Consider the following 57,671-nt stretch of genomic DNA (forward strand, 5'->3'; position numbering starts at 1 on the left):
ATGATGAACTAATTCATCGCGAGGCAGTTGAGCTGACGGAAGGTACAAATGTGTTTACCTATAAACACGCAGCAACAGCTGAAGGACTTGTAAAATACGAAGCAGTTATTCAAGTTGGGCAGGATGCTATTTTTGAAAACAATAAATTAACAAGTGTCACAATGGTACAAAGTGAACCCCATTTACTCATCGTCAATGGCTATGAAACAGCTTCACCTATCGCGGCAGCACTTGGTAGTCAATCCATTGCCTATGATGTTGTCGATCCTAAAAGCCTACCAAATGAACTGTCCAGTTATTTACAATATAATGCGATCATTTTTGACAATGTGCCTGGTCATTTAGTTGGTGAGGCGAAAATGAGTGTGATTGAGCAAGCAGTCAAAAACTTTGGGGTTGGTTTCACGATGGTTGGTGGAGAAAATAGTTTTGGTTTAGGAGGCTATTTTAAAACGCCAATTGAAACGTTATTGCCTGTGGAGATGGAAATTAAGGGCAAGGAGCAATTACCTTCATTAGGGCTAGTCATAGTGCTGGATCGTTCTGGCAGTATGCATGGCTCGAAGCTAGAGCTAGCTAAGGAAGCAGCGGCACGTTCTGTTGAAATGCTACGAGATGAGGATACATTAGGCTTTATCGCCTTCGATGATCGTCCTTGGGAAATCATAGAAACCGCACCTCTTAAAAGTAAAGAAGAGGCAGTGGATACCATTCTATCAGTAACACCAGGAGGCGGAACAGAAATCTATAGTTCATTAGCTAAAGCCTATGAAAATCTCGCCGATTTAAAGCTTCAACGTAAACATATTATTCTTTTAACCGATGGGCAATCACAATCTGGGAATTATGAGGATTTAATTGCTGAGGGAAAAGAAAATGGTATCACTTTATCAACAGTAGCGATTGGACAAGATGCTGATGCTAACTTACTCGAAGCACTTAGTGATATGGGTAGTGGACGGTTCTATGATGTTATTGATGAACAAACCATTCCTTCTATTTTATCTCGTGAAACAGCTATGATTTCTCGTACCTATATTGAGGATAATCCGTTTTATCCAGCAATTTATAATGCCGCAGGATGGAATTCGCTATTTGCCAATGGCGTCCCTCAAATGAATGCTTATATTGGAACGACAGCTAAGCAAGGGACAACCGTAATTGCAGAAAGTGAGAAGGAAGATCCTGTGTTAGCACAATGGCAATATGGACTCGGTAAAACATTTGCTTTTACATCCGATTCAACGGGTAAATGGACAGGAGATTGGGCAAGATGGCAGGACTGGGGAACATTTTGGCAGACGCTTATTTCACAAATGTTGCCAAGCTATAATGATGTTGCCTATGATGTGAGATTAGAAGCTGATGGCTCCTTTATGATTACAGACCCTACAAATGAAGCCGCATTTTTAGACATTGTAGCGGTTAATGAAGCAGGGGAGGAGTTAGAAACTCAGTTAGAAACCATTTCAGCCTCCCAAGTTCGAGCTGTTGTACAGGCCGAACCTGGATTGATTTTCTTCCGTATAGCGGATGAGCAGCAGGCCATTTATCAGGCAGGCCTAAGTGTTCCTTATAGTGCTGAGTATGAACTGCTCCCTGTTAATGAAAAACTGGTTGAAGAGTTAACAAATCAAACAGGGGGAGCCGTTTTAAAAGAACCACAAGATGTGTTCCGTGACTTTACAACCAAAGGAGCGGATCGACAAAACATTGCCACATGGCTTCTTTTAGCAAGTATGCTTCTATTCTTTATGGATATTACCATAAGACGTTTTGGGTGGAGTTTCCTAACAAAAACGAATAAAAAAGAGCAGCCAATTGAGGAGAAACCTGTACAAGCAGAAGACACGAACGTAGCCCAGCTATTAAAGGGTATGAAAAAACGATCATAATAGAGTGAAGGCAGTGCAAAATCATTCCATTTTGCACTGCTTTTTTGAATGCTTTGAGGTTTTAAAAAAGGGTGCAAAGGTGATTGACACAGTGCCGCTTTCGAAAAGTGCTTCTCGGGGGAGAGACGCTCATAAAGAAACGAACCCCGCTCAAAGACTAGAAAAGGAATCTTCTCGCACATCTTAAAGAATTTCCAAAATCAAAAAGCACTCAGCACCACTCAATAAAGCGAAGAATTAAAACTCTTTACTAGTACCGATTTTCGCAAAGTGCTAGCTACCATAACACCTAAGATGGCCCCGATGGTACTTGATGTTAAAAAGGCTGGCATGAAGAATAATGCGGCTACGGATGTCTCCATAAGCAATTTTGCATAGGGTACGGCAATAAGTGAAGCTAAAATACCAGTGCCAAAAACTTCGCCGAATCCTGCTAGCCATGATTTTCTACTGTATTTGTAGGCAAGGGCCGCACACAATGCTCCAATGACGCTACCAGGAATCGCTAAAAGAGAGCCTGTACCAGTAAAGATACGAATGATGGCTGTCACAAAGGCAACTAGAACTGTTGGCACGGGTCCTAGTATAATAGCTCCTATTACGTTAACAGCATGCTGAACGGGGTAGGCGCGTGCGATGCCTGTTGGTATGGATACAAAGATAGATCCTGCTACAGCAATCGCTACTAATAAAGCCATGATTGTCATTTTACGAATTGACATAAGGTTCACTCCTCTTGAATAAAATCATGAGGGAAATTAAAAGGCCGCTTCCTTTAAACAATAGGAAGCGGCCTTGCATAGACAATGATAATAGCAAGTAGCGCCACTTCCCTCCGCTAGTATGAACTAGATCAGGTTCAAAGGGTCCGTACATCATCATATACGTCTCAGCCTTTTAAAGGCTCCCCTAGTGGTAAATATCATTCAATTTTATTAACCAACATTACTGTAACATAATGTTAAAAATAGTCAATGATTTTTCTGACTATTTCGTATCAGGATGCATTAGATGAGGTGCTTTTTTCAATGTCCAGATGAGTGCAAGGAAGAAGCAGGCTAATAATATGATAGATCCGAAAATATATGGACTGTTCATATTCCAGTCAAATAGTAAACCTGCTAAGGCTGGTCCAATCATATTGCCAAGGCTCATGTAAGCATTATTCAAGCCCGCAGCAAACCCTTGTTCTTTCTCTGCAAGCTTTGAAATTAGTGTATTTACAGCAGGACGAATTAGTGTTGTTGCTGTAGAGAAAATAGTTGCTACAACTAATATAAGAGCGAAGCCAGATACAAACAATATTAAGAAAATAGCAACAGATGCAATAAATAAATTGACTAACACAACTTTCATTTCACCAAAGCGATTAAAAAGTGGTGTAATCACAAACATTTGTACAACTACCCCAAAAGCACCACCGACAACTAAAATAATCGCAATATCTACGGGTGTGTAATTAAACTTTTCTGTCACAAATAATGACAAGGTTGTTTGGAAGTTGGCAATTCCGAACGAGAACACGAGCATGATAATGAGCATAACGAAATAAGGCATATGTATGGAACGAGCCATTTGCTTCGCCAGATTTTCTTGCTTTTGCTTGTCATGTGAAGTGTTTGGTTTAGTAGATGGTAATAAAAAGTAAGATAAAACAGATGCAAGTATGGCAGCAACTCCTGCCGTGAAAAATGGAAAATGTAAACTAACCTTTGCTAAGAAACCACCTATTCCTGGCCCTATCATAAAGCCCAGTGACATAGCAGCACCCAACATACTCATACCTTTTCCACGTTCCTCGTAGGTAGTAACGTCAGCTACAAATGCCATAATAGGAGGTGCAACAAATGCGGAACCTAGACCGCCTAAAAAGCGTGCTAAAAATAGCATCCAGACGTCTGTGGCTAGGCCAAAACCGATTTGTGCAAGACCTGTCACAATAAGACCGAAAATAATTAAATTTTTCCGACCATACTGATCCGAAAGATTCCCAGCAATTGGAGAAAATACGAATTGAGCTAAGGCGAACGTTGCAATTAGCATACCTAGAACTTGTCCTGCTGCACCAAAAATTTTTAAATACTCTGGCATGACAGGAATAATAATTCCAATACTCCCCATTGCGATAAACATATTAAACATTAAAATATATAAAGCCGCCTTATTGGACTTCTGCTGGGTCATCGAATGAACCCCCTTTTTATAATCAAATATACTAAAGTCTATCATAAGATATCCTATCATCATATCGGTTGAAAGTCTGAAATGAAACATACCTGCTAGTGCAGCAATACCAATCCACGATGTAGAAAACAATAAACAGACAATAGGTGAAGTGCTGCCAAAAGCAGGAAGATAATAGAGAAAGATCTATCGACAAAATAAAAATTCATCGATAGACCTTTATATGCTTTAACGAATACTCATTTTAAATTCTAAAAACAATTCATTATATTTCCCTAAATAGTCTGGTCCTAAATTTTTGTAAACTTCTAATGTATCGCGTTGTTCTTCAGAAGGATAGTAGCGTTCATCAGAAACAACTTCTTCATCCATTAAGTCCATAGCAGCGATATTAGGCGTAGAGTAGCCTACATAATCGGCATTTTGTGCACCCGATTCAGCACTTAGCATGAAATTGATAAAGGCATGGGCACCGTCGATATTTTTCGATGTTTTAGGGATGACCATATTATCGAACCATAAATTCGAGCCTTCCTCAGGTACAGCAAAGTCTAGCTCCTCATTTTCATACATCATATCTGCTGCTTGCCCAGACCAAGTAAGGGCTACAGTGGCCTCATTGTTGATCATTAATGGTGTAATTTCATCTCCAATGATGGCTTTTACATTTGGTGCAAGTGTGATTAATTTATCAGTAGCCTCACGTAGTTCCTGATTGTCTAGTGAATTCAAGGAATATCCGAGACTGTTTAAGCCCATTCCAATGACTTCACGAGCACCATCCACTAAAAAGACTTTTCGTTTTAAGGATGGATCCCATAAATCATCCCAAGAAGAGAAATCTAAATCTCCCACAAGGCTTGGATTGTAGACAATGCCTACTGTTCCCCAGAAATAAGGGACCGAATATTTATTGTCATCATCGAATGGTAAATCTAAAAAGTAAGGATCGATATTTTTAAAATTAGGGATTTTTGTTTTATCTAAAGGAATCAATAAATTTTCTTCCTTCATTTTTTCTATCATATACTCAGATGGAACGGCAATATCATATGCTGTTCCACCTTGTTGAATTTTGGTCATCATCGCTTCATTGGAATCAAATGTCTCGTAGATGACATGAATGCCTGTTTCTTTTTCAAATTGTTTCAGCAAGTCAGGATCAATATATTCTCCCCAGTTAAAGATTGTTAACGTGTCTTTTCCACTTTTACCGCCGCCTGCACTTAAGGCGTCAGCCGCATAGAATAAAAGGGCTGAAACAACAAGGATGGCGATGGTAGCTTGAATTAATGACTTCATCGTTGTCCCTCCATTCTTTTACTCGTACGACTTGTAATGAAATAATAACCAACAACGACTAACACCGTAACAAAGAATACCAAACCAGAAATAGCATTAACCGTTAAAGAAATACCTGCACGGGCCATGGAGTAGATTTCTACAGATAATGTGCTGAAGCCATTACCCGTTACGAAAAATGTCACGGCAAAATCATCTAAAGAATACGTAAGGGCAAGGAAGAAGCCCGCAAAAATCCCTGGTTGAATATAAGGAAGAATGACACGCATCATAATATCCTTTTTCGTAGCCCCTAAATCTAATGCTGCATCGATTAAGGATTTATTCATTTCTAGTAGTTTAGGTAAAACCATTAGAACAACAATCGGTACACTAAATGCGACATGGGCTAACAAGACAGACGCAAAGCCAAGCTTAATGCCAACCATTGTAAATAAAATTAAGAAGCTAGCACCAATAATAACGTCTGGGCTGACGATTAAGACATTGTTTAAGGATAGTAAAGTATTGCGCATTTTTGAATCCTTGACAGTCACAATACCGATTGCACCTAGTGTGCCAATAATAGTAGAAATCAAAGCAGAAAGTAATGCCACGATTACAGTATTAATTAATATAACAAGAAGACGTGAATCTTCAAAAACAGCTTTATAATGCTCTAAAGTAAAGGATTCAAAGTGATTCATGGAGCCACCACTATTGAACGAGTAAAAGATTAAATAGAAGATGGGAGCATACAGAACGATAAAAACAATCGTTAAATAGACTTTAGCTGATGCAGATAGTTTGTTCATCGTACGCGACCTCCTTTATCTTTTTGTCCCGTAATGAGCATAATAATCACCATGAATAAAATTAAGAACACAGCAATAGTAGAACCCATCCCCCAATTTTGTGTTACAAGAAATTGCTGTTCAATCGCTGTACCAAGCGTGATGACGCGATTTCCGGCAATTAAGCGTGTAATCATAAACAGGGATAGCGCTGGAATAAAGACAACTTGAATTCCAGATTTAACGCCATCCATTGTTAATGGTAAAACGACACGGCGAAAAGTTGTAAAAGCAGAGGCACCTAAATCGCGTGCTGCATAAATAAGTGTTGGGTTTAATCGATCTAAGGAGTTGAAGATCGGTAATATCATAAACGGAATAAAAATATAGACCGATACAAAGACAAAGCTAATATCCGTAAAGAGCATTTGCTTAGGATCGAAGCCAAATACTTCAATAAATGCATTAATTGGCCCATACAATCCAAAAATGCCGATAAAGGCATATGTTTTTAACAATAGATTAATCCAAGAAGGAATAATGATGAGCAGAAGCCAAAGCTGTTTATGCTTTGTCTTCGTTAAGAAATAAGCAGTTGGGTATGAAATTAATAAAGTAAAGAATGTAATTAAAAAGGCATACCAAAACGAGCTCAATGTCATCTTTAAGTAAACAGAAGTAAAGAACGCTTTATAGTTATCGAGCGTGAAATTGCCATGTAAATCAAGTAGGGAATAATAAACAACGAGGGCAATCGGCGCGATAACGAAAAAGGTAATCCATAACACATATGGAAATAACGCTGATTTCGATGTCTTAGTTTGCATCTTCATCGTCTCCATACGATTCTAATCGTTTATCGAACTCTTCCTCAGTTTCATTTAAGCGCATTACGTGAATAGCCTCAGGATCAAAGCCTAAGCCAATTTCTGTCCCTACTTCTGCTTTTTTCAATGAATGGACTAGCCATTCATTGCCATCCTTATCGTACGTCGATAATTCATAATGTACGCCTCGGAATAATTGTGTATCCACTTTCACCACAAGTTTCCCTTTATCGATAGTTGTCATTTCTAAATCTTCTGGTCGAATAACAATATCAATTTTTTCATTTGGTTTCATCCCTTGGTCGACACATTCAAAAATTTTGCCAGCAAATTCAACTTTGAAATCTTCAATCATCACACCTGGTACAATATTAGATTCACCAATAAAGTCAGCCACGAAGCGGTTAATCGGTTCATCATAAATATCCACTGGCGTACCTGATTGTTGAATTTGTCCTTCACTTAAAACAAAAATCTCATCACTCATAGCAAGTGCTTCTTCTTGATCATGTGTAACAAAGACAAAGGTTTTGCCAAGACGTTGCTGTAATTCACGCAATTCATACTGCATTTCAGTACGTAGCTTTAAGTCTAATGCAGAAAGTGGCTCATCCAGTAAAATGACTTCAGGGTCATTAACAATGGCACGCGCAATCGCCACACGCTGACGCTGCCCACCAGACATTTCAGAGATTTCACGGTTGCTGTAGCCTGCCAAATTGACAAATTTTAATGCCTCAGCCACACGTTCCTTTATTTCATTTTCAGGCAGCTTTTTAATGCGTAGTCCAAATGCGACATTTTCGAAAACATTTAAATGAGGAAATAGCGCATAATCTTGAAAAACAGTATTGACCTGACGTTCATTTGCAGGTACTGCATTAATTTTTTTATCGTGGAAAAATATATCTCCAGTCGTTGGTTCTGTGAAACCAGCAATAATTCGTAAAATGGTTGTTTTTCCACAACCAGATGGACCAAGGAGTGTATAAAATTTACCTTTTTCAAGCTCCAAGTTGATATTCTTTAAGACGACGGTACCGTCACTATAAGACTTTGAAACATTTTCAAAGCGGATAATGGAATTCGTTGTCATTGATGCGCCTCCTTAAGCTATAAATAAGAATCTGTTGCAACGAGTAAAATTTTAGTTTCATCTGCATGTGCATTAAAAATTTGATGATGATCTGTCGCGTCAAAATAAAGAGCATTGCCCTCACTTGCGATATACTGTTCATTCCCTAAAACAAGACGAATACGTCCTTTGACAACATAAATAAATGTTTCTGAGAGCGACGGCTCAAATTGCTTGAATTCTCCATCAGCAGCAAAGGTTAAGAAAATGGGTTCCATCTCTTTTTCGTTAGATGTAGGGATTAGCCATTGAATTTCATAATTTTTTTCTTCATCTGTATAGATAGATTGGTCTTCTTCTGTATAGACAACCTTTTGTTCAGGTGAGTCATCATCAAAAAAATCTTTAGGTGTTGAACCTAACACTTCCAAAATAGAAAATAATGTTTCAATAGAAGGTGAGTTTAAATCACGTTCTAATTGGGAGATATAACCTTTACTTAAATCTGTACGTTCTCCAAGTTCCTCTTGGGTAAGACCTTTTTTTAAACGAAGCGCTTTAATTTTTGCTCCTATTTGCATCTTTTCCCTCCTAGAAGAAGTTTAGCAATCATAAACTTTTGAAATACGAAGTTTACTTTAACGAAACTTTTAGTTTACTAAAACCATTACAATTATACATAATAATTTTTTTTTTGCAATCATTTTTCGTGAAAAAAATAGCTATAAAATGTTAAAAAAACAGGCATAAAGAAAATGGAGAAAAATTTTGTATAGGGTAGAATATTTTTGTTAAAAATAGTGAATAAATAGGCTGTAGCAGTCATTTCATTTGTGGATTTGACGATTTCTTGTCATGCCACTTCAAACGTACAAACGAGCGGAGTTTACTTGTTTGAAAAACTGCGATTACTCTGCTATCGTAGAAGATGAGTTCGCTTGTGCGAATGGAATATATAAACTACATATTTATTCGGAGGGATTTATTATGGCAGAACGCATGGTAGGTAAACAAGCACCTGACTTTACAATGGAAGCAGTACTTTCAGACAAATCATTTGGTAAAGTATCATTAGAAGATATTAAAGCACAAGACAAATGGACAGTTCTTTTCTTCTATCCAATGGATTTCACATTTGTATGTCCAACTGAAATCACTGCGATGAGTGATCGTTATGACGAGTTTGAAGACTTAGATGCAGAAGTAATCGGTGTTTCTACAGACACAATCCACACTCACTTAGCATGGATTAACACAGACCGCACTCAAAATGGTCTTGGTGAATTAAAATACCCATTAGCTGCAGATACAAACCACCAAGTTTCGAAAGAATATGGTGTTTTAATTGAAGAAGAAGGTATCGCATTACGTGGTCTATTCATCATCAACCCAGAAGGCGAATTAAAATACCAAACAGTATTCGATAACAACATCGGCCGTGATGTTGATGAAACGTTACGTGTACTTCAAGCACTTCAAACTGGTGGTCTTTGCCCAGCAAACTGGCGTCCAGGTCAAGCAACTCTATAATCTAAATAGAGTCGAGTCATTATGGAACAAATTAAGAGTCCCCACGACAAGTTTGTGGGGACTTTTAACTGAATTTTTGTTTTTGAGAAGGGTTTTCAATTGTTATCGAACTAGTTGAAAACAACCTATATATTAGAGGAGGATTTTTATGAAACTTCGTGAACAAATGCCTGAGCTAGTAGGTGCAACGACTTGGTTAAATGGGGAAGTAACAAAAGCTGAATTAGTAGGCGAGAAACCAACATTAATCCACTTTTGGTCAGTAAGCTGTCATTTATGTAAAGAAGCAATGCCGGACGTCAACAATTTCCGTGATCAATTTAAAGATGAATTAAATGTTGTAGCAGTACATATGCCGCGTTCTGAGGCAGACACTGATTTAGATACAATCAAAGCAGTAGCAGCAGAACATGATATTGTGCAACCAATCTTTGTAGATAGTGAAATGAAACTAACAGATGCTTTTGAAAACCAATATGTACCAGCATATTTTGTGTTTGATAAAGATGGTCAGCTGCGTCATATGCAAGCTGGAGGAAGTGGCATGAAAATGCTAGAAAAGCGTGTCAATCGCGTGCTAGATGAGATGCGTAACGCTGAATAATAAAAAGAAGTTTAGACGGGGATCAAGATCCTCGTCTTTTTTAGTTATCCAACATTGACGAATAGACTCTTGTTTTAACAATACATATGATAAAGAATAAGCTACAATGGTGGTATAGTAGTTTTCGGAGGGATCTTTTATGATGAAAAAAGAGTTTGCGGTCATAGGGCTTGGACGTTTTGGAGGAAGTATTGTTCGTGAATTAATGAGTCAGGGTGCACAGGTGATGGCAATTGACCATTCTTCAGAGCGTGTAGATGAATTTGCCTCCATTGCTACCCAGGCTGTCATTGCAGATTCAACTGATGAATCGGTACTGAATTCATTAGGTATCCGTAATTTTGAGCATGTTATTGTAGCAATTGGTGAAGATATTCAGGCGAGTATATTAACAACGATTATTTTAAAGGAAATTGGTGTTGAGCAAATTACAGTAAAGGCTCAAAATGACTATCATGAAAAAGTTTTACGTAAAATTGGTGCAGATTTTGTCGTCCATCCTGAGCGAGATATGGGGATTCGTATTGCTAATAATATGTTATCTAATACAGTGCTAGATTATTTAGAGCTTTCGGATGAACATTCAATTATGGAGTTAAAGGCAAATGACGCGATTGCAGGATACTCCATTATGGATTTAGATATTCGAGCAAAATATGGCATTAACATTGTAGGAATCAAGCGTGGAGCTGATATTATCGTGTCTCCACAAGCAAGTGATAAGATTTTACTAGGAGATATTATGCTTGTGATAGGTGCTGACGTTGATATAAATCGCTTTGTTAAAAAGGCATTGAATGGGTAATGGCAAATGACTAAACGAAGATGGAGATTTGTTATTTTTGCCGCTGTTTTACTAATTGGTGCTTTTATCATGCAATATCGAGAAAAAAATGAAGATGAGGCAATCTCCTTAATTTTAGATCATGCCACAGAAATCGATGCAATTGAATTATTGCAAGGGGACCAATCTTTATTGCAAGCTACAGGAGATGAAGCAAAAGACTTTATAGAGAAACATCCATTAAGTCATGTAAGAGATCTTTCTAAAAAGGAAAGAACAATTTTTGAAGAAGAGCCAGCTTATCATATTGTTTATAAAATGAAAGAAAAGCCTCTTTATGAGGTGGAAATTTTAGAGGTAGCCATTCGTTCTGAGCTTGATGAAGAATTGCAACAAATGGTCTTCACCGTTGGCGATACACAATATTTGGTTTATTGGGCCAATGAGAAAAAAGCCCTCGAACAATCAACCAATACACAACGGTTACTCGAACAATTCGGACAATAACGCAAGTAGTGATTCAGCAATAAGGGCTGGTCACTACTTTTTTTATAAAAGTGGAAAGTAATATTTGGAAAAAATGTTTGATTTCTGTCTGATGGTTGAATTACACTTTGCATAAAGAAGGAGGTAGAAAAATGCAGTTTATAACAAGTAACTGTGTGATAGAGCCATTACAACCAGAACATTACAAAGCTATACATATGCTTTACTCCAATGGACAAGTTAGAACCTATCTTGGAGGTGTGCCACAGGACAGCTATATAGAGGCATCCTTTAAAGGTATGCTAGCAGCACCATTTCCTAATACATATTTATATATATCATTAAAGACGACAGGTGAATTTATTGGACTTGTTTCTATCGATGAATACCATGATAAAGAGTTATATGAGCTTTCCTATCAATTTTTACCACAGTATTGGGGAAAGGGGCTAGCTTTTGAAGTCCTTACAGCGGTGATGGAAGAGGGCCTGAATTATTTAGATATATCATCGATTGTGGCAGAAACACAAACTGCTAATAAGGCATCTTGTCACTTACTCGAAAAGTTAGGTATGCACAAAGTACAGGTGTTAGAAAGGTTTGGTCATGAACAAGCCCTGTACGAAATAAGGAAAAATCATAAAGGGTCAAAATAAATTATTGCACGATCAGCAAGTGGATTTTCGCGGCAAATCCCTTCATTTATCGCTAACTATATTTTGCATCAAATGAACGAATCAAAATATGTTTTACTCAGCATGCCATCATTAAGAACGAATAATGCAGATTACTATAATTTAAAGAGAGAGGAACTTTACATGCTAATACGAGAAGCAACACGCAAGGATAGTACACAGATTATAGCTGTTATGACAAATGCAGAGGCATCCAATCTTATGCTATTTGGCCCAGGTGAGCGAAAATTAGAGCCCGAGCAATTTGGAAGCTATATTGAAAAGCTATATCATAGCCACCATTCAGCTTTATTCGTGGCGGAAATGGAACAAAAGATTGTTGCTTATTTAATTTTACAGGGCAATGAACCATCTAGAATTGCTCACCGTGCTTATCTTGTAATAGGCATACATAGTGACTATCGAGGAAGGAAAATAGGGACGGCATTATTTAATCATGTAGAGGATTGGGCAAAAGTTAATGGTATCCATCGTTTAGAGTTAACCGTTATGGAAAATAATGAGGCTGGAATTGCTTTATATAAGAAAATGGGATTTGACATAGAGGGAATAAAGCGAAATTCCTTATATGTAGATGGTCAATATATCAATGAATATTATATGTCAAAGCTATTATAATTTGATAGGGAGAGGAATGTACGTATGACGACACAGATCAATATCGGCATTTATTCACCATCCTCACCAGCAACGGTGACGGCGTTGAAACGTTATGAACGTGCCAAATTGTTTCTAGAAGAGAAAAACCTTCAAATCGTAACAGGTTCTCTTACTGGCAAATCAGATTATTATCGCTCTGGTTCACCAAAGGAACGTGCGGAAGAATTAAATGAATTACTACGCAATCCAGATGTGGATATCATTATGTCTACAATCGGAGGGACAAATGCCAATAGTATGCTGCCCTACATTGATTATGAGGCGTTTCGTCAACAGCCCAAAATAGTCGTAGGTTATTCGGATGCAACAGCCATTTTACTTGCTCTTTATGCAAAGACAGGTATAGCAACTTTTTATGGTCCAGCGTTTGTCCCTTCTTTTGGCGAGTTTGAACCATTAGTAAATGACACCTTCAAGTTTTTTGAGGATTATTTCTTTAAACCGCAAGCACTACCTTATGAAATGCCAATGCCCTCTTACTGGTCAGATGAACCAGTTAACTGGCTCGAGAAGACGGTTGATAAAAAGCTCAAGAAAAATGAATGGTTAACGATTCAGGAAGGGGTTGTAGAAGGTAGGTTAATTGGCGGCAATGTAAATGCAATGTATGGTTTTATTGGCACGCCTTATTTCCCTGAAATTTTGGAAGGTGACATTTTATTAGTGGAGGACTGCTTAAAAAATGCTGCTATTGTTGAAAAGAATTTTGCTATGCTGAAATTGCATGGTGTCTTTAATAAAGTAAGGGGCATTATTTTGGGCAAACATGAATGCTATGATGATTTAGGAACGGGCAGACAACCCTATGATATTCTACTTGAACAGTTGGATGGAATAGAGATACCTCTATTAGCAGAGGTGGATATTTGCCATACACATCCTATGCATCCAATAGCGATAGGGAAACGAGTAAAGCTAGATGCAACAGCTAAAAAGATATATTGTGTAGAAAAATGGTTGTAATGATAAAGTCTTGCATATGGAGCAAGGCTTTGTTTGCTAAAGATTTCTATAATCATCATCAGTGATGACGTACATTTTCACATTTTGGTATTTTCCTTTAACAAACATACTTTTGCGTAAAATTCCTTCAAATTGCATGCCTGATTTCTCCATAACCTTTTAAGAGGCTATATTTTCTTCAAAACATCGCGCTTGAATACGTACTAAATTTATTTCCTTAAAGCCAAAGTCAATCAGTTTTTTTTGTTGCTTCTGTAGTGAATCCTTTATTCCAATAATCCTCCGAAAGTACATAACCAATTTCTGCATATTGATGTGTGTTGCTAATCGTAACAAAATCGATTGTACCAATTAGTGTACTTCGATGCCCAAAAGTAGGAGATTATCTTGCTGATAGCCATTTAATATTCGTTTTAAAAAAGCTTTAGTATCCTCTAAACTTGTATGGGCCTGCCACGTCACATAGCGTGCCACATTTTCGCGAGAAGTGTAATCATACATCGCCTCTAAATCTAGTGGAGCAATAGGTCTTAAAAGTAGCCTTTCCGTTTTCAAAATAGGTATTGCATGTTTCATTTATTTCCCTCTTTAAATTGAAAAAGTCGACCCAATTTCTTAATACATTGGGTCGACTTTTTATCTTAATATCCTTAAGAGCTGTCTGGTGAAAAATCCTACTAGCTTCACTTTATGGATAACGTTTAGCAGTAGCTGAGGAATCCTTTGTGTTGGATTTATGTTGTTCGTCTTTCACTTTTTCATTCAGTTCTTCAACAGGTATTGGATCGACTGTTTTCATATCCTCGTGTTGATCGAAAATGCTTTTTTTATCTGTATCCAGTACATCAGGGTTGTTTGTATAACGAGTTTTCGCTTGTTTTTTTTCAGTCATTCATTATCACCTCTTACTATAAGCTTTCACTTTTTTACTAGAGTTTAAACATATTAGTTTTAGGTGATATGTGGACTAATCGTTTGTTGGCTTACCAGCAGCTAACAAGACTTTACTTCCAAGTAAGAAAAATCCTTGAATGAAAAGTAATATTCCTGTCCCTATTAGTAGCCATTCGATGGCAATTATATCAGCTATTGGACCAAAAATAAGCATACCTAAAGGCATCATAGAGGTAGAAATCATGCTAAGAATACCAAATACTCGCCCCATATAATCACTTTCTACTTTTTCTTGTAATAACACCGTTGCGGGTGTATTAAAGATTGGCATAGCTATTCCTGTAACAGCCATTATCACGAGATACAGCCAAAAAACAGGAATAATTCCAAGAGCCATTGTACAAAGACCAAATAATAAAGCAGATAATGTCATGGTATGCACTTTATTTTTAAAGCCACCCCATGTCGCGATGGCAATACCACCGATTAACATACCAATGGCAAAGGCCATTTCGATGGCAGTCAAACGCCATACATCATCGCCAAAGCTACGTGTAACTTGCAAAGGTGTTAAAAAGGCAGCAGGTGCAGCGAGCAACATGAAAAAGGCAAAGAACAAGAATAATTGTTTTAAGAAAGCATGCTCTTTAATGTAGATGAAGCCTTGTTTCATATCACTAAAATAGCTTGTTGTCTGTGGCTGATTCGCTTTGGCATGTGCAGGAATATGCAGAAATAATAAGAAGATGGTGATGGCAATAGCAGCTGTCGTCACATCAATAAAGAAAATGGATTCGATTGAAGCCATCGTTAATAATGCCCCACTTGCCATGGGTGCAAGAATCATGATAAAAGCTTGAATACTGCTGTTTATCCCATTAACCTTCATTAAATGCTCTTCAGGCACAAATTGAGGTAAAATAGCGCCTACAGCAGGTGTTTGAATACCTGCACCAACTGCACGTACCGCTGATATAACAAATAATAGCCAGAGCTCATCATAGCCAGTTAAAAATAAAATAGCTAAAATTAACGTGGATAAGGCAATCATGCCATCTGCCAAAATAATAAGCCATTTACGATTGTAGCGATCTGCCCAAACACCAGCAATTGGTGCTAAGAAGAAGGTCGGTACAAAACCGCAAATAATCGCAATGGTCATCATGATGCCTGATTGCGTTGTAAGTGTGATATACCATGTAATGGCATATTGCACTAGAGCAGAGCCAAAAAGTGAAATGGTTTGACTGCTTAAAAAAAGTATCGTATTGCGTTTCCAATGATCCAAATTCGTCATCCCTTTCTAACAGTAGTGCCTGTGTGGAAAGTTGAAAGACAACAAAAAAGAGGGGGTGTTGCAGTCCCCTCTCTTCCTGTATTCCTAAAACAGACTAGACTAATCCCATTTCCCTTGCACAGCAGGCAAAGTGTACACATATTTAGTTAATAATGTGAAATCGTAGTCTGATTGAAGCTGTCATTAGGAATACCCTCCGTTCTATATAAGTTGTGTTGATTGTAGCATAAAGTTTATCTGCGCGTAAAGAACGAATCAAACACCTTAACATTTTAGGACCAGAGCTAATAACAAGGGAAATGATAGTAAAATAACAAATTGCCGAGAAAAGCATTTCACCGCTCTCTTGGCTGTTTTTTTGTTTTGATTATACAGATTTTAGAATCAACTAAAGTATTTGATAAAATGAATGACAACAAAAAGTATCATTTAATAGTGCTATTAATTTATAGATTTTAAGCTGCTTCTTCTTAAATAGACGGAAATACTTATGACCGCATTATTTCATTCATCCAGTGAAGTATCTTTGGAGACGTGCATTTAGCGAGAACCTATCATATACTAAAATAGAAAAATAGCAAATGGAGGAAATATGAGAAAGAATAATAGTAAATGGAAACTTATCACTTTTGTCGCGATGATTTTTGTGTTATGCCTATCGACAATTCCTGAAAAGACAGCGATGGCAAGCACGACACAGCCGAAAAGGGAAATGCGGGCTGTCTGGATTTCAACGGTTCTTAATATTGATATGAAAGCGGGTATGACTAAGGAGCAGTATACAGCTTGGACACGCCAAACATTGGATCAATTAAAAGCCAGCAAATTGAATACAGTTATTTATCAAGTAAGGCCAACAAATGATGCAATGTATGCGTCTGAGCTAGCGCCATGGTCATCCTACATAACAGGGAAAAAGCAAGGTACAAATCCTGGTTACGATCCTCTTGCAATTATGGTAGAGGAAGCACATAAACGAGGTATGGAGCTGCATGCCTGGATGAATCCTTATCGTGTAACAATGTCTGGACAAAAACTAACAGACCTTGCTGCCGATAATGTGGCAAGAACCCATCCAAACTGGGTTGTCAAATATGGCAAACAATATTATTTAAATCCTGGTTTACCAGAAGTACAAGACTATTTAGTGGAAACAGTAAGAGAGCTAGTAGCCAATTACGATATTGATGCAGTCCATATGGATGATTATTTTTATCCATATAAAATTGCAAATGAAGTCTTTCCAGATCAAGCAGCTTTTAAAAAATATGGTGGTTCCTTTAAAAAGGTGGAAGATTGGCGACGAGATAATGTCAACCAACTTGTAGAAAATCTATACACAGCCATTAAAGATACAAAACCATATGTTCAATTTGGTATTTCTCCATTTGGCGTATGGCGCAATAAATCACTGGACAAAACAGGAAGCGATACGCGAGCTGGTGTCAATAATTACGATGATTTATATGCAGACGTCAGAACATGGATTCAAAATGGCACGATTGATTACATTACACCACAAATTTATTGGTCAAGAACATTAGCTGTTGCGAAATATGGGACATTGCTAGATTGGTGGAGCCATGAGGTACAAACATATGCAAAAACACACCCTGTTCATCTATACATTGGACTTGCTGATTACAAAGTTGGCAATGACAGTGATGCAGCATGGAAAAACAAAATGGAATTACCAAGTCAAATACTAGCGAATCGTTCGGAAAAGGTAGCAGCCAAAGGGCAAATGCACTTCTCCTTAAAAAGTATTCAAAACAATAAACTGGGCTATGCAACGATTGTTAATCAACAACTATATAATTATACAGCACTGACACCAGGTACAACTTGGGATGATGACACTAGGCCGAATAAGCCGACTTTTGTACAAGTGACAAAGGGAGCGACTGGTCGCAAAATTGAAATTATAGACGAAAATGAAACACAACCACGCAAGTATGTCATTTATCGTTTTGCAGGGAACAAAGAGGGTTCTTATAATGATCCTCAAAATATAGTGGATGTTGTTTATAATATGGATGGCATCACTGAATTTATGGACAAGACAGCTCTTGCTAAGCAAAGCTACACATACGGCATTACGGCTGTATCTGCTGCAGGTGTGGAAAGCAAGGAAGTTTTTGTGGTGAAAGATAATCAGTAAATAGCTTATGATAAAAAAACAGCTACTCACGCAATATAACTGCATGAGTAGCTGTTTTTTATTAATTTTCTTCAATATCTTTACGGTTTTTCTTTAACATTTTAGACAGCATTTCATAGACAATTGGTACAACAACTAATGTTAATAGTGTCGAAGATAGTAAACCACCAATTACAGTAATAGCTAAGTCTTTCGAAATTAAACCACTGCCACCAGAACCAAGTGCCATTGGAATCATTGCCCCGATTGTGGCAATGGCTGTCATTAGGATTGGACGTAAACGTGTTGCCCCTGCTTCGAGGATCGCTTCACGCATGGCAAGACCATCATGTTCCATATGAATGATACGGTCGACTAATACGATGGCATTGGTTACGACGATACCAATCAACATCAACAGACCCATCATTACAGATACAGAAATAGTTTGACCTGTAACGAATAAACCAATAAATGCTCCAATTACGGCGAATGGTAGGGAGAATAGAATAGCGAATGGAGCTAAACCTTCTCCAAATGTTACTACTAAGATGAAGTAAACAATGGCAATTGCCGCTAACATAGCAATACCAAGCTTAGTGAATGTTTCTTGCATATCGGCAGCAACACCCGCAACACCAGTTGTAACACCTTTTGGTAAATCTAATTTATCAATTTTCTTATCAGCAGCAGAAGTGGCTTTTGAAATATCGTCTCCGATAATCGTACCAGATACAGTTGCAAAGTATTCACCTTTTGAACGAGATAACGAGTTAAGTGTCGTACCTTCCTCGACATCAACTAATTCACCGATTGTCATGGTTGTGCCTAAAGCCGTTTTAATTTCAGTAGCTAAGACATCATCTAAGGAAGTAGCAGCTGCTTTAGCATCACGTTGAACGATCACATCAATATCTTTACCATCATTTTTAACGGTAGTTAATACTTCTTTTGTTGTATTCGAATTTAATGCCATCACGATTTGAGCTGTTGTTAAACCATATTGTAGGACATTTTTTTGTTCTACTTTTAGTACATGCTCTACGTATGGATCTTCGTTATCAGATTTAATATCTTCTAAGCCATCCACTTCTTTTAGGACACCTTCTACTTGTTTCACAGCATCTCGAAGTTTATCTAAGTCATCACTATATAATGTGTAGCTGACTTCGTTTGAAGACATAGACATAGAAGAGAAGTTTTGAGACTTCCATTCTCCTGATTGACCGATATTGAATACATAGTCTTCTACTTCTTCACGAGCTTTAGGGAAGTCTTCCATATCTGGATCAAAGATAAGGTACATTAAGGCACCACCAGCGCCTCCACCCATCATCATTGCTGATGGATCAACATTATTTGCATCCGTTATGGAAACTTGTAAAATATTAACGTCTTTACGCTTCATTAATTCTTTTTCTACTTTTTCAACATTCGCTGCTGTTTCATCAGCTAGCTCTCCAGTTGAAGGAGTATACGTTAAGTACATTACTTTTTCTTCTTGTGATCCCATGAAACTAAAGCCAATAAGTGGTGTTAATGCAAGAGAACCAGCAAGTAGGGCAATCGCAATGATAGAAGTAATAATTTTGTGATTTAATGTTTTTTCTAAAATACCTCTGTACCAAGTAGCAAGTTTCCCAACTTCTTTATGTTGGCTTTCTGTTTTCTCACCGTATAATTTTTTACGGAATAAGAAGTGAGATAATGCAGGTACGATGGTGATAGCTACTAATAATGATGCACCTAGTGCAAATGTCATTGTTAGGGCGAATGGCATGAATAATTCGCCTACCATACCACCTACGAAAATTAGTGGGGCAAATACCGCTACCGTTACTAATGTAGACGAAAGAATTGGTTTAAACATTTCAATCGTTGCTTCACGAATAAGGGCACGACCCGTAAGTTTTTCTTGTTTTAAGTGAATGCGTCGATAAATATTTTCAACAACTACGATCGAGTCATCGATCACACGCCCAATTGCGACGGTAATCGCTCCAAGTGTCATAATGTTGAGTGTGATATCCATCCAGTTTAATAGCAGTAATGCCATGAAGACAGAAACTGGGATAGAAATAATTGAAATAATAGTTGATTTGAAATCGCGTAGGAATAGTAAAATGATTAAGACTGCAATAGCGCCACCAAATACTGCTTTTTCGATCATTGTAAATACAGAATCTTCAATTGGGGCTCCTTGGTCAAGGGAAATATCTACATTTAAGCCGTCTAATCGTTTTTCTTCATCTTTAATAAGGTCTTTTACTGCATTAACAACTGTTACCGTATTCGCATCCTGACCTTTCACGATTTGAATGGCGATGGCATCTTGCCCATTTGTACGTGAAACAGATTGTACTTTACCTTCTACTTCAATTTTTGCAATATCACCTAGACGAACGAAAGGTGAAGGATTTGTAGCTGAAGGTGTAACTGGAATTAATAAATCTTTTAGCTCATCAACAGATTGTACTTTACCATCTACTGAAACAGCCTGTTCGCCAACAGTAAACTGATATAAACCAAGTGACAGTGACATATCACTTGCCTGAATCATTTGTTTAACTGTATCCTCCGTTAAACCAAGTGCAGCCATTTTTTCTTCATCATATTTAAATGATATTTGTTCAATGTGCTGACCTGTGATGGTCGCAGAGGCAACACCATCAATTTTTTCGATTTTCGGAAGTAACACGTCTTCTACTGTAGAAGTTAAGTCTACAATATCTTCCTTAGAGCTACTTACAGATAAAGCAACTACTGGCATCATGTTCATGCTAATCGCCATAATAGTAGGCTCTTGAGCACCTTCAGGTAGTTTAAGATTATCTAAAGCTGCTTCTAATTGACGTTTCTTCTCATCCATATCAATTCCGTAGTCGTATTCTACTTGAACTTGTGCTACGTTGGAAGAGGATGTTGAGTAAACAGCTTTCACATCTTCTAAGCTTTCTATGGATTTTTCAAATGGAATGGAAAGCTCATTCATTACTTGTTCAGGCGTTGCGCCAGGATATACTCCCATGACAATTAAATATGGGATTGAAATATCGGGTATTGATTCCATTTTCATTCTTGTACCGGAATAAATACCAGAGACAGTGATGATAATTGTTAGTAACCAAACTGCCAATTTGTTTTTTAATACGAAATTAACTAAACCTTTCACCTTCACACCTACCCTTTATTGACTATCTAAATTCAATTATTTATACTAATGACTAATCGGTCATTTGTCAACGAAATGCATTAGGAGAGATTTAAAAATATGTTAAAAAAGCAATTAATTATGGAGAAAGCGATAGAACTATTTTCTGAACAGGGTTTTGAAGCTACGTCAGTTCAACAAATTACAGAACGCTGTGGAATTTCTAAAGGTGCATTTTATTTATCCTTCAAAACAAAAGATGAGCTCGTTATTTCAATGGTGGATTACTATTTACAGCAGTTCATTACAGATATTGACCAAGTAGTCAGAGGAACCTATAGTAAAGAAACCGTATTGGTTGAATTTTATAAAAGCATCTTTCAAGCATTCAAAGCACATTCTACATCGGCTCGTGTGTTCTTTAACGAAAAGGTCTTTCTAACAAAAAAAGAGCTATTTCATAAAATAACAGCGTATGAAGCAGAAATGTCGAAATCAATCATCTATATGCTTGAACAACTTTATCAGGATAAATTACAAGAAACGAAATATGATGTGATGTATTGTATAAAAGGATTTATGAAGAGTTATGCTGAGCTTTTTATTTTTTCAGATATGCCACTAGATTTAGAGCAGTTGGCAAAATCTTTAGCAGAGAAGACAGATATTATTGCACACCATACAACCATTCCTTTTATTACAGCAGATCTTGTGCCATTTATTGCAAAACCTTGTGAACAAGATGTTTCAAAAGATGCTTTACTACAATTATTGGAGCAAAATATTGATCCTACTGAGGATCCTATTGTAAAAGAATCCCTTGTGCTATTGAGACAAGAAATAGAAAATCCTACTTACAGTAAAGCCATCATTAAAGGGCTAATAGAAAATCTACGTCAAGACACAGCCTATCATTGGATTGCTTATGTAAGCGCAAAATACTTTAATATTTAAACTACTGGATAGAATTGTTCACGTTATGTAGGTGAACAATTCTATTTTTTAGTGGGTGAGTGAGGGGACAGATTGCCAAGCCTCTAACGCACTATTAAAAGGGTCTTGAATCCATAATAGCCGTTCAAGAAAATCTTTGACTTCAATCGGTAATTTCAATTCTTGCTGCCAGGCTTGCTCTTTTCGTTTGCTTGGCTTGTAGTCTGAGTACAGTAAAAATAATAAAAAATGACCGACAAAATATAAATCGCTAATATGATTTTCTGCTCGTTTAGGATTTTCAATAGCAGAGAGGTCGATGTGCTTCTGATAAGTGGTAGCGAGACCAAAGTCAATAATATGCAATTGTTGATGGACTAGCAATATATTAGGAATACGTAAATCGCGATGAACAATACCATGATTGTGTAATTCAATAATTTGTTCTAAAAGTTGCTTTGTAATGGCAAGTGATTGAACAACTGTAAACTTGGCACCATCCTCAAAAATCAGTTGTTCAAAAGTTTGCCCATTGACATAGTCCATAATAAAAAATGGACTTTCTTGAATCGTTCCTGTTGAATGGATGGTAGGAACATAGGGCAGTGAAACTTGTTGGAGTATGTGTATTTCTTGTTTAAATTTTTGGATGGTTTTCTTGTGGTGACGGTGTTTGGGACGCAAGCATTTTAAGACAAATAGCTTTGATGAACAATCCTCAATCAAATATGCACGACCATATGCACCATAGCCAAGCAATTTTTTAAAAGAGAAGTTGGGATGTTTGCCAATGTAATGTGCTACAGCCTGATCGAAGCCTTTTTCGGATAGTCGCTTCCACCACATTAACTGCTAAAGAAACTCATTGAGCTGAAAAGACTACGTGAGCTTTTACGAGAGCCACGTTTATAATGCTTATGACCATAATAATTATGTCGTTTAGAATACTTGCGACGGCTACTCGATGAAGAATAACGACGTTTGGATTTACCATTGAGCAAGGAATGAAGAATTTTATCTAGCATAAAAAACGCTCCTTTAGATGTTGTTATAACTATATACGTAAAAATAAAAAAGGAGGTTTCAATATTTCAAAAATAAAAAAGAAGCTATGTAAACTTTACATAGCTTCTTCACAAGAGGTTAAACCTCCATAATAATCGGTAGAATCATTGGTCGACGTTTTGTCTTTTCGAATAGATACGGCCCTAAAACATCAGTTATTTCATTTTTCAATTCTGTCCATTGAGGTGTTTTGCCTTGAATCGTTGCATTCAGATGACGATTTAGCATTTTCTGTGCCTCGTTAATCATCGTACCTGATTCACGCATATAGACAAAGCCACGTGAAATGATGTCAGGACCTGAAACGATTTTTTGGTTTTCCATATCTACACTAACTACTACAATGACCAGACCTTCTTCAGAAAGGATGCGACGATCACGTAATACGATATTGCCGATGTCGCCAATACCATTACCATCAATATAAACATCTCCAGAAGGGATACGACCGGCAACATGCGCTTCATTGGCACTTAATGCCAACACATCACCGTTTTCCATCACAAATGTATTGTCGAGTGGAACATCGCAATCTTCTGCTAGATGTGTATGCATTTTTAACATACGGAATTCACCATGGATAGGCATAAAGAATTTAGGCTTCATTAAACGAAGCATCAGTTTTTGTTCTTCTTGTGAGCCGTGACCAGATGTATGGATATTGTTTAATGCGCCATGAATGACTTCTGCACCTGCGCGGAACAATAAATTGATAATTTTATTAACACTCACAGTATTACCTGGTACTGGTGAAGAAGAAAAGATAACCGTATCGCCAGGTTGTATTTGAATCTGACGGTGCGTACCATTGGCAATGCGTGATAGGGCTGCCATTGGTTCACCTTGAGAGCCTGTACATAAAATCATCACTTCGTTTGCAGGAAGTCGGTTGATACTTTGAGCATCGATAAATGTATCCTTTGGAGCGGTAATATAGCCAAGCTCACGACCAATGGTAATAGCATTGTCCATGGAGCGACCAAAGACAGCAATTTTTCTTCCGTATTTTATGGCAGCATCTGTGGCTTGCTGTAATCGGTGAATATTTGACGCAAATGTAGCAAAAATAATACGACTATCCACTTTACGGAAAATCTCATCGATACTCTTTCCAACTGTACGCTCTGACATTGTGAAATTAGGCTTTTCAGCGTTGGTACTATCTGATAGTAAGCAAAGCACGCCATCACGTCCAATTTCAGCCATCTTCGTTAAGTTGGCTGGCTCACCCACTGGTGTAAAATCAAATTTAAAGTCACCTGTGTGAACGATATTACCAGGTGGTGTTTTCACAACAACACCATATGCATCAGGGATACTGTGTGTTGTTCTAAAGAAGCTCACAGATGTTTTTCTAAATTTAATAACATCCTCTTCTTTAATTTCGATTAGCTTTGTTGTACGTAGCAAGCCATGTTCTTCTAATTTATTACGTAATAAGCCAAGTGCAAGCTTACCACCATAGACAGGGACATTTACTTGACGTAAAAGGTAGGGAATACCACCGATATGGTCCTCGTGTCCATGTGTAATAAACAGTCCTTTAATTTTGTCGACATTACGTACTAAGTACGTATAATCAGGAATAACATAGTCAATGCCGAGTAAATCGTCTTCTGGAAATTTAATGCCAGCGTCAATTAAAATGATTTCATCTTGAAATTGAACGCCGTAAGTGTTTTTGCCGATTTCGCCCAGTCCGCCGAGCGCGAAAACAGCTGCTTGGTCATTTTTAACAAACTTCATGTTTGTTAAATTTCCTCCAAGACGAAGTTCGGGCTTGCTTGTTCGTACTCTAAATAGTTACCTTCAAGCAGTTGAACGAACTCGATGTTGTAGTTACGGTCTTTTAGCTTTTGACGTACTTCGCGTTCTGAAGCAGCTTCAAGGTATAGACTTTTAGTGTTTTCGCGAACTGGAATCTCATTTGCATTTTCTTGATAATAAACTTTGTAAATCATAGTTTGCTCTCCTTTAATTGCGTACAATTTTCTTGCACCTTTGACTACTACCACACACGTGCTACAAGAAAACAACGAATTTCCTTCATAAAGAAATGTACGTTTGTAATCCTTGTATCTCAAAGCTTCAGCTGTGCACTATGTTTTAAATTTATATAGGAAGTAGTGAGACAGTGGTTGCGTATAGCCAAATAAATGCATTTCCTTTATATTATCACGCAGTTCCTCTAAAATAAAGAAAAGCCCTTCAAATAATGAAGGGCAAATGTTAGGCAATTGATTTTTTTCCGAGTACGCCACGAAGTTGCTTCAACAATTTCCGTTTTAGTTTCTTCAGCATGGCACATCACTCCTTAGGATCATTATAATAAAAATTATTGTCTATGTAAAGTCATTTACCTTGAAAGGATGCTATTTATGGAAATGGTTAATAAAATGAACAAAATTTTGTTTTTTGATGTAGATGGTACGCTTTATAACAGTGAAAAAAAATTACCTGCATCTGCAAAAGAGGCACTTTTGGCAGCACGTCGAAATGGCTATGAACTGGCAATTGCAACAGGACGAGCTCCATTTATGATTGAGTCACTACTAGAAGAATTAGAAATTGATACGTATGTTACTTTCAATGGACAATATGTTGTATACAAGGGTGAAGTTGTCTATACAAATGGCATTGAAAAGGAAGAACTAGCAAAAATCATTGCCTTTGGTGAGGCTCGTAATGAACCAGTAGTATTTTTAGATGATAAACGTATGATTGCCTCTATTAACGATCATCATATGGTAGCTGAGAGCTTAGATACACTGAAATATCCATATCCAGCATTAGACTCTTCTTATTATATGCAGAACAATGTATATCAAACACTTATTTTTATGGAAGAAAAAGATGAATCTTTATATTGTGAGACATTCCCAAATGTTCAATTCATACGATGGCATCGCTATTCTTGTGATATTTTACCAAAAGGTGGCTCAAAGGCTGCTGGTATCGAAAAGGTGCTAGAAAGAATGGGCATCACTTTACAAGATGCTTTTGCTTTTGGAGATGGTATAAACGATATTGAAATGCTGCAAGCTGTTGGGACAAGTGTTGCCATGGGGAATGGTCATGAGAGAGTGAAGGCGGTGGCACATCATATTGCCGACCATGTAGATGAGGATGGTCTTGCAAAAATCATGCGCAAGCTAGCAATTATATAAAAAAACAACTAGTTGGAAAAAATTCAACTAGTTGTTTTTTTATTATGACTAGTTTTCCTCAATGTTGACGACTTTTATTTGAACGCTTTTATCGGAAAAATGCTGAATCGTCTTTTTAGATAGTGCATTGTCTGTGATAATGACATCTACGTCAGTCAAAGGACAAACTTGAATCGCTACATCCTTATTAAATTTGGAGGAATCTGTAGCAACGTAAACTGTTTGGGAGATAGAGATAATTTGTTTTCTAGTAATTGCCTCATCCAAACTAAAATCAGAAATACCTTTTTCAATGGAAACGCCACTAGCACATATAAACGCTTTATTGATATTCAAATGTTCAAAGCGGAATAAAAACTCATTCGATGTCACTGATTTTTCGGAATGACGAACTTTACCACCGATTAGTATAACCTCAATATTAGAGCCGATTAGATCAAATGCTATAGGTAGTGAGTTTGTTACTACTGTTAATTTTTCCTTGTTCAATAAAAAGGGGGTCATTTGATAGGTAGTGGTTCCACTATCGACAAAAATACACTCCCCATTTTCCACGAGTGAGGCACAAGCTTTGGCAATGGCGATTTTCTCTGCTAACTGCTCATGAAGTCTTTGATCGATTATTCCCTCAACAGGCTCAATATATTTAATACCCCCATAAAACTTTTCAATTTTCTTATCATGCATCAGCTGTTGGACATCGCGGCGAATTGTTTCCATCGAAACATTAAATTCTTTTGTGAGTGTTACTAACTTAACAACCTTATGTTGTCTTACATACTGCAAAATTTGATGTTGTCTTTCTATCATATACATGTTATCACCTCTACTAGATATTTACTCAAAATAATCATAACTTTGTCAATACTTAGTCAGAATTTACTCAACATTTACACAAAAATGCATTTTCCTTTACAAATGGTCACTATACTAAAGCTAAGAACTGAGAGAGGTGACCAATTTGTTAGAGCTAAAAAATATCGCAAAAAGCTATAAAAATAAGAAAGTTTTAGTAGATATCAATGTAACCATCGAATCAGGTGAAATCATTTCGTTACTAGGGCCAAGTGGTTGTGGTAAAACTACCTTGCTCAATATCATCTTAGGGCTTGTAGATCAAACGGCTGGTCAGCTTGTCTACAATGGACAAGATATATCCAAGCAGTCGATGCAAGAAAGAGGGTTTAATATTGTGTTTCAGGATTTTGCGTTATTTCCTCATTTAAATGCATACGACAATATCGTTTATGGTTTGAAAAATAAGAACGTGCAAATGTCCAAAGAGGAGATACAAGAATATATCGATTTTTTAGAGCTAACACCTCATCTGCAGAAAAAGATTCACGAATTATCTGGTGGGCAAAAACAACGAGTTTCCATTGCGAGGACACTTGTGATGCAGCCTAAAATACTATTGTTAGATGAGCCACTAAGTGCATTAGATGGCGTCATTAAGGAATCCATCAAGGAGCGTATTAAATCCATTGCCCGTGAATTTAAATTGACAACCATTATCGTGACACATGATCCAGAAGAAGCCCTCACATTATCTGATAAAGTCATGATTATTAATGAGGGAACAGTTGCTCAATTTGGTACACCTCATGAAATAGTAACAGCACCAAAAAATCAATTTATTGAGGATTTTATTTTAAGGCAGCTTCATATTAAGCGACATAACATCTATCAATTGTTTGGAGAAACATATGCTTAAAACGAATAAAATGATGAAATTGATTTTTCTACCGATTCTTATTTTTTTCCTATTCTTTTTAATTGTGCCATTACTTTTTATGTTTTGGCAGTCTTTCAAAATAGGAAATGTGGTGACCATTCAAAATTATATAGATGCTTTACAAAATATCGAAATTCGAGAAGCCTTTATCAATAGCTTTAAAGTTTCTTTTGTAGCCTCAGTGATCACAACCATTTTAGCTTTTTTATTGGCCTATGCTGTTCATTTTACAACGATGCATCGCCATGCGAAAAAGCTTGTGCAAATAGGCATTACTTTGCCCATGCTTCTGCCAACCATCACCTATGGTTTTGTGCTGATTTATACATTTGGTAATCAAGGAATTGTAACAAAATTAGTGGGGCAACCCCTTTTTACAATTTACGGGTACAACGGTTTGGTGCTTGGTTACGTTTTATATACATTGCCAGTCGCTTTTATTTTAATGCAAAACTCCATGCAATATATCGACAAACGATTTTTACTGGTGTCCATGTTAATGCATGATCATTCACTTCGTCGCTTTTATCATACCGTATTCCGTCCAATGTTAGGTACGATTGGTGGTGCTTTTATTTTAACGTTTATTTTAAGCTTCACAGATTTTGGTATACCCGCATCTGTTGGTGGAAATTACACAGTGATTGCCACTGAACTTTATCAAGCGATGTTAGGCTCCATTGTCCATTTTGAGCGTGGCGCAGTGATATCAGTGTTAATGCTAGTACCTGCCGTACTTGGTGTTGCCCTATTAACAATTTTAGAGCGTTTCAATTTTCACTATAAACAAGGTGGGCGAAGTGACCTTGTAAAGCATCGTCTGCGTGACACGCTGTTTACTATTTATTCATTTGTCTGTGTGACGATCGTATTCATCATTTTTGCAACGATGTTTATTGTGCCTTTTACGAAAGGCTATCCATATAACTTCAGCTTTACATTAGAGCATGTTCAAAATGTACTAGCAGAGAAGGATTTAATAAAGGTATATGTCAATTCTCTTATCGTGGCAGTATTAACGGCTATATTAGGCGTGGTCATTACATTTCTGTCAGCGCTACTCAATGTTCGGACACCGTTAAAAGGAAGAAAAAGCTTAGATGTAGCCTCCATGATTACAAATACAGTACCAGGAATGGTGCTTGGATTGTCCTACTTGTTTTTCTTTAATGGAAGTTCATTAAAAGGTACATTTTTCATCATTGTTGCATGTAATATTGTTCATTTTTTTACGACACCTTATTTAATGGCGAAAAATTCATTACAAAAGATGGACCCTACATGGGAAGTGACAGCTGAGCTATTAAAGGATTCTTGGTTAAAAACCGTTAGACGAATTATTTTGCCGAATATTAGACCAACGATTTATCAAATGTTTAGTTACTTTTTTTTAAATGCTATGGTCACGGTTAGTGGTGTTATTTTCCTTGTCAGCACGAAGACAATGCTTGTCTCAACACGCATCAAAGAGCTTCAGCATTTCGCAAAGTACACCGATATTTTTATACTATCGATATTTATTTTATGTACAAACCTCATTGTGAAATTAGGTTGTGATTATATAACAGCACATAAAGAAAAAGCGGAGGAGATATCAAAATGAACAAGTCAACAAGCATGATGTTAGGGACAATTAGTGCAGCGGGGGTTGTTTTAGCTGCGTGTGGAGGGGCTGCAGCTGATTCCAAAGAGCAAGTCATTATTTATTCAAATGCTGATGATGAAGCAATTGAAGTAATGGAATCCACATTAGATGATAAGGGCTATCAAGGTAAGTATTTAATCCAATCATTCGGTACTTCTGAGTTAGGTGGCAAAATGATGGCAGAAGGGACAGATATTGAAGCAGATGTTGTCACGATGGCTTCCTATTTTATAGAAAGTGCTCAAACCTCTAAAGCCATGTTTGTAGATATTTCTTCGGACTTAAAGCCGCTTGATGGAGGAGTTACATATGCACTGCCAATTTTAGGCAATATTGGCTCCATCTTTATTAATACAGAAATATTGCAACAAAAAGGGCTAGCAATACCGAAATCGATTAAGGATTTGACAGACCCTGCTTACAAGGAATTAGTATCCTTCCCAAATATTATGGATTCCTCAACAGGCTGGCTTTTAGTACAAGCCATTATAAAGGAATATGGTGACGATGAAGGACAAAAGGTGTTAGCTGATTTAATTAAAAATGCTGGCCCACATATTGAAAGCTCAGGTTCTGGCCCTATCAAAAAGGTGAAAACTGGTGAGGTTGCTGCAGGCTTTGGTTTACGTATTCAAGCGATTGATGCTAAAAACGAAGGATTGCCAATTGAATATATTGACCCGACAGAAGGAAACTTCACTTTAACGGAATCTGTGGCTGTTGTGGATAAAGAAGGTGATGAGGCTTTAGCTAAAGAAATGGCAAAGGTGATCGCAACGGAGGCTCGCAGTGGTTTATTGGAGCAATATCCTGTAGCTCTATATGAAGGGGAACAGGTAAAGGATGAGTATGTTCCAGCTTATTTAAAAAAATGGGATACAACATTAACGGTTGATTTATTAGAAAAACATCAAGCCTTCTTTAAAGAAGCGCAGCGATAAGGAGTTATAGCAGATGAGTAACTATAAATTATTGACACCAGGACCATTGACAACAACTGAAGCGGTAAAACAAGAAATGTTAAAAGATCGTTGCACATGGGATGACGACTATAAAAATGTGACACAAGTGATTCGCAAGCAACTTTTAGCGTTAGCTCATGTCGAGGAGCCTGAATATACTACGGTGCTTATGCAAGGAAGTGGAAGCTTTGTCGTAGAGTCTGTACTAACAACTGCGATTGGTGATAACGATAAAGTACTAATTCTAACAAATGGTGCTTATGGTGAGCGAATTGTTGAAATGGCTAACGTTTTAAAGTTACAACACGTTGTTTATAGTGTCCCTTACGATGAACAGCCATCATCATTAGAAGTTCAAGCTTTTCTTGAAAAAGATGCAAGTATTACACATGTAGCCGTAGTGCATTGTGAGACAACTACTGGTATTTTAAATCCAATAAAAGAAATAGGAGAAGTTGTTCATTTATTCGATAAAACGTTTATCGTGGATGCGATGAGTAGCTTTGGTGGTGTACCGATGGATGTATCCAATTTGCATATTGATTTTTGCATTAGTAGTGCCAATAAATGTATTCAAGGTGTGCCAGGTTTTGGATTTGTTATCGCGAACACAAAAGCTTTAGAAAAATGTAAAGGACAAGCCCGTAGCGTAGCATTAGACTTGTATAGCCAATGGGAAGTGATGAAGCAAGATGGAAAGTGGCGGTTCACATCACCTACTCATGTAGTGGCAGCTTTTGCGAAGGCGCTTGAGGAGTTAATCGATGAAGGTGGAATCGATGCCCGCCATAAGCGCTATGCGCATAATAATCATATACTTCGCTCTCGTTTGTCAGTGCTTGGGTTTGAAGCGTACGTTTCAAAAGAGCTTCAATCACCTATTATTACAACATTTTTATTCCCACACAACGAGTTTACTTTTGAGCATTTTTATCAGGAAATGAAAAAAGAGGGTTTTGTCATCTATCCTGGTAAGTTGACTGATGTGGATACATTCCGTATTGGCAATATTGGTGATATTCATGAGGAAGATATGCTGACGTTATGTGAGGTCATAGAAAATTATATGGTGGTGAAAACGAATGAAAATTGAAACGGTTATTTTGGATTGGGCAGGGACAGCAGTAGATTTTGGTTGCTTTGCCCCTGTAAATGTTTTTTTAACGATTTTTGAAGATGCAGGTGTCACAGTTACACTGGAAGAGGCTCGTAAACCAATGGGTATGCTGAAAATTGACCATATCCGTACGATGCTGGAAATGCCAAGAATTGCTGATGAATGGCAACGTGTGCATGGACAAGCCTTTACAGAAGAAAATGTAAGTGCATTATACAAGCAGTTCGAAACAAAGTTAATGGAATCGTTGGCAACTTATACAGATCCTATCCAGCATGTGAAAGCGACCGTACAGCAATTGAGAGAAGCGGGAATTCGAATTGGCTCAACGACAGGCTATACTGATTCCATGATGGAAGTAGTGACAAGACATGCAGCTGACAAGGGTTATCAACCTGATTTTCTCGTAACACCTACACAGGTAGGGGATAAAGGACGACCATACCCATTCATGATTTTTAAAAATATGGAGGCATTAGGGTCAAAAGCAACAAAGCAAGTTGTGAAGGTTGGCGATACAACCTCAGATATAATGGAGGCCTTGAATGCAGGTGTTTGGGCTGTTGGTGTTATTATTGGAAGTTCAGAAATGGGACTTTCTGAAGCAGAGTTCCAAGCATTAACTGCTGAAGAACAACAGCAAGTGATAGCGAAAACGAAATGCATTTTTGAAGAAACTGGCGCTCATTATACGATTGAAACTATGGCAGAGCTACCTGCGTTAATTGAAACGATTAATGAACGTATAACTAGAATATAAACAAAACAAACCTCGGCAGATGTGGATAACTGCCGAGGTTTGTTTTTAGTCTCGCTCATATGGGATTGAATCTGGTATTTCGGCAAATGGATTTTTTTCATTAATTCGGTCATAAAACATAACACCATTCAGATGGTCTAATTCATGCTGAAATGCAATAGCCGGCAATCCTTTAAGGCGCATCTTTTTCTCTTCACCATCAATTGTTTTAAATTTTACTGTGATGCGTGCATGACGTGGCACATACCCAGGAATATTACGATCAACAGAAAGACATCCTTCTCCTGCTGATAGGTATGTGTTTTCGACAGAGTGGCTAACGATCTTTGGATTAATGGCCACAAAGCTTAATTGTTCGCCAGCCTCATCTTTTAAATGAAGGGCAAACATACGCTGTAAGCAATTTACCTGATTGGCAGCTAAGCCAATGCCACTACGCAAATTATATTTTTCGGCCATTTCAGGATCTTGGCTGTTGATTAAATATTGAAGCATATCCTCTGCAAGCTTTCTTGTTTCATCAGTTAAAGGGAATTTAACTTCCTCTGCTTTTGTGCGTAAAGTCGGATGACCTTCGCGGATAATATCATCCATTAAAATCATATAGTAATCTTCCTTTCAACTTTGTAGTGCCTTATTAATAAGTATACATCACGTCTTAAAACAATCACATGAAAAAAGACCTTATTTGAATATACTCAAAAAATTTTTCTAATGCTATTAGATTTTCGAGAATGGGGTATTCTACTAGGGGAAAAGCTGTGAGAAAACGTATGAGCTGTACGGTGTAAATAAGGTGTTGTAATACAGAATTTGAATATTACTGATACAGTATAGGACAGCAATGTTTGATTGTTATTCTAGAAAAAATCTTTGTATAGAGCAGTAATAGATGATTGACCGACAGTATTTTATTCAGTATACTGAATTTCAAGAATAAGTTGTACTAGTTAAAAAGGTGATTTATTTTAATACAGCTGAAAGGGAGATGTGACAAATGAGCAAGAAAAACAATAATATTTTTGATGCTAAACAAACGCTAACTGAAATCGAAGATAAGTTTGAAATGTTTCAAATTTTGAATGAAGAAGGCGAAATTATAAATAAAGAGGCAGATCCACAATTATCAGATGAGGAACTAGTTGAACTAATGACACGTATGGTTTATACACGTATTTTAGATCAACGTTCAATCTCACTAAACCGTCAAGGTCGTTTAGGCTTCTACGCGCCGACTGCTGGTCAAGAAGCTTCGCAACTTGCTTCTCATTTTGCGTTAGAACAAGAAGATTGGATTTTACCAGGTTACCGTGATGTACCACAAATTGTATGGCATGGCTTACCTTTAGATAAAGCGTTTTTATTCTCTCGTGGACATTTTATGGGGAACCAAGTACCTGAGGGTGTAAATGTTCTAGCACCACAAATTATTATCGGTGCTCAATATATCCAAGCAGCAGGTGTTGCACTAGGTATACAAAAGCGTGGGAAAAAAGCTGTTGCAGTAACTTATACTGGTGACGGTGGTTCTTCTCAAGGCGATTTCTATGAAGGAATTAACTTTGCAGGTGCGTTTAAATCACCAGCAATCTTCATCGTACAAAATAACCAATATGCAATTTCAACACCTCGTGAATTGCAAACAGCTGCTAAAACAATTGCACAAAAAGGTGTGGCAGCTGGTTTACCAAGTATTTTAGTAGATGGAATGGATGCGCTTGCAGTTTATGTAGCAACGCGTGATGCACGTGAGCGCGCAGTTAATGGTGAAGGTCCAACATTAATTGAAACAATGTGTTACCGTTATGGTCCTCATACAATGGCTGGGGATGACCCAACACGTTACCGTACATCTGATACAGATAATGAATGGGCACAAAAAGATCCACTTGTTCGCTTCCGTAAATACCTAGAAGCAAAAGGTTTATGGGATGAAAAGAAAGAAGAAGCAGTAATCGAACGTGCAAAAGAAGAAATTAAAGAAGCAATTAAAAAAGCAGATGCTGCTCCAAAACAAAAAGTAACAGAATTAATGGAAAACATGTATAAAGGCGAAATGCCATCTAATTTAAAAGAACAGTATGAAATCTATAAAGAGAAGGAGTCGAAATAACCTATGGCACAAATGACGATGATTCAAGCAATTACAGATGCACTTCGCACAGAATTAAAGAATGATGAAAACGTTCTTGTATTCGGGGAAGATGTAGGTGTCAACGGTGGGGTATTCCGCGCGACAGAAGGCCTACAAAAAGAATTTGGGGTTGATCGCGTTTTTGATACACCATTAGCAGAATCAGGTATTGGTGGCTTAGCAATCGGTCTTTCTCTTCAAGGATTCCGTCCAGTTCCTGAAATTCAATTCTTCGGTTTCGTTTATGAAGTAATGGATTCAATCAGTGGTCAATTAGCACGTATGAGCTACCGTAGTGGTGGGGTATATAATGCACCAGTAACAATCCGTTCACCATTTGGTGGTGGTGTGCACACACCTGAAATGCACTCTGATAGCTTAGAAAGCTTAATGACAGCACAACCAGGATTAACAGTTGTTGTTCCATCAACACCATATGATGCAAAAGGTTTACTTATTTCATCTATCCGTAATGACAACCCAGTTATTTTCTTAGAGCATTTAAAACTATACCGTTCATTCCGTGAAGAAGTACCTGAAGAAGCATACGAAATTCCACTAGGAAAAGCAGATGTAAAACGTGAAGGTACTGATTTAACAATTGTTGCTTACGGTTTAATGGTTCATGAAAGCTTAAAGGCTGCTGAAGAACTAGAAAAAGAAGGACATTCTGTAGAGGTCATTGATCTACGTACAATTCAACCGATCGATGTGGAAACAATTATCGCATCAGTTGAAAAAACAGGTCGTGCAATCGTTGTCCAAGAAGCTCAAAAACAAGCAGGTATCGCTGCAAACGTAGTAGCAGAAATTACAGAGCGCGCAATTTTAAGCTTAGAAGCTCCTGTTCTTCGTGTGGCTGCACCAGATACTGTGTACCCATTCCCACAAGCTGAAGGTGTTTGGTTACCAAACTACAAAGATGTAATGGAAACAGCGAAAAAAGTTTTAACATTCTAATAAAGCTTCTAAACTTGAACAACAGTAACTAGAAAGGATGGGTACACATGGCATTTGAATTCAGATTACCGGATATTGGCGAGGGAATTCACGAAGGCGAAATCGTGAAATGGTTCGTTAAAGCTGGAGATACAGTAAAAGAAGACGATATTCTTTGTGAAGTCCAAAATGATAAAGCGGTAGTAGAAATTCCTTCACCAGTTGAAGGAACAGTTGAGGAAGTTTTAGTAGGAGAAGGAACAGTTGCTGTAGTTGGCGATGTCCTAATCCGTTTGGATGCACCTGGCTATGAGGACATAAAGCTAAAAGGTGATCATCATGCTGAAGAAAAAACAGAAGCACAAGTTCAGGCAACTGCAGAGTCTGGTCAGGACGTAGAGAAAGCTCCTGCTAAAGAGGAGAAGGCACCAGAAAAAGCTCCTGAAAAAGTGGAGACAGTGATTGATGAAACAAAACGTGTGATTGCAATGCCTTCTGTACGTAAATTTGCACGTGATAAAGATGTTAACATCCGTGAAGTGAAGGGTACAGGTAAAAATGGTCGAATCTTAAAAGAAGATATTGAAAACTTCTTAAAAGGTGGTGGCTCTGTAGAGGCTGATACGGCAACTGTTGAAACAGTTGATGCAACAGTTCAGCAAGAGGCAGCAGCTCCAGCAGCACCTGTAGTTCTTGAAGGGGAATTCCCAGAGACTCGTGAGAAAATGTCTGGTATTCGAAAAGCGATTGCAAAAGCAATGGTACACTCGAAACAAACAGCTCCGCATGTTACACTTATGGATGAAGTCGATGTAACAGCTCTTGTAGCACATCGTAAAAAATTCAAAGATATCGCTGCTGAAAAAGGTGTCAAATTAACATATTTACCATATGTAGTAAAAGCACTTATTTCAACTTTACGCGAGTTCCCTGAATTTAACCGCTCATTAGATGATGCAACGCAAGAAATTATTCAAAAGCATTACTATAATATTGGTATTGCTGCTGATACTGAAAGAGGCCTATTAGTACCCGTTATTAAGCATGCAGATCGCAAATCTGTATTTGCAGTGTCTAATGAAATCAATGAGTTAGCGACGAAAGCCCGTGAAGGCAAGCTTGCGCCACATGAAATGAAAGGTGCTTCCATGTCCATTACGAATATTGGCTCTGCGGGAGGACAATGGTTCACGCCAGTAATTAATCATCCTGAAGTAGCTATACTAGGTATTGGTCGAATTTCAGAAAAACCTGTAATAAAAAATGGTGAAATTGTAGCCGCACCTGTGTTAGCATTATCATTGAGCTTTGATCATCGTATGATCGATGGAGCCACTGCACAAAATGCTTTAAATCACTTAAAGCGTTTGTTAAGTGAGCCAGAATTATTATTAATGGAGGCGTAACAAAATGGTAGTAGGAGATTTCCCAATCGAAACAGATACTCTTGTCATTGGTTCAGGTCCTGGAGGATATGTAGCAGCAATTCGTGCAGCTCAAACTGGCCAAAAAGTAACAATCGTTGAAAAAAATGTACTTGGTGGTGTGTGCTTAAACGTAGGTTGTATCCCATCAAAGGCATTAATTTCAGTAGGTCACCGTTTTGAGCAAGCTAAACATTCAGATGACATGGGAATCATCGCTTCTGATGTGAAATTAGACTTCTCAAAAGCACAAGCATTTAAAGACAGCGTTGTTAAAAAATTAACAGGCGGTGTTGAAGGCTTACTTAAAGGTAACAAAGTTGAAATTGTACAAGGTGAAGCTTATTTCGTTGACGCTAATTCAGTGCGTATCATCAATGGTGAATCTGCTCAAACTTACACATTTAACAATGTCATTATTGCAACAGGTTCTCGTCCAGTTGAAATTCCAACATTCAAATTCTCTGATCGCGTACTAAACTCTACTGGAGCACTTTCTTTACAAGAAGTTCCTGGTAAATTAGTTGTTATCGGTGGCGGATATATTGGTACAGAGCTAGGTTCAGCATACGCAAACCTAGGTTCACAAGTTACAATTATTGAAGGCGGAAAAGATATTTTAGCTGGCTTCGAAAAACAAATGACGCAAATCGTGAAAAAAGGCCTTAAAAAGAAAGGCGTTGAAATGGAAGTTAACGCATCTGCAAAAGGCGTTGAAGAAACTGAAAACGGCGTAGTAGTAACTTATGAAGTTGGTGGAGAAGAGAAGAAAGTTGAAGCTGACTATGTATTAGTAACTGTGGGTCGTCGTCCAAATACAGATGAAATGGGCCTTGCTGAAATCGGTGTTGAATTCGGTGAACGCGGTCTAATCAATGTTGACAAACAATGTCGTACAAATATTTCAAACATCTATGCAATTGGTGATATCGTTGCAGGTCCTCAGCTTGCACATAAAGCTTCTTACGAAGGTAAAGTTGCTGCTGAAGCGATTGCTGGTGAAAAATCAGTTGTTGATTATCTTGCTGTACCGGCTGTATGTTTCACAGATCCAGAAATGGCGACAGTTGGTTACAACGAAGAACAAGCGAAAGCAGAAGGCATTGAATACACTGCAGCGAAGTTCCCATTCGCAGCAAACGGCCGTGCGCTTGCATTAAACCAATCAGAAGGTTTCGTGAAGCTTGTTGCTCGTAAAGAAGATGGCTTATTAATCGGTGCTCAAATCGTAGGTGCTGGTGCATCTGATATGATCGCTGAGATGGGCTTAGCGATTGAAGGCGGCATGACTGCTGAAGATATCGCTTTAACAATTCATGCTCACCCAACATTAGGTGAAATTACAATGGAAACTGCTGAAGTATTACTTGGCAACCCAATCCACATTGTAGCGAAAAAATAATTTGAATAAAGGAGTGTAGAAAAAGCGGATGTTCATTCGCTTATCTACACTCCTTTTTTATTTACAATTGTTTTCTTAAATGCAGCTTGTCGTTGAATAAAATAAATAAAAGGTAATAACTTGAAGATGTGGCCCTATGGATATTAAATTTTACTTTATGCATAAAAAATAGTATTATAATTGATAATAATTATCAATTAAAAATGAAGGAATGGGTTACGATGAATGAGCGCTACCGAACATTTATTTTATTAGCACAATACAAATCATTTACTGAAACAGCGAAGCAGATGTTTTGTTCCCAACCAACAGTTTCTCAGCATATTCAGCAATTGGAAAGTGAATTAGGCTGCCAGCTGATCTCACGGAAAAAACGACAAATCGAGTTAACTACACAAGGCGAAATGGTGTTGGCTTATGCGCAGAAGATGCAGGAAATGGACCAACAATTGCGAATAGCAGTAAAGCAGACACAACAGGAAAATATCAAATTATATATAAGTCACTATATTGCAGATAGCTTTTTTGACGAGCTATTTGATAAAAATAATAGCACATATAAACAATATCCATATGAAATTAATAGCTATTGCTATGAAGATTTAAAAAGTAGTTTAGTAGAAAACCATGCCAAATTTGCTGTGATGCCGATTTATGATGCTGATAAGATTGTTCACGAGTCATTTGATATCGATATTTTATTTGAGGAAGAATTAGTATTAGTGATGACAAATGATCATCCTTTAGCAAGTCGTCAAATCATTTATACAAGAGATTTGAAAAACTTATCGATGCTATTGTCCCAAAGTTCTTATTTGAATCAGCATATTAAACAAGCTTTACATCAGAAGGCAGTACCTGTTTATTATATACAGATGACTAATTTTGAAATTATTAAGAAGGCTGTGCAGCAGGGTATGGGCGTATCCTTTTTACCTTATAAATCAATAGAGGATAGTCTAGATAAATTAACGTTTAAATATGTGAAAGGTCTATCTATTAAACGAAAAAATGGTATTGTATTTAACCGTAACCAAATTTTAAATGAGCAAGAACAAGCATTTTGTGAACGTATAAAGAAGAAATTGAAGATAGAGTCTATCAGGTAAGCTAAACTTATAATGGTAAATAAATCCTTTATAGTGTTTCTTCTATTATATTTATTAAAATATTTTCTAATTTAATCCAAGCAATATACGAAGCTTTTATTTACTGATTCGTAATTGTTTGGGTTTTTTATCTTAATTGAGCATCTATGCCAGCAGTATGGTAGCACTTCGAGGAATTTATATAGCTTTTCTGCGATGACTTCCAAGAATCATTTTTGATAGAATATCATCCTTCATTTGTAGGTTTATAGCATTCTATAAGAAAATGTAATAGTACAATAGGAGATTTTTATAATTCGAGAAAAACGGATAAGTGGACAGCGAAAATTAAAATCTTACACCTTACATGATATTGATAATCGTTATCAATGGTGATATAGTTCGAAATGCAAGGAGGTATGAAGATGTCAAAAGACTATATTGTTGTTCATCCATGTAATATTTTTTCTCAAGGCAAAGCAGATGAAAATTTTGAAATTGTAGATATGTATGATTTACCGAATATTGAGCTGTCTTCTTATAAATGTATGATAATTTTAGGGTTTGTCGATCAAGAATTTTTGCAAGAAAAGAAGCAAATTATCGCAGATTTTTTGGCAAGTAAAAAGATTGTATGCTTCTTCGGTAACTTAGTCACAAATTGGTTGCCAGGACAGCAGGCATTTATTGCAAAGGAAATTCGAAATCATTGGGATTATGACATCTCAATTGCGAAACAACACAGAATTTTTGCAGGTGTAAAGGAAGAAGATATGACAATAAATAAAGGTGTGAAAGGATTTTTTGCTCGTGGACATCATCCAGCACCTACAGATGCGGAAATTTTATTAACCTTGCCAGACGGTGAGCCTGTGACATTTATTGACCGAAGCTCAACAAATGGGACTATTTTTATGCATGCAGGTAATAATCTTTTAACTATTGGAGGCATGACACCGTCATCATCAAAAACAACCAGTCGTATTCCTACACAGCTAATGCAATGGGTACAAGAAGAATACATGTATTTAGCGGAAAGGAGTGTCAAGTAGTGCGTAAAATAGCTGTTATGTATAGTGGTAGTTCACAACATTGGCGTACATATAAGACATCTGAATTCGCTCAGTATATTGATCAATTGATTCCAGTGCGTCAGTTAGAGGAAGAAAATTTAGATGCCTTTGATGTATTAATCATCCCTTCTCAATCTCATACAGGGTTATTAGATAAAAATATTCAAAAGATCTATGATTTTGCGAATACAGGTAAAGTAGTGGTCACATTTGGCCCTCAGCACAGAGATTGGTTGCCAATGCATAATTGGGAATCTAGGCCAACTAATTTTTGGTGGTGGCTAGAGCCTAATGCTGATAGTGGCTTGCGTTTAATAGAGGCAACGCATGATTTATTTAAGAATTACCTTACATTGGAGGATGCAACTTGGCATCAACATGGTGTGTACTGGCCAAGTGAGGGCTGTGAAGTTTTAGTATCGACAGATGATGGTGGGGCCGTCTTATATATTGATCGAGTGAACACAAATGGGATTTGGGTCAATACAACATTGGATCCAGATTATCATTTTGGATCTTATTTTATGCCGGCAACAGAACGCTTCTTACGAGGATTTTTACCTTGGCTAAAGAAAGGGCAAATATAAGGAATGCTAAGTGCGCAAAATGATTACTAATAGCTCTATTTGAGACGCAAGTGTTAGTAGTATGTTGGTTCAAGGTTTTGACAGGAAAGCTTGCCGTACATAGTGTAGAAAAATAAGCTTGTGGTATTAAATTAATTATTTTGGAATTTGCTCGTCATTGGTACGGAAATTTTTTGATAAAAGAAAGTAGGAGAACTAGTGGAACCTATTGCTTATGTTGGCATTGATATTCAGTTTACTCGATTAACGGCTGAGGATCGTGAACGTGGCTTAGTATTTTTATATTTATATGATTTACCCTATGTTGATTTAACTGCCTATGCAGGAATAATTATCACAAATCATGTAGAAGAGCAATTTCTACTAGAACATAAAATGATTTTAGATGAATATTTGCTACAGGGTGGTGTTATCTTTTCACTGACAGAAATATCATTGCCATGGTTAGCAAATGTAGCTAATTGGAAACGCTCTCCTATTCCATTGAAAGATCGCGAAATCATGATTGAACAAGCTAATTGTTCTTTATTTAAAGGGATAGAGCCTTATGATATTAATTATCGAAAAGGTGTACGGGGCTTCTTTTCTCGTGGCTATTTTGAAGAATTACCAGCACATGCGGAAGTGTTAATTACAGATCAAAGTGGTGTACCGATACTTTATGTTGATCGACACTCAACAAATGGCACCATTTTTGCAGGGGCAGGTACCGATATTTACAAGGTATTTATGCATGAAGAAAATACATCGAAAAAGCTTAGTATGCAAATGCTAGATTGTATTCGTGAGGAAGCTAACCGCAATTATGCAAGTGGAGGTAGGGGCAAATGATAGGGATTGTGACGAATGGCTTACCATTTCAAAATCGCTTTTTTGCAGAGCAAGAATTTCATTATTTATATGATGAAGTGCTACATATTCGCCACTTTCATCAATATGATTTAACAAAGTATGACACACTTATTTTATCTTGTCGCTTAGATATCCGTTCTTTAAAGCGGTATCAGTCACAATTACTGAAATTTGTTAATGCTGGCAAAAGACTGATTATTTTTGGTGAAATATTGGATTGCTGGTTTCCGACAATTGATTGGGAAGATTCTGAGGTCAATTTTAGTTGGTGGGTGAGAGATGGCGGTGATTTACCGATGAAAATGCAAAATAATGTGCATCCACTTTTTAAATACGTGACATTGCATGATATGAAATGGCATTATCACGGTTCTTTTTTACCACCACAAGGAGCGCAATCGTTATTAGATATTCCAAATGGACGATCGTTATTTTATGTAGATAATGTGAGTTTTAATGGAGAACTAGTTGTCACTACACTTGATCCGATGTTTCATATTGGACTAGGTTTTATTGATCAATCAAAGCCGTTTTTACATGGGATGGCAAAATGGTTAAGAGAGGAAGAAAAACATTGAAGAAGTATGGACTTGTCGCTGCTGTAGCACTAACAATGTTGCTGGCAGCTTGCAATAATAACAACGAAGAGACGCAAAATAATACTAAGCCTCAGGTGGAGCAACAATCATCAGAGTTACAAACGACAAAGGAAGAGAAGCTTGTAGTTGACCAATTAGGACGTGAAGTAACAGTACCAAATTCGATTGAGCGTGTTGTAATGGGAGGCATTCTTCCATACTTCTCTACTTGGTATGTAGCAACAAATTCTACAAAAGAAATTGCTGGTATGCATCCAAATTCGTATAATGCAGCAAAACATTCGATGCTAGCAAAAATGTCTCCAGATGTTTTAAAGGCTGATACTTCGTTTATTCAAAATGGTGAAGTCAATGTGGAAGAATTAATGAAAGTAAATCCACAATTATATATAGAGATTGCAACAGATGAGAAATCAATCCATAAAGTATCAGAGGCAGGTATTCCTGTGGTTGCGCTCAAGGCAATTGACGCAGCTGCGGCAGAGCCATTAGCTACCTTTAATAGCTGGTTAGAAATAACAAGTCAAATAACAGGCACAACAGAACGTGCTAATCGCTTCCTAGAGGAAGGCAAAAAAGTACAAGCTCAATTAGATGAAAAGTTAAAAACGATTGAAGAAAAAGATAAGCCTCGCGCGATGATGTTGTTTAGACATAATGAAAAGTCGATTACAATTGGAGGGAAAAACTTCTTTGGTAATCAATGGCTCAATGCGACGGGAGCAATTGATGTAGCTGAAAATGATATCCAAGGACAAAAAGAAGTCAATATGGAACAGGTATATACTTGGAATCCAGATATTATTTTTATTACCAATTTTACAGAAACACAGCCAGCTGATTTGCTTGAAAATAAGATACCTGGGCAGGATTGGAGTCAGGTGAAGGCAGTTCAGGAGGGTAAAGTGTATAAGATTCCATTAGGCATTTATCGTTGGTTCCCACCTAGTGGAGACGCACCTTTAATGTTAAAGTGGCTTGCACAAAAAAATCACCCAGCGCTATTTGATTATAAAATAGAGGATGAGATTAAAGCATATTATAAAGATTTTTATGAATACGATGTGACAGATGAAGATATTCAAGCTATTTTAAATCCGTCTTCAGAAGCAGCTAAATATTAAGGGATGATTGGTAAATGCAAAACTGGAAAAAGATTATTTTATGGCTCCTCCCCTTGGTGATTGCCGTTATTTCTCTTGGTGTAGGACGCTTTGAGGTTGGTATCGAGCAGCTATTAAAGATTCTTGCTTCACAGATTTTCCCTATAGAGCCGACATGGACAGAGATGGAAGAAACGGTTATTATCAATATTCGCTTGCCACGTATTCTTCTCGCATTGTTAATTGGTGGAGGTTTAGCAATTGCAGGTGCTAGCTTCCAAGGAATGTTTGGTAATCCGCTAGTATCACCAGATATTTTAGGTGTTTCGGCGGGAGCTGGCTTTGGTGCTTCTCTTGGGATATTATTGTTTGGGCAAAATTTTGCCACACAGATAATGGCATTGCTTTTTGGATTAGGTGCCATCGGCTTTACGTTTTTAATTGCTGGCGCACGCAAAAATGCTCCTATTTTTATGTTTGTCTTAGCAGGTGTTATTACATCGGCACTGTTTAATGCGCTTATTTCGTTAACTAAATTTGTAGCTGACCCAGAGGAAAAGCTACCTGCGATTACCTATTGGTTGATGGGTAGCTTAGGAACGGTTACTTATAAAGATTTATATATAGGTGGACCACTGATTATTATCGGTATGTTAATACTTTATTTCCTAAGATGGCGATTAAATATTTTAACCCTCCCAGAGGATGAGGCAAAATCAATGGGAATTTCTGTAGTGCCTTTGAAATGGATGATTATATTTGGTGCCACTTTGATTACTGCGGTGTCTGTTGCGGTTGCAGGAATTGTTGGCTGGGTGGGTTTGATTATTCCACATGTTGCTCGTATGCTTGTTGGAAACAATAATCAGCATGTATTACCAATGTCGATTGCTATTGGAAGCGTCTATTTGTTAGTAATTGATAATTTAGCACGTTCTATAACAGCAACAGAAATACCTTTATCGATTTTAACAGCGATTATTGGTGCACCATTCTTTGCTTATTTACTGCGTAAATCTGGAGGTGGATGGGCGTGATAATTGAAGTGAAAAATGGCAATTTTTATTATGAAAAGCATCGTAAGAAATCCCAAAATCTTTATGTAAACAATATTAATTTTACACTGGAACCAGGACAAATTATGGCCATCCTTGGTCCTAATGGAGCTGGAAAGACAACGATGCTCAAATGTATTACAGGGTTACTAGAGTGGAAGCAGGGAGAAACCTATATAGATGACAAGCCATTGTCTACTGTCAAGCGTAAGGAGCTTTGGCAACGTATTGGCTATGTACCGCAAGCTCATAAAATGGTATTTGGTTTTACAATAGAAGAGCTTGTTGTGATGGGAAGAGCCCCTTTTATTAGTACATTGGCCCAACCATCAAAAAAAGATTTAGAAGCGGCGCATTTGGCATTAGATACAATTGGTATCGTCCATTTAGCAAAAAAATCATGCAATGAGGTAAGTGGCGGCGAGCTACAGCTGGCTTTAATAGCTCGCACACTGGTTGCCGATCCAGAAATACTTATTTTAGATGAACCAGAGTCACATTTGGATATTCAAAAACAAATTACTATTTTACAAACAATCAAGCAATTAGCGAGAGAACGTGGCATTTCTTGTATTATTAACACGCATTATCCTAATCATGCCTTTTATTTAGCTGATCGGGTCCTGATGACGGCAAAGGATAAGGGTGTTGTATATGGCGCTGTACGTGAAATAATGACGGAGGAAAGAATGCAGTCGTTTTTTGGTATCGAGCTAAAAAAAATACTGTATGAAGAAGAGAATTATGTGGTAGAAACAATGGTTCCACGTGCATTAGGTGCAGAAAAATAAGGAGTGCCGCTGGCTTGACTCCAATCAACCATTCTGCAAAAGTGTCTTTTCCTCTTTCATACTAGCCGTTGGGGACTAAATAACCCTTTATTTGTCTTATTAGAGAGAGGATAGACCCTTATTTTCAAGATGGAGAAGTGATGAGTGACAACACCCCTCCATAAAATGAGTAGTGGAAATCTTTGCTAAAAAGATAACCTTTTTATGGATTGGAAGGCTACTTGACTCCGATGGGATAGCGAGACAGGCGAGCCCTCAGGAAAGCAAGTAGCCGGAAATCCATTTTCACCTTTCACAAACATTCTATGGATAGTTTTGTTTTTCCACACTATGTAGCATGTAGTTGTTTTCCCAACTACATGCTTTTTAGCTATTTTTACTGTATTAGCTTGGTGCGTGAGTCGGCTACATTGATAATCAGGTAGTGGTATTGCCTTCAAATATTATTTCTATTATTTGCAAGCTCCTTTAATTATTCTGAATAATCGATAAATGCTATAATGATAGCATTGTAGAAAGTAAGGGAGGATTTCATAGTGGAGCTTAATTTAACTGGGAAAGTAGCAATTATTACAGGATCGAGTAAAGGAATTGGTTATTATACGGCCATGCAGCTTGTCAAAGAGGGGGCTCATGTTGTACTTTGCGCACGTGGAGAAAAACAGCTACAGGTGGCAGCTGGGTGTATTAAAAATGAAACAGGTGTGGATGTTTTAATTGTTCCAGCTGATGTTACAAAGGAAAAGGACTGTAAGTATTTAATTGAGCGTACAGTAGAACATTTTGGACGCATTGATATTCTCATTAATAATGCTGGTACAGCTTCAGCGAATCCCTTTGAATCAGTGAGTAGTGAGCTGTGGCAAGCAGACATAGATTTAAAGGTATTTGGGGCTATACATTGCTCCAAATATGCTGCACCATATATGCGTAAGGCTGGTGCAGGTGCAATCGTTAATGTGACAGCGGTGATGGCTAAGACACCTCCAGCAAGCTCGCTTCCTACTACAGTTAGCCGCGCTGCGGGACTTGCTTTGACAAAAGCGATGAGCAAGGATTTAGGGAAGGATAATATTCGCGTAAATTCTGTATGTATTGGGCTTATTCGCAGTGATCAGATCGAAAAGAATTGGAAAAAGGAAGAACCTAATTTATCGTGGGAAGATTATTCTCGTAAGGTAGGGAAAACTATTCCACTTGGACGTGTAGGTGATACGCAAGAAGCCGCTAACGTCATCACATTTTTAGTTTCTGATGCAGCAAGTTATGTTACAGGGACTTCAGTGAATATTGATGGTGGCTCTGGTCACGCATTATAAATAGGATAATCTTTTTTAGGAAAATAATTTTAATGATGTCTCATTAAATTATGATGAGACAACCCCTATATTTCTCTTAATTAAAAGAAGAAAGCCATCCGCTTTCTTTTTTTATATTATTTTCCTAAAATTATAATAGACAGAAAATTCTTGCAGATGTAGAATGAACGATATAGGGGGTGAAAAGTGGCGAAATGTTGAACGAAAATTTTGCTGCGCTGTTGTTACGAGTTGTTCGTATCATTGCTCAAATTGGCATACTGACCATTTTTTATTACATGGGGGTGGGAATTGTAACCTATTTACACATACCTCTTCCAGGAAGTATTATTGGATTACTGTTATTAGCACTTTCACTCATGTTTAAAATCATTAAGGTGGAATATATTCAAGACGGTGCAAGTTTTTTAATTGGTATGTTAACATTGTTTTTCATACCAGCAACGGTAGGGGTTATTGATTATCCAGAACTCATGTCAGTCACTGGCCTGTTGATTATTTTAGCCGTTATTGCTAGTACATTAATCTCTATTTATGTCACGGGTTTACTGACACAAATCATTGAGAAAAAAGAATTGGCGAAAAAAGAAGGTACGGAAACCACTGTTGATGAAGGGAAGGGAGAGTTAACGGTTGATTGAAGCAATTGTTGTCCTAAGTACCGTCATTATGTTTGTATTGTTCACAAAGTTTTATCAGCGATTTCCACATCCCATCATGATCCCCTTGGTCACTACTACAGTGGTCAGTGTGATGATTTTACTTATATTCGATATTCCATATGCAACATATATGAGAGGTGGAGAATGGCTTCAGAAAATGCTTGGACCAGCAGTTGTCGCACTTGCCTATCCTCTCTATAATCAACGAGCTATTATTATAAAATATAAGTATTCTATTTTATCAGGACTTTTCATCGGTATGATTACAGGCTTAATGACAATTTTTGTATTACTAAAATGGATTGGTGTAAAGTCTAGCTGGATGCTGACGGCCTTACCTAAATCATTAACCACGCCTGTTGGGATGCAGGTAAGCGAAACGATAGGGGGTATCCCGCCTCTAACTGCTGTTTTTGTGATGATTGCAGGGTTTGTAGGGGCTATTATTGGACCATTCGTTATTAAATATGGCAAAATCAACTCTGCCGTTAGTAGAGGTGTGGCTGTAGGCAGTGCCTCACATGGTGTAGGTCTTGTAAAATTAAGAGAATATGGGGAACAGGAATTATCAGTTGGTTCATTATCGATGGGCTTAACGGCTGTTATTGGGGCATTTTTCTGTCCTTTATTTGTTTATTTATTTTTATAATCCAATTGTCGCTTTGTGCAAAAAAAGAGTTGTCTCAAAAACTATTTGAGACAACCTCTTTAGCTTTTTTCAATAATCAATTGAATCGTATGGGCTAGCCCAGTGTGTAGCATTCCTTCATGTCGAATTTGCTCACCTGTAAAAAAGTGGATAATTTTATATGCTTGACACCATTGGAGGACATCTAAAGGGTTATATAAAAAGTCGAGTTGCTGTGGACCACCTGAAGCATAAGGGAGCTGATAAATGGAATATAACTCCATCATAATTCGCCCTCCTGGTTTGACTGAATCGATAATCTTTTGTATGACCGTTTGTTGTTGCTTTGCTGGAAAATGTCCAAATACCATAATGGCCGCATCATATTTATTAACGGGAAGCTCATCCAGCAGTAAATCGGCTAGCTTAGTTTGAACTGTCACTTGATGCTTCAGTGCTAATTGTTCAGTTTTTTGAAGACCACTCTGTGCATAATCATAGGCAGTAACCGTATGTCCAGCTGTGGCTAAAAAAACAGCATTACGTCCTTCACCCTCTGCATAGGCAGCGATATTAGGGTAATCTTTCAAATAATATACATAATCTTTAATAAAGGCATTAGGTTGTTCGCCATAAACGTATTCTGCTCCTTGAAAACGTTGATCCCAAGTATTCATTTAGTTCACTCCCTTTTTTATATTGTAAATAATATAGATTGCTTATTCTAATTTTTAGCTTATTTAGTTGAAAGCTTGAAAAAGCAACTAGTCGTTATGAAAAGGCAAATAATCAATTCTCAAGTAATATTCAAGTACCATCTATATATGTAATTAATAATGATTGGGACAGGTAAAGAGAAATTTCTAAAGCAGCAATGATATCCAAGCATAGCAAAGCTCACTTGAGTGTTTTAGAGATAATGAAAAAGCTAGCTCTTCACAATGAAGAACTAGCTTTTAATTTTTAAAAAATAGGTTTTCGTTCTTTTATTACCCGAATTGTTTTCAATGTTGTATCCTCGGGTCCTTGTACTGGTAAACCTGCTTCAATATTCATTTGAATATAATGAATATTTTCTTGTGTAATTATTTCCCCGGGAATAAAAATCGGAATTCCAGGAGGATAGACCATAATAAATTCTGCACAAATACAGTTATCCGCTTCTGCAAGAGGAACGACTTCTGTATCGGCATAAAAGGCATCACGTGGTGACATGGCAAGAGCTGGGATTTCTGGTACATTCACTACAGCTTCTGTGATAGCCGCTTCAGAATCGAATGCTTTTGACATACGAGTGAGTGCATTTACTAAAAGATTAATTTCTTTTTTCGTATCTCCCAATGTCACTAAACATAAAATATTGTAAAGGTCAGACAGTTCCACTTCAATATTGGCATTATATCGTAACCATTCCTCAGCTCTATGACCAGAAATACCTAAATCTTTTACACTGATAAGCAGTTTTAATGGGTCCATATCATAGGTCGCCGATGAATGTAATTTTTCCTTACCTGCACACTTTAAATGCGCTATTTGATTGATGCGTTTACGCGCATCTTTTGCTAAACGCAATGCATCGTCGATTAAATCATATCCATGAATGGCTAGCTGGCGACGAGCTGTGTCAAGCGAAGCGAGTAATGGATATGAAGTCGATGTCGTTGTTAGCATGGAAAAGACAGCTTGTACACGTTTCGCTGAAACAAGACCTTCACGGACATTTAAAATGGAAGTTTGCGTCATGGAGCCACCGAGCTTGTGTACACTTGTTGCTGCCATATCTGCACCTGCCTCCATTGCTGAATACGGTAGGTCATCATGGAATTTTATGTGTACACCATGTGCTTCGTCTACGACTACTGGAATCTGACGATCATGAGCGATTTCGACAATGCGCTTTAAATCAGCTGTAAAGCCAAAATAAGTTGGATTAATAACAAGTACAGCTTTTGTGTCTGGATAAGCATTCAACGCTTTTTCGACAGCTTCAGGCGATATGCCATGAGAAATTCCATATTCACTGTCGACTTCTGGGTGAATAAAAATTGGAATTGCACCAGCGAATACAATCGCCGACATAATAGATTTATGAACATTCCGTGGCACTAGAATCTTATCACCTGGGCCGACGACGGTCAGAATCATCGTCATGATGGCACCACTAGTACCTTGAACGGAAAAGAATGTATGATCAGCACCAAAGGCTTCAGCTGCAAGGCTTTGTGCTTCTTTAATAGCACCCTTTGGTGAATGTAAATCGTCTAGTGGAGCAATATTAATTAAATCAATTGATAAAACGTTGTCGCCGACGAATTCTCGGAAAGCAGGGTCCATCCCTTGCCCTTTCTTATGGCCTGGAATATGGAATTGAATTGGATGTCTGTTCCGATGTTTAAGTAATACGTCGAACAATGGAGTCTCTAGTTGTGACAACGCAGGTACCACCTCACTTTATAATATCTAAGAAAACAAATGAATTATAGCACCTAACGACACGAAAAAATAGACTTTTCATAAAAATAAAAGGTTTTTTTCAGGATAAAGAGAAATTAGTATCGAACGAAAGGGGAGGTACTATGAATTGGAATACACGTGTGACGGAGCTTTTGCAGGTTAAATACCCCATTATTCAAGGTGGGTTAGCCTATTTAGCATATGCTGATTTAGCGGCAGCTGTATCGAATGCTGGCGGTCTAGGGCAAATAACAGCCATGAGCTTACGAGATCCTGATTTATTACGAGCAGAGATCCAGAAAGTCCGAACATTAACAGATAAACCGTTTGGCGTAAACTTTGCGATTGGTCTGCATGGTATAGGCTTTGAGGAGATGGTGCGCGTTGCAGTTGAGGAAGAAGTACCAGTTATTACGATGACTGGAGGAAACCCAGCACCTATTTTTGAGTTGCTAAAAGGAACAGCTATCAAAAAATTGGTACTTGTAGCTGCTCGTAGACCAGCCCAAAAAGCTGAACAACTAGGAGCAGATGCTGTGATGGTTGTTGGTCAAGAGGGGGGAGGTCATCTTGGGCGAGATGACGTTGGCACAATGGTGCTAGTTCCTCAAGTGGTTGATAGTGTGAAAATTCCAGTCATTGCTTCTGGAGGCATTGGTGATGGGCGCGGTTGGCTAGCTGCACACGCATTGGGAGCTGAAGGCATTGAAATGGGCACACGCTTTATTGCCACAAAAGAATGTGTCGATGCATCAGAGGCTTATAAAGAGGCTCTGCTTGCTAGTACGGAGGCTGATACGACGATTATTAAGCGTTCTATCGGCGCGCCAGCACGAGCTTTACGTAATGAATTTACGACAAAGATTTTAGAAATTGAGGAAAAAACACCAACATATGAGGCTTTAAAAGACTATATCAGTGGTTCAGCCAATAAGCGTTTTATTTACGATGGCAATCAAAATGAAGGCTTTGGCTGGGCTGGTCAAGTGACGGGAATGATTCACGATATCCCAACCGTAGCGGAACTTATTAATCGAATGGTTGCAGAAGCTGAAAGTATCCGGTTAAAATGGGGGCAATAACATAAAGGTGGTTTTGTCGAATGGAATATTCTTATCCGTTTTCAACTGATTGGTCCACAGAGGAAATTGTGGATGTCGTTCAATTCTTTGAAGGAATTGAGAAAGCTTATGAAAAGGGCATCAAGCGTGAAGTCATGCTGGCTAAATATCGTCGCTTTAAAGAGATTGTTCCATCTCAAGCAGAGGAAAAAACAATTTTTCGAGAATTCGAAGAGGCAAGTGGCTATATTAGCTATCCTGTCGTCAAACAAACCAAGGAAGCCGAAGATGGGATGCTTATAAAAATTGTCCCTAAAAACGGTCGATAAAAAATGGATGTGAGCACAACTCACATCCATTTTTTTTATTTTTTGTGTTAAAAAACGACATTTTGCATAAACTACATCAATAAAAATCATCATCAAATGAATCTAAGTAAAACTATTTTCCAACAATGACGTTGTAAAGAGGGAGTAAGCGATTAAATGTTTCCTCTGTTAATTGTTGTAACTCACTAGCTGTTAGCTTTGTCGCTTGCTCTTTTGGAATGTGACGACCAACCAAGAACTCACCTTTTTTGACATCTCGTAGTCGTATAAGCAATGCTTCAAGCTTGTCTTCTTTTGCCTCTTCGAGGGAAATGGCCTCAGGGGACATATGATCACCTGACACAATAAAATCAGTAGGAAGTTGCTCCAATAAAGATTTATGGGCAAGTAAACGCTCAGCCATAACATTTTTTTGCGGTGCTTCATAAATAATAGCTAAGACGATGAATAAATGTGTGTGCCATAGACCAATCTGAAAGTGAGGCAATGATTTATAACCTCTTTTATATGGAGCGAAGGCAACCCAACTATCCTTTGGTGGGTTGACAGTTCTTCGAGCATGTTTGGCAACATGAGGGAAGAATTCTTCACCTAGTTGGCTAGAGAAATAAGCAGAAAAGTCTTCTCCTAGCTGATTGAATTTTGGACGTACAAGGGAAGTTAAAGCATCCATTCTTTGTTCTAAACCGTCTATTGTAAAAACATTAAAGTCTTTGTTTGTCCACTTTGTTTTTGGCAATTTTATTTTACTCCTTTCGTTTTATAAGGTTTATTTTACGCTGATTTTGGGAAAAAATCTTATAACAAGAACTTTATCGAAATAAAAAAGTTTTTGTAAAAAAAATTAAAAAAGGAAGTGTTTTTTATGAAACCTATCGTAAAAATTATACGTAAAGTTGACATTGAAAAGCAATATGAACACATTTTACAATTAGAATTAGATTATGAATTAGCATCACTCTTTGAGGCGATGAATGAAAAAAATGATATTGAAATTGAAAAAAGTAAAAAACGTCTGGCTGAAATACAGATGGAACTTGAAAGCTTGCACGCCTATGCGTAATCAAAATTTAATACCTATTTAAAAAATCACTTGCTGAATATTCCGACAGCAGGTGATTTTTATTGTGACAAAGGGTAAAATAGAAATTATATCAAATTGCAGTCCTCTGTTTTTTTATAGTCGAAACAAATGGTTAAGTGATGGAAAAGGTATGAGGAGCATAAAGAGAGCGAGAGAGACTTTTCTTATATCCGAAGGGTGGGTTTTGAGTGCATTTACAACAAATTGATGAATTTGCAAAAAGTATCATTTTTGAAGCTGGAAGACGTATTCGAGAGGCTTTTTCGTATAATCTAGTTATTGAGACAAAATCAGGTGCAAATGATCTCGTTACCAATATTGACCGAGAGACCGAATTATTTTTTATCGAGCAAATTAAAGCTTTTGATCCAACCCATAAAATTTTAGGGGAAGAAGGAATGGGCGAAAAGGTCGAATCATTAGATGGTGTTGTCTGGATTATTGATCCGATTGATGGCACGATGAATTTCGTCAAACAACATCGTCATTTTATGATTTCTATCGGTATTTTTGTAAATGGTGTTGGAAAGTTAGGGTACATATTTGATGTCATGCGAGAGGATTTATTTAATGCCATTGAAGGTCAAGGGGCATGGTATAATGATTCACCATTGCGTAAACTACAGTCTGTCTCAATGGAGGAGTCGGTCATTGGCATTAATGCACATTGGGTGGCACCCAATCGACATATCCACCATGAAAAGGTGATAGAAATGGTTCGCAAAGTGCGTGGTACACGATCCTACGGGTCAGCGGCAATGGAAATTGCATTTGTTGTTAGTGGCAAACTAGATGCATATGTCTCCATGCGACTAGCACCATGGGATATTGCAGGCGGAACCATCATTGCTCAGGAGGTTGGGGCAGTTGCAACAAATTTACATGGAGAAGGCTTTGATTTCCTCCATCAAGATACTTTTATCATCGCCAATCCTTCCATCCATAAAGAATTATTAGAAAAATATATTGTGCCGTACGATTAAATAAAAAGGAGCCGTCTAGTAACTAGACAGCTCCTTTTCATGTTGATTGCTTATTTTTTCAGTGGGTTTTCAACCAGCTAAATTAACATCTGCCAAGGCATACTTGATTAAAGTAAGCCTTGTGTACGTAGTTTACGCTTCATTTTAAAGGCTGTCATGAAAATGACACAAGTTGCCACAATACCTGCTATTGCACCAAATACACTACTAGCCGCAACAGAATAGCCGATAGAGCACATTGCTAGTACAGCTGCTAATGCATAGATAGCCATTACGATTTTTGCACGATTCATAGCCTAGCCTCCTATATAAAAAATTTGTAAATCAAATATATTTTTTAGAATGATGGAAATTCTAATAAGGACATTTCTATCCTTCTTGTGCTATAATATCACAGTTAAACATTCGAAAAAAGAATATGGAGTGGAATAATGACAAACTTACGTCAAGATCTTCGCAATATCGCAATTATCGCCCACGTTGACCATGGTAAAACTACCTTAGTCGACCAATTACTAAAACAATCAGGTACATTCCGTTCAAACGAACGTGTTGAAGAACGTGCAATGGACTCTAATGATATTGAACGCGAACGTGGTATTACGATTTTAGCTAAAAATACAGCAGTAAACTATGAAGGAACTCGTATCAACATCCTTGATACGCCTGGACACGCTGACTTCGGTGGTGAGGTAGAACGTATTTTAAAAATGGTAGACGGCGTTTTACTAGTTGTCGATGCGTATGAAGGTTGTATGCCTCAAACACGTTTCGTACTGAAAAAAGCATTAGAACAACGCTTAACACCAATCGTTGTTGTTAATAAAGTAGACAAAGATTCAGCTCGTCCACTAGAAGTAGTGGATGAAGTGCTTGAATTATTTATCGAGTTAGGTGCAGATGACGATCAATTAGATTTCCCTGTTGTCTATGCTTCAGGTGTAAATGGTACAGCTTCTTTGGACGCAGATCCATCTAAACAAGAAGAAAATATGAAATGTCTATTCGAAAAAGTGATCGAGGCTATTCCAGCACCAGTGGATAACTCAGAAGATCCATTACAATTCCAAGTAGCTCTACTTGACTATAATGACTTCGTTGGACGTATCGGAATTGGTCGTGTATTCCGTGGAACAATTTCTGTAGGTCAACAAGTTGCACTGATGAAATTAGACGGTACAGTGAAAAACTTCCGTGTAACGAAAATCTTTGGTTTCTTCGGTTTAAAACGTGAAGAAGTAGAGACAGCAAAAGCTGGTGATTTAATCGCCGTTTCAGGTATGGAAGACATCAACGTTGGTGAAACAGTTTGTCCTGTTGAACACCAAGAAGCGCTTACACCATTACGTATTGATGAGCCGACTTTACAAATGACATTTTTAGTAAACAATTCGCCATTCGCAGGTCGTGAAGGGAAATGGGTTACTTCTCGTAAAGTAGAAGAGCGTTTACGTGCTCAATTACAAACGGACGTATCTTTACGTGTTGAAGATACTGATTCTCCAGATGCTTGGACAGTTTCAGGTCGTGGTGAGCTTCATCTATCAATTCTTATTGAAAATATGCGTCGTGAAGGTTTCGAATTACAAGTATCTAAACCGCAAGTAATCGTGCGTGAAATCGACGGCGTAAAATGTGAGCCATTCGAACGTGTTCAAATCGATGTACCAGAAGAAAATGTTGGTTCAATTATTGAATCAATTGGTGCACGTAAAGGTGAAATGCTTGATATGGTGAACAACGGCAGTGGTCAAGTTCGTTTAACGTTCTTAGTACCAGCTCGTGGTTTAATTGGTTATACTACTGAATTCATGTCGATGACAAAAGGTTTCGGTATCATCAACCATACGTTTGATTGCTACCAACCATTACTACCAGGTAAAATTGGTGGACGTCACCAAGGTGTACTAGTTTCAATGGAAACTGGTAAATCAACAACTTATGGGATGATGCAAATTGAAGACCGTGGTACACTGTTCTTGGAGCCAGGTACAGATATTTACGAAGGTATGATCGTTGGAGAAAATACTCGTGACGCTGATATCACTGTAAACATCACAAAAATGAAACAAAAAACAAACATCCGTTCAGCAAATAAAGACCAAACGAATGTTATTAAAAAACCACGTATTTTATCTTTAGAAGAAGCGCTTGAATACCTAGGTGATGACGAGTACTTAGAAATCACACCAGAATCTATTCGTCTGCGTAAAAAAATTCTTGATAAAAATGAACGTGAGAAAGCAGCGAAAAAATTACGTAACGCAGAACAATAATTTTCCGCTGACATGAAAGGAAGAGGAGTCTTGGATATTAAGTCCGCTTTATTGGGTGAACTAAATGTTATTCAAGTTGCTGCACAGACAAGTTCCGATGAAACAACAAGAGTTTATGGAAGAATGGCGGGTATAACTAGATTTTTATACGAAAATTTACCAAGCTATGAAATTGCAGGCTATGTTGTATTTCTTCTTGTATTTGCACTTTCTGCCATTGTCTATAAGTTAGGCTTTGCCAAGAAATTAAAACTATCTCAAAACATTATTATTTATGCGTTCCTATTTTTAGGTTGTATCATGCTAACGTTTTTCGCCCTATTCTTGCCAATGATTGAGGGTCTGATTGTGGCAGCCTTAATTTTAATCGTATATAAAACAAGATTATGGCGTGAAAAAAGAGAAGAGCAACAAGCTACCAATCAGTAACAAGTATGTATTTTATAATAAGAATTTTTATACAGTCTTAGCGATTATTACGCTAAGGCTGTTTTCTTTTGTATCAATTCTCGAGCTTGCTCGAAAAGTGCCTTCTCAAAAATATTATTTGATGTACCTGACGCTAAATAATTGCTAAATCAAAATAAATTGGTAGGCACCGAAATCTTCTAATGTGAATAAGTTAATGTCGATAGGCTTATTTTCATCACATCAAGGAGGAAAGGGAATGCGTGGGCTTACAAAAGGTTTGCTATTAGGTGTCATTGCTTTGTTACTCCTTTCTTTGACAGCATGTAATAAAGCAGAGCTAGAAAAAGTCAAAGTAGGAGAAGTAACTCGTTCAATTTTCTATGCGCCACAATATGTAGCACTTGAGAAAGGATTCTTCGAGGAGGAGGGTCTTTCTGTTGAGCTACAAACGATTGCAGGTGGCGATAAAACTATGACGGCGTTACTGTCAGACGGGATTGATATTGCTTTAGTTGGATCAGAGACATCTATTTATGTCACTTTACAAGGTGCTAATGATCCCATTCAAAATTTTGCACAGTTAACACAAACTGACGGTACTTTTTTAGTAGCAAGAGATAAAATGAATAATTTTTCGTGGGATCAATTAAAGGGCTCAACATTTTTGGGGCAACGTAAAGGCGGTATGCCTCAAATGGCAGGAGAATTTGTGTTGAAAAAACATGGCATTGACCCTGTAGATGATTTAACACTTATTCAAAATATTGATTTTG

General features: G+C 37.5%; 60 protein-coding genes and 1 riboswitch (2 of these 61 cut by a window edge). Of the genes, 38 read left to right on the plus strand and 22 right to left on the minus strand.

The window, feature by feature from the left end:
* On the plus strand, nt 1-1,895 hold the 3' portion of the coding sequence (locus AC6BKE_RS11260) for a VWA domain-containing protein (RefSeq protein ID WP_036125549.1). It extends 703 nt beyond the left edge of the window; only the last 1,895 of its 2,598 coding nucleotides appear in the window; its start codon lies beyond the left edge, outside the window; it ends in the stop codon at nt 1,893-1,895.
* 221 nt (nt 1,896-2,116) lie between these two features.
* Here the strand turns inward: AC6BKE_RS11260 and thiW are convergent, their stop codons facing one another.
* The 7 genes from thiW to AC6BKE_RS11295 form a co-directional block, all read right to left on the minus strand.
* Nucleotides 2,117-2,617: an energy coupling factor transporter S component ThiW gene (thiW, locus tag AC6BKE_RS11265; protein WP_499856837.1), complete on the minus strand. Its 501-nt coding sequence runs from the start codon at nt 2,615-2,617 to the stop codon at nt 2,117-2,119.
* 91 nt (nt 2,618-2,708) lie between these two features.
* A riboswitch (TPP riboswitch) is annotated at nt 2,709-2,816 on the minus strand.
* Nucleotides 2,817-2,882: 66 nt separating this feature from the next.
* Nucleotides 2,883-4,079: an MFS transporter gene (locus AC6BKE_RS11270; RefSeq protein ID WP_036125545.1), complete on the minus strand. Its 1,197-nt coding sequence runs from the start codon at nt 4,077-4,079 to the stop codon at nt 2,883-2,885.
* Nucleotides 4,080-4,307: 228 nt separating this feature from the next.
* Complete coding sequence (locus AC6BKE_RS11275; protein WP_036125543.1) at nt 4,308-5,381, minus strand: ABC transporter substrate-binding protein; 1,074 nt, start codon at nt 5,379-5,381, stop codon at nt 4,308-4,310.
* Nucleotides 5,378-6,175, minus strand: a complete 798-nt coding sequence (locus AC6BKE_RS11280; RefSeq protein ID WP_036125540.1) for an ABC transporter permease — start codon at nt 6,173-6,175, stop codon at nt 5,378-5,380. The genes AC6BKE_RS11275 and AC6BKE_RS11280 overlap by 4 nt, the downstream gene beginning before the upstream one ends.
* Nucleotides 6,172-6,981 carry an ABC transporter permease gene (locus AC6BKE_RS11285; RefSeq protein WP_499856838.1) on the minus strand — a complete coding sequence of 270 codons (810 nt, stop codon included), beginning with the start codon at nt 6,979-6,981 and terminating at the stop codon, nt 6,172-6,174. The genes AC6BKE_RS11280 and AC6BKE_RS11285 overlap by 4 nt, the downstream gene beginning before the upstream one ends.
* Nucleotides 6,971-8,077 (minus strand): ABC transporter ATP-binding protein, encoded by a 1,107-nt coding sequence (locus AC6BKE_RS11290; RefSeq protein WP_036125536.1) that lies wholly within the window; start codon nt 8,075-8,077, stop codon nt 6,971-6,973. Before AC6BKE_RS11290 ends, AC6BKE_RS11285 begins: the two co-directional genes overlap by 11 nt.
* A 17-nt stretch (nt 8,078-8,094) precedes the next feature.
* Nucleotides 8,095-8,637 (minus strand): helix-turn-helix domain-containing protein, encoded by a 543-nt coding sequence (locus AC6BKE_RS11295; RefSeq protein WP_036125534.1) that lies wholly within the window; start codon nt 8,635-8,637, stop codon nt 8,095-8,097.
* Between the two features lie 406 nt (nt 8,638-9,043).
* Here AC6BKE_RS11295 and AC6BKE_RS11300 point away from each other — a divergent pair, with 406 nt between their 5' ends.
* The 7 genes from AC6BKE_RS11300 (at nt 9,044) to AC6BKE_RS11330 (ending at nt 13,778) form a co-directional block, all read left to right on the plus strand.
* Complete coding sequence (locus AC6BKE_RS11300) at nt 9,044-9,586, plus strand: peroxiredoxin (RefSeq protein ID WP_004224676.1); 543 nt, start codon at nt 9,044-9,046, stop codon at nt 9,584-9,586.
* Nucleotides 9,587-9,734: 148 nt separating this feature from the next.
* The gene (locus AC6BKE_RS11305; protein ID WP_036125531.1) at nt 9,735-10,190 is read left to right on the plus strand and encodes a TlpA family protein disulfide reductase; all 456 of its coding nucleotides are present in this window, start codon (nt 9,735-9,737) and stop codon (nt 10,188-10,190) included.
* Nucleotides 10,191-10,332: 142 nt separating this feature from the next.
* On the plus strand, nt 10,333-10,995 hold the full coding sequence (locus AC6BKE_RS11310) for a potassium channel family protein (RefSeq protein ID WP_004224679.1): 663 nt from the start codon (nt 10,333-10,335) through the stop codon (nt 10,993-10,995).
* Between the two features lie 6 nt (nt 10,996-11,001).
* On the plus strand, nt 11,002-11,481 hold the full coding sequence (locus AC6BKE_RS11315) for a hypothetical protein (protein WP_058843428.1): 480 nt from the start codon (nt 11,002-11,004) through the stop codon (nt 11,479-11,481).
* A gap of 131 nt (nt 11,482-11,612) precedes the next feature.
* A complete protein-coding gene (locus AC6BKE_RS11320) occupies nt 11,613-12,116 on the plus strand; it encodes a GNAT family N-acetyltransferase (RefSeq protein WP_231744981.1) in 504 nt (167 codons plus the stop codon).
* 162 nt (nt 12,117-12,278) lie between these two features.
* The gene (locus tag AC6BKE_RS11325; protein ID WP_058843512.1) at nt 12,279-12,773 is read left to right on the plus strand and encodes a GNAT family N-acetyltransferase; all 495 of its coding nucleotides are present in this window, start codon (nt 12,279-12,281) and stop codon (nt 12,771-12,773) included.
* Between the two features lie 24 nt (nt 12,774-12,797).
* Nucleotides 12,798-13,778: a S66 family peptidase gene (locus tag AC6BKE_RS11330; protein WP_330493434.1), complete on the plus strand. Its 981-nt coding sequence runs from the start codon at nt 12,798-12,800 to the stop codon at nt 13,776-13,778.
* Between the two features lie 229 nt (nt 13,779-14,007).
* Here the strand turns inward: AC6BKE_RS11330 and AC6BKE_RS11335 are convergent, their stop codons facing one another.
* The 4 genes from AC6BKE_RS11335 to AC6BKE_RS11350 all read right to left on the minus strand — a co-directional run bounded on the left by AC6BKE_RS11335 (nt 14,008) and on the right by AC6BKE_RS11350 (nt 15,969).
* The gene (locus AC6BKE_RS11335) at nt 14,008-14,130 is read right to left on the minus strand and encodes a GNAT family N-acetyltransferase (protein WP_312019010.1); all 123 of its coding nucleotides are present in this window, start codon (nt 14,128-14,130) and stop codon (nt 14,008-14,010) included.
* The gene (locus AC6BKE_RS11340; protein WP_308221979.1) at nt 14,130-14,354 is read right to left on the minus strand and encodes a GNAT family N-acetyltransferase; all 225 of its coding nucleotides are present in this window, start codon (nt 14,352-14,354) and stop codon (nt 14,130-14,132) included. Before AC6BKE_RS11340 ends, AC6BKE_RS11335 begins: the two co-directional genes overlap by 1 nt.
* Before the next feature lie 112 nt (nt 14,355-14,466).
* Nucleotides 14,467-14,670, minus strand: coding sequence for a YczO family protein (locus AC6BKE_RS11345; protein ID WP_036125515.1), 204 nt, complete (start codon nt 14,668-14,670; stop codon nt 14,467-14,469).
* A 75-nt stretch (nt 14,671-14,745) separates the two neighbouring features.
* Nucleotides 14,746-15,969, minus strand: coding sequence for an MFS transporter (locus AC6BKE_RS11350; RefSeq protein WP_036125512.1), 1,224 nt, complete (start codon nt 15,967-15,969; stop codon nt 14,746-14,748).
* Nucleotides 15,970-16,561: 592 nt separating this feature from the next.
* Here AC6BKE_RS11350 and AC6BKE_RS11355 point away from each other — a divergent pair.
* Nucleotides 16,562-18,130 carry a glycoside hydrolase family 10-like protein gene (locus tag AC6BKE_RS11355; protein WP_499856839.1) on the plus strand — a complete coding sequence of 523 codons (1,569 nt, stop codon included), beginning with the start codon at nt 16,562-16,564 and terminating at the stop codon, nt 18,128-18,130.
* 61 nt (nt 18,131-18,191) lie between these two features.
* Here the strand turns inward: AC6BKE_RS11355 and AC6BKE_RS11360 are convergent, their stop codons facing one another.
* A complete protein-coding gene (locus AC6BKE_RS11360; RefSeq protein WP_499856840.1) occupies nt 18,192-21,281 on the minus strand; it encodes an efflux RND transporter permease subunit in 3,090 nt (1,029 codons plus the stop codon).
* 99 nt (nt 21,282-21,380) lie between these two features.
* On the opposite strand from AC6BKE_RS11360, the gene AC6BKE_RS11365 reads away from it, so the two are divergent.
* Nucleotides 21,381-22,214, plus strand: coding sequence for a TetR/AcrR family transcriptional regulator (locus tag AC6BKE_RS11365; protein ID WP_058843431.1), 834 nt, complete (start codon nt 21,381-21,383; stop codon nt 22,212-22,214).
* 48 nt (nt 22,215-22,262) lie between these two features.
* Here the strand turns inward: AC6BKE_RS11365 and AC6BKE_RS11370 are convergent, their stop codons facing one another.
* The 4 genes from AC6BKE_RS11370 to AC6BKE_RS11385 all read right to left on the minus strand — a co-directional run bounded on the left by AC6BKE_RS11370 (nt 22,263) and on the right by AC6BKE_RS11385 (nt 25,219).
* A complete protein-coding gene (locus AC6BKE_RS11370; RefSeq protein WP_499856841.1) occupies nt 22,263-23,039 on the minus strand; it encodes a serine/threonine-protein kinase in 777 nt (258 codons plus the stop codon).
* Entirely contained in the window at nt 23,039-23,218 is a 180-nt protein-coding gene (locus tag AC6BKE_RS11375; RefSeq protein ID WP_101966408.1) for a hypothetical protein, read from the minus strand. Before AC6BKE_RS11375 ends, AC6BKE_RS11370 begins: the two co-directional genes overlap by 1 nt.
* 118 nt (nt 23,219-23,336) lie before the next feature.
* Nucleotides 23,337-25,004, minus strand: a complete 1,668-nt coding sequence (rnjA, locus tag AC6BKE_RS11380; protein ID WP_036125500.1) for a ribonuclease J1 — start codon at nt 25,002-25,004, stop codon at nt 23,337-23,339.
* A 5-nt stretch (nt 25,005-25,009) separates the two neighbouring features.
* Nucleotides 25,010-25,219 carry a DNA-dependent RNA polymerase subunit epsilon gene (locus AC6BKE_RS11385; RefSeq protein ID WP_012293082.1) on the minus strand — a complete coding sequence of 70 codons (210 nt, stop codon included), beginning with the start codon at nt 25,217-25,219 and terminating at the stop codon, nt 25,010-25,012.
* A gap of 435 nt (nt 25,220-25,654) precedes the next feature.
* Between AC6BKE_RS11385 and AC6BKE_RS11390 the strand changes: the two genes are divergently transcribed.
* Nucleotides 25,655-26,425: a Cof-type HAD-IIB family hydrolase gene (locus tag AC6BKE_RS11390; RefSeq protein ID WP_089932152.1), complete on the plus strand. Its 771-nt coding sequence runs from the start codon at nt 25,655-25,657 to the stop codon at nt 26,423-26,425.
* Nucleotides 26,426-26,473: 48 nt separating this feature from the next.
* On the opposite strand, the gene AC6BKE_RS11395 is transcribed toward AC6BKE_RS11390, so the two are convergent.
* Nucleotides 26,474-27,235, minus strand: a complete 762-nt coding sequence (locus AC6BKE_RS11395; protein ID WP_499856842.1) for a DeoR/GlpR family DNA-binding transcription regulator — start codon at nt 27,233-27,235, stop codon at nt 26,474-26,476.
* A gap of 151 nt (nt 27,236-27,386) precedes the next feature.
* On the opposite strand from AC6BKE_RS11395, the gene AC6BKE_RS11400 reads away from it, so the two are divergent.
* The 5 genes from AC6BKE_RS11400 to phnX are packed head-to-tail and all read left to right on the plus strand — an operon-like array spanning nt 27,387 to nt 32,644.
* Nucleotides 27,387-28,139 carry an ABC transporter ATP-binding protein gene (locus tag AC6BKE_RS11400; protein WP_058843433.1) on the plus strand — a complete coding sequence of 251 codons (753 nt, stop codon included), beginning with the start codon at nt 27,387-27,389 and terminating at the stop codon, nt 28,137-28,139.
* A complete protein-coding gene (locus AC6BKE_RS11405) occupies nt 28,132-29,763 on the plus strand; it encodes an ABC transporter permease (RefSeq protein ID WP_499856843.1) in 1,632 nt (543 codons plus the stop codon). Before AC6BKE_RS11400 ends, AC6BKE_RS11405 begins: the two co-directional genes overlap by 8 nt.
* A complete protein-coding gene (locus tag AC6BKE_RS11410; protein WP_499856844.1) occupies nt 29,760-30,746 on the plus strand; it encodes an extracellular solute-binding protein in 987 nt (328 codons plus the stop codon). The genes AC6BKE_RS11405 and AC6BKE_RS11410 overlap by 4 nt, the downstream gene beginning before the upstream one ends.
* Before the next feature lie 13 nt (nt 30,747-30,759).
* Entirely contained in the window at nt 30,760-31,860 is a 1,101-nt protein-coding gene (locus tag AC6BKE_RS11415) for a 2-aminoethylphosphonate--pyruvate transaminase (RefSeq protein ID WP_271912469.1), read from the plus strand.
* Complete coding sequence (gene phnX / locus AC6BKE_RS11420; protein WP_036125486.1) at nt 31,850-32,644, plus strand: phosphonoacetaldehyde hydrolase; 795 nt, start codon at nt 31,850-31,852, stop codon at nt 32,642-32,644. Before AC6BKE_RS11415 ends, phnX begins: the two co-directional genes overlap by 11 nt.
* A 45-nt stretch (nt 32,645-32,689) precedes the next feature.
* On the opposite strand, the gene def is transcribed toward phnX, so the two are convergent.
* Nucleotides 32,690-33,247: a peptide deformylase gene (gene def / locus AC6BKE_RS11425; protein ID WP_036125484.1), complete on the minus strand. Its 558-nt coding sequence runs from the start codon at nt 33,245-33,247 to the stop codon at nt 32,690-32,692.
* A gap of 394 nt (nt 33,248-33,641) precedes the next feature.
* Here def and pdhA point away from each other — a divergent pair, with 394 nt between their 5' ends.
* The 15 genes from pdhA to AC6BKE_RS11500 all read left to right on the plus strand — a co-directional run bounded on the left by pdhA (nt 33,642) and on the right by AC6BKE_RS11500 (nt 48,321).
* On the plus strand, nt 33,642-34,757 hold the full coding sequence (gene pdhA, locus AC6BKE_RS11430; RefSeq protein ID WP_058843438.1) for a pyruvate dehydrogenase (acetyl-transferring) E1 component subunit alpha: 1,116 nt from the start codon (nt 33,642-33,644) through the stop codon (nt 34,755-34,757).
* 3 nt (nt 34,758-34,760) lie between these two features.
* On the plus strand, nt 34,761-35,738 hold the full coding sequence (locus AC6BKE_RS11435; protein ID WP_036125477.1) for an alpha-ketoacid dehydrogenase subunit beta: 978 nt from the start codon (nt 34,761-34,763) through the stop codon (nt 35,736-35,738).
* A gap of 47 nt (nt 35,739-35,785) precedes the next feature.
* Entirely contained in the window at nt 35,786-37,123 is a 1,338-nt protein-coding gene (locus tag AC6BKE_RS11440) for a dihydrolipoamide acetyltransferase family protein (RefSeq protein ID WP_271912471.1), read from the plus strand.
* Nucleotides 37,124-37,127: 4 nt separating this feature from the next.
* Nucleotides 37,128-38,543, plus strand: coding sequence for a dihydrolipoyl dehydrogenase (gene lpdA, locus AC6BKE_RS11445; protein ID WP_036125472.1), 1,416 nt, complete (start codon nt 37,128-37,130; stop codon nt 38,541-38,543).
* 221 nt (nt 38,544-38,764) lie between these two features.
* The gene (locus AC6BKE_RS11450) at nt 38,765-39,652 is read left to right on the plus strand and encodes a LysR family transcriptional regulator (RefSeq protein ID WP_051891703.1); all 888 of its coding nucleotides are present in this window, start codon (nt 38,765-38,767) and stop codon (nt 39,650-39,652) included.
* A gap of 404 nt (nt 39,653-40,056) precedes the next feature.
* On the plus strand, nt 40,057-40,683 hold the full coding sequence (locus AC6BKE_RS11455) for a hypothetical protein (RefSeq protein ID WP_089931916.1): 627 nt from the start codon (nt 40,057-40,059) through the stop codon (nt 40,681-40,683).
* Complete coding sequence (locus AC6BKE_RS11460; protein WP_058843442.1) at nt 40,683-41,291, plus strand: hypothetical protein; 609 nt, start codon at nt 40,683-40,685, stop codon at nt 41,289-41,291. Before AC6BKE_RS11455 ends, AC6BKE_RS11460 begins: the two co-directional genes overlap by 1 nt.
* A gap of 198 nt (nt 41,292-41,489) precedes the next feature.
* The gene (locus AC6BKE_RS11465) at nt 41,490-42,122 is read left to right on the plus strand and encodes a hypothetical protein (protein WP_499856845.1); all 633 of its coding nucleotides are present in this window, start codon (nt 41,490-41,492) and stop codon (nt 42,120-42,122) included.
* A complete protein-coding gene (locus AC6BKE_RS11470) occupies nt 42,119-42,721 on the plus strand; it encodes a hypothetical protein (RefSeq protein ID WP_036125464.1) in 603 nt (200 codons plus the stop codon). The genes AC6BKE_RS11465 and AC6BKE_RS11470 overlap by 4 nt, the downstream gene beginning before the upstream one ends.
* Nucleotides 42,718-43,866, plus strand: coding sequence for an ABC transporter substrate-binding protein (locus AC6BKE_RS11475; RefSeq protein WP_499856846.1), 1,149 nt, complete (start codon nt 42,718-42,720; stop codon nt 43,864-43,866). The genes AC6BKE_RS11470 and AC6BKE_RS11475 overlap by 4 nt, the downstream gene beginning before the upstream one ends.
* 14 nt (nt 43,867-43,880) lie before the next feature.
* Complete coding sequence (locus AC6BKE_RS11480; protein ID WP_036125460.1) at nt 43,881-44,882, plus strand: FecCD family ABC transporter permease; 1,002 nt, start codon at nt 43,881-43,883, stop codon at nt 44,880-44,882.
* Nucleotides 44,879-45,691 carry an ABC transporter ATP-binding protein gene (locus AC6BKE_RS11485; RefSeq protein WP_330493438.1) on the plus strand — a complete coding sequence of 271 codons (813 nt, stop codon included), beginning with the start codon at nt 44,879-44,881 and terminating at the stop codon, nt 45,689-45,691. The genes AC6BKE_RS11480 and AC6BKE_RS11485 overlap by 4 nt, the downstream gene beginning before the upstream one ends.
* 536 nt (nt 45,692-46,227) lie before the next feature.
* On the plus strand, nt 46,228-47,010 hold the full coding sequence (locus AC6BKE_RS11490) for an SDR family NAD(P)-dependent oxidoreductase (protein ID WP_499856847.1): 783 nt from the start codon (nt 46,228-46,230) through the stop codon (nt 47,008-47,010).
* 194 nt (nt 47,011-47,204) lie between these two features.
* On the plus strand, nt 47,205-47,651 hold the full coding sequence (locus AC6BKE_RS11495; protein ID WP_499856848.1) for a CidA/LrgA family protein: 447 nt from the start codon (nt 47,205-47,207) through the stop codon (nt 47,649-47,651).
* On the plus strand, nt 47,644-48,321 hold the full coding sequence (locus AC6BKE_RS11500) for an LrgB family protein (protein ID WP_036125423.1): 678 nt from the start codon (nt 47,644-47,646) through the stop codon (nt 48,319-48,321). Before AC6BKE_RS11495 ends, AC6BKE_RS11500 begins: the two co-directional genes overlap by 8 nt.
* 59 nt (nt 48,322-48,380) lie before the next feature.
* Here the strand turns inward: AC6BKE_RS11500 and AC6BKE_RS11505 are convergent, their stop codons facing one another.
* Entirely contained in the window at nt 48,381-48,977 is a 597-nt protein-coding gene (locus AC6BKE_RS11505; protein ID WP_141903378.1) for a methyltransferase domain-containing protein, read from the minus strand.
* Nucleotides 48,978-49,263: 286 nt separating this feature from the next.
* The gene (locus AC6BKE_RS11510; RefSeq protein ID WP_058843449.1) at nt 49,264-50,733 is read right to left on the minus strand and encodes an aminotransferase class I/II-fold pyridoxal phosphate-dependent enzyme; all 1,470 of its coding nucleotides are present in this window, start codon (nt 50,731-50,733) and stop codon (nt 49,264-49,266) included.
* Between the two features lie 143 nt (nt 50,734-50,876).
* Here AC6BKE_RS11510 and AC6BKE_RS11515 point away from each other — a divergent pair, with 143 nt between their 5' ends.
* Entirely contained in the window at nt 50,877-51,836 is a 960-nt protein-coding gene (locus AC6BKE_RS11515; RefSeq protein ID WP_499856849.1) for an NAD(P)H-dependent flavin oxidoreductase, read from the plus strand.
* 20 nt (nt 51,837-51,856) lie between these two features.
* Nucleotides 51,857-52,144, plus strand: coding sequence for a UPF0223 family protein (locus AC6BKE_RS11520; RefSeq protein ID WP_036125382.1), 288 nt, complete (start codon nt 51,857-51,859; stop codon nt 52,142-52,144).
* Nucleotides 52,145-52,256: 112 nt separating this feature from the next.
* Here the strand turns inward: AC6BKE_RS11520 and AC6BKE_RS11525 are convergent, their stop codons facing one another.
* A complete protein-coding gene (locus AC6BKE_RS11525) occupies nt 52,257-52,883 on the minus strand; it encodes a YktB family protein (RefSeq protein WP_036125380.1) in 627 nt (208 codons plus the stop codon).
* Between the two features lie 126 nt (nt 52,884-53,009).
* Here AC6BKE_RS11525 and AC6BKE_RS11530 point away from each other — a divergent pair, with 126 nt between their 5' ends.
* A complete protein-coding gene (locus AC6BKE_RS11530; RefSeq protein ID WP_036125378.1) occupies nt 53,010-53,207 on the plus strand; it encodes a YkzI domain-containing protein in 198 nt (65 codons plus the stop codon).
* Between the two features lie 209 nt (nt 53,208-53,416).
* The gene (locus tag AC6BKE_RS11535; RefSeq protein WP_036125376.1) at nt 53,417-54,211 is read left to right on the plus strand and encodes an inositol monophosphatase family protein; all 795 of its coding nucleotides are present in this window, start codon (nt 53,417-53,419) and stop codon (nt 54,209-54,211) included.
* Nucleotides 54,212-54,318: 107 nt separating this feature from the next.
* Here AC6BKE_RS11535 and AC6BKE_RS11540 read toward each other — a convergent pair whose 3' ends face one another.
* Nucleotides 54,319-54,504 carry a DUF5325 family protein gene (locus AC6BKE_RS11540; RefSeq protein ID WP_036125374.1) on the minus strand — a complete coding sequence of 62 codons (186 nt, stop codon included), beginning with the start codon at nt 54,502-54,504 and terminating at the stop codon, nt 54,319-54,321.
* A 138-nt stretch (nt 54,505-54,642) separates the two neighbouring features.
* Here AC6BKE_RS11540 and typA point away from each other — a divergent pair, with 138 nt between their 5' ends.
* From typA to AC6BKE_RS11555, 3 genes are all read left to right on the plus strand, one after another.
* Complete coding sequence (gene typA, locus AC6BKE_RS11545) at nt 54,643-56,487, plus strand: translational GTPase TypA (protein ID WP_036125372.1); 1,845 nt, start codon at nt 54,643-54,645, stop codon at nt 56,485-56,487.
* A 30-nt stretch (nt 56,488-56,517) separates the two neighbouring features.
* Complete coding sequence (locus tag AC6BKE_RS11550; RefSeq protein WP_036125369.1) at nt 56,518-56,916, plus strand: YlaH-like family protein; 399 nt, start codon at nt 56,518-56,520, stop codon at nt 56,914-56,916.
* 238 nt (nt 56,917-57,154) lie between these two features.
* Nucleotides 57,155-57,671 carry the 5' portion of an ABC transporter substrate-binding protein gene (locus tag AC6BKE_RS11555; protein ID WP_058843452.1) on the plus strand. Its footprint extends 476 nt past the window's final position, so 517 of the gene's 993 nt are visible here — the first part of the coding sequence; the start codon lies at nt 57,155-57,157; the stop codon falls past the right edge of the window.

The sequence above is a fragment of the Lysinibacillus sp. COL-1 genome, from assembly GCF_059814265.1.

What these genes read in the sequence shown, in the direction of transcription:
- AC6BKE_RS11315 (WP_058843428.1), top strand. Translation starts at nt 11,002, where the DNA reads ATGACTAAACGAAGATGGAGATTTGTTATTTTTGCCGCTGTTTTACTA.
- thiW (WP_499856837.1), bottom strand. Translation starts at nt 2,617, where the DNA reads ATGTCAATTCGTAAAATGACAATCATGGCTTTATTAGTAGCGATTGCT.
- AC6BKE_RS11310 (WP_004224679.1), top strand. Translation starts at nt 10,333, where the DNA reads ATGAAAAAAGAGTTTGCGGTCATAGGGCTTGGACGTTTTGGAGGAAGT.
- AC6BKE_RS11325 (WP_058843512.1), top strand. Translation starts at nt 12,279, where the DNA reads ATGCTAATACGAGAAGCAACACGCAAGGATAGTACACAGATTATAGCT.
- typA (WP_036125372.1), top strand. Translation starts at nt 54,643, where the DNA reads ATGACAAACTTACGTCAAGATCTTCGCAATATCGCAATTATCGCCCAC.
- AC6BKE_RS11390 (WP_089932152.1), top strand. Translation starts at nt 25,655, where the DNA reads ATGAACAAAATTTTGTTTTTTGATGTAGATGGTACGCTTTATAACAGT.
- pdhA (WP_058843438.1), top strand. Translation starts at nt 33,642, where the DNA reads ATGAGCAAGAAAAACAATAATATTTTTGATGCTAAACAAACGCTAACT.
- AC6BKE_RS11435 (WP_036125477.1), top strand. Translation starts at nt 34,761, where the DNA reads ATGGCACAAATGACGATGATTCAAGCAATTACAGATGCACTTCGCACA.
- AC6BKE_RS11495 (WP_499856848.1), top strand. Translation starts at nt 47,205, where the DNA reads ATGTTGAACGAAAATTTTGCTGCGCTGTTGTTACGAGTTGTTCGTATC.
- lpdA (WP_036125472.1), top strand. Translation starts at nt 37,128, where the DNA reads ATGGTAGTAGGAGATTTCCCAATCGAAACAGATACTCTTGTCATTGGT.
- AC6BKE_RS11270 (WP_036125545.1), bottom strand. Translation starts at nt 4,079, where the DNA reads ATGACCCAGCAGAAGTCCAATAAGGCGGCTTTATATATTTTAATGTTT.
- AC6BKE_RS11520 (WP_036125382.1), top strand. Translation starts at nt 51,857, where the DNA reads ATGGAATATTCTTATCCGTTTTCAACTGATTGGTCCACAGAGGAAATT.
- AC6BKE_RS11385 (WP_012293082.1), bottom strand. Translation starts at nt 25,219, where the DNA reads ATGATTTACAAAGTTTATTATCAAGAAAATGCAAATGAGATTCCAGTT.
- AC6BKE_RS11330 (WP_330493434.1), top strand. Translation starts at nt 12,798, where the DNA reads ATGACGACACAGATCAATATCGGCATTTATTCACCATCCTCACCAGCA.
- AC6BKE_RS11395 (WP_499856842.1), bottom strand. Translation starts at nt 27,235, where the DNA reads ATGATAGAAAGACAACATCAAATTTTGCAGTATGTAAGACAACATAAG.
- AC6BKE_RS11280 (WP_036125540.1), bottom strand. Translation starts at nt 6,175, where the DNA reads ATGAACAAACTATCTGCATCAGCTAAAGTCTATTTAACGATTGTTTTT.
- AC6BKE_RS11530 (WP_036125378.1), top strand. Translation starts at nt 53,010, where the DNA reads ATGAAACCTATCGTAAAAATTATACGTAAAGTTGACATTGAAAAGCAA.
- AC6BKE_RS11515 (WP_499856849.1), top strand. Translation starts at nt 50,877, where the DNA reads ATGAATTGGAATACACGTGTGACGGAGCTTTTGCAGGTTAAATACCCC.
- AC6BKE_RS11440 (WP_271912471.1), top strand. Translation starts at nt 35,786, where the DNA reads ATGGCATTTGAATTCAGATTACCGGATATTGGCGAGGGAATTCACGAA.
- AC6BKE_RS11295 (WP_036125534.1), bottom strand. Translation starts at nt 8,637, where the DNA reads ATGCAAATAGGAGCAAAAATTAAAGCGCTTCGTTTAAAAAAAGGTCTT.
- AC6BKE_RS11290 (WP_036125536.1), bottom strand. Translation starts at nt 8,077, where the DNA reads ATGACAACGAATTCCATTATCCGCTTTGAAAATGTTTCAAAGTCTTAT.
- AC6BKE_RS11355 (WP_499856839.1), top strand. Translation starts at nt 16,562, where the DNA reads ATGAGAAAGAATAATAGTAAATGGAAACTTATCACTTTTGTCGCGATG.
- AC6BKE_RS11305 (WP_036125531.1), top strand. Translation starts at nt 9,735, where the DNA reads ATGAAACTTCGTGAACAAATGCCTGAGCTAGTAGGTGCAACGACTTGG.
- AC6BKE_RS11455 (WP_089931916.1), top strand. Translation starts at nt 40,057, where the DNA reads ATGTCAAAAGACTATATTGTTGTTCATCCATGTAATATTTTTTCTCAA.
- AC6BKE_RS11275 (WP_036125543.1), bottom strand. Translation starts at nt 5,381, where the DNA reads ATGAAGTCATTAATTCAAGCTACCATCGCCATCCTTGTTGTTTCAGCC.
- AC6BKE_RS11410 (WP_499856844.1), top strand. Translation starts at nt 29,760, where the DNA reads ATGAACAAGTCAACAAGCATGATGTTAGGGACAATTAGTGCAGCGGGG.
- def (WP_036125484.1), bottom strand. Translation starts at nt 33,247, where the DNA reads ATGATTTTAATGGATGATATTATCCGCGAAGGTCATCCGACTTTACGC.
- AC6BKE_RS11350 (WP_036125512.1), bottom strand. Translation starts at nt 15,969, where the DNA reads ATGACGAATTTGGATCATTGGAAACGCAATACGATACTTTTTTTAAGC.
- AC6BKE_RS11405 (WP_499856843.1), top strand. Translation starts at nt 28,132, where the DNA reads ATGCTTAAAACGAATAAAATGATGAAATTGATTTTTCTACCGATTCTT.
- AC6BKE_RS11320 (WP_231744981.1), top strand. Translation starts at nt 11,613, where the DNA reads ATGCAGTTTATAACAAGTAACTGTGTGATAGAGCCATTACAACCAGAA.
- AC6BKE_RS11505 (WP_141903378.1), bottom strand. Translation starts at nt 48,977, where the DNA reads ATGAATACTTGGGATCAACGTTTTCAAGGAGCAGAATACGTTTATGGC.
- AC6BKE_RS11415 (WP_271912469.1), top strand. Translation starts at nt 30,760, where the DNA reads ATGAGTAACTATAAATTATTGACACCAGGACCATTGACAACAACTGAA.
- AC6BKE_RS11345 (WP_036125515.1), bottom strand. Translation starts at nt 14,670, where the DNA reads ATGACTGAAAAAAAACAAGCGAAAACTCGTTATACAAACAACCCTGAT.
- AC6BKE_RS11300 (WP_004224676.1), top strand. Translation starts at nt 9,044, where the DNA reads ATGGCAGAACGCATGGTAGGTAAACAAGCACCTGACTTTACAATGGAA.
- AC6BKE_RS11285 (WP_499856838.1), bottom strand. Translation starts at nt 6,981, where the DNA reads ATGCAAACTAAGACATCGAAATCAGCGTTATTTCCATATGTGTTATGG.
- AC6BKE_RS11340 (WP_308221979.1), bottom strand. Translation starts at nt 14,354, where the DNA reads ATGAAACATGCAATACCTATTTTGAAAACGGAAAGGCTACTTTTAAGA.
- AC6BKE_RS11480 (WP_036125460.1), top strand. Translation starts at nt 43,881, where the DNA reads ATGCAAAACTGGAAAAAGATTATTTTATGGCTCCTCCCCTTGGTGATT.
- AC6BKE_RS11375 (WP_101966408.1), bottom strand. Translation starts at nt 23,218, where the DNA reads ATGCTAGATAAAATTCTTCATTCCTTGCTCAATGGTAAATCCAAACGT.
- AC6BKE_RS11365 (WP_058843431.1), top strand. Translation starts at nt 21,381, where the DNA reads ATGTTAAAAAAGCAATTAATTATGGAGAAAGCGATAGAACTATTTTCT.
- rnjA (WP_036125500.1), bottom strand. Translation starts at nt 25,004, where the DNA reads ATGAAGTTTGTTAAAAATGACCAAGCAGCTGTTTTCGCGCTCGGCGGA.
- AC6BKE_RS11450 (WP_051891703.1), top strand. Translation starts at nt 38,765, where the DNA reads ATGAATGAGCGCTACCGAACATTTATTTTATTAGCACAATACAAATCA.
- AC6BKE_RS11370 (WP_499856841.1), bottom strand. Translation starts at nt 23,039, where the DNA reads ATGTGGTGGAAGCGACTATCCGAAAAAGGCTTCGATCAGGCTGTAGCA.
- AC6BKE_RS11540 (WP_036125374.1), bottom strand. Translation starts at nt 54,504, where the DNA reads ATGAATCGTGCAAAAATCGTAATGGCTATCTATGCATTAGCAGCTGTA.
- AC6BKE_RS11470 (WP_036125464.1), top strand. Translation starts at nt 42,119, where the DNA reads ATGATAGGGATTGTGACGAATGGCTTACCATTTCAAAATCGCTTTTTT.
- phnX (WP_036125486.1), top strand. Translation starts at nt 31,850, where the DNA reads ATGAAAATTGAAACGGTTATTTTGGATTGGGCAGGGACAGCAGTAGAT.